This is a genomic window from Methylorubrum sp. POS3 (assembly GCF_043352485.1).
Classification (GTDB): domain Bacteria; phylum Pseudomonadota; class Alphaproteobacteria; order Rhizobiales; family Beijerinckiaceae; genus Methylobacterium; species Methylobacterium suomiense.
The window spans coordinates 4,839,048-4,895,434 of record NZ_JAPRBT010000001.1 but is presented as its reverse complement, the minus strand read 5'-3'; the positions used below and the strand labels follow the sequence as shown (position 1 = coordinate 4,895,434).

Genomic DNA, 56,387 nt, shown 5'->3' with positions numbered 1-56,387 from the left:
GCAGCGGGGCGATCTCGGAGACGTAGGGCAGGTTGCCCGCGATGAAGATGATCGAGCCGTACTCGCCGACCCCCCGGGCGAAGGCGAGGGCGAAGCCCGTCAGCACCGCCGGAATGAGCGGCGGCAGCACGACCCGGGTGAGGGTCGCGATCCGCGAAGCGCCCAGGATCGCGCTCGCCTCTTCGACTTCCTTGTCGATCTCGGCGATGAGCGGCTGCACCGTGCGCACGGCGAAGGGCAGGCCGATGAACACCATCGCGATGAAGATGCCGACCGGCGTGTAGGCCGCCTCGATGCCGATCTTGGCAAGCTGCGCGCCCACCGCCCCGTTGGGGGCGTAGAGCGAGGCCAGCGCGATGCCGGCGACCGCCGTCGGCAGGGCGAAGGGGAGATCGACGACGGCGTCGGCGAGCTTGCGGCCCGGAAATTCGTAGCGCGTCAGCACCCAGGCGACGATGCCGCCGAAGATCGAAGCGGTGAGGGCGGCGAGCAGCGACACGCCGAAGCTGACGCGCAGGGCGCTCGCCACCCGCGGATCGGTGGCGACCGCCCAGATGCCCGCCGGTCCGAGCCCCGCAGCCTTGGCGACCAGGGTGGCGAGCGGCAGCAGCACGATCACCCCGAGGCAGGTGAGCGTGTAGCCGAGCGTGAGCCCGAAGCCGGGAATCACGGTCCGCTGGCGGAATCGCCGCTTTGGACGGGGAGCCTCGCTCATGAACTCAGCGCCCGGCCTTGCTCAACTGATCGAACAGGCCGCCATTGTCGAAATTGGCCTTCTGGATATCGTCCCAGGAGCCCAGGACGTCCTCGATCTTGAACAGCTTGATCGCGGGTAGGAGGGCGAGATCCTCCGCCTTGGCGGCCTCGCGCTTGATCGGCCGATAATGGTGCTTGGCGAAGATCGCCTGCGCCTTGTCGCTGTAGAGGAACTGCAGATAGGCCTCGGCCTGCTTGCGCGTGCCCTTCTTGTCGACATTGGCATCGACGAGCGCCACCGGCGGCTCGGCGTAGATCGAGGTCGGCGGAACGACGATGTCGAACTTGTCCTTGCCGAACTCCTCCAGCACGAGGAAGGCCTCGTTCTCCCAGGTGGGGAGGACGTCGCCGAGACCGCGCTGGGCGAAGGTCACGGTCGAGCCGCGGGCGCCGGTGTCGAGAACGGGCACGTTCTTGTAGAAGCTGCCGACGAAGGCGTTGGCCTTCTCCTTGTCCTTGCCTTCCTTCTCGTAGGCGTAGCCCCAGGCGGCGAGGAAGTTCCAGCGCCCGCCCGCCGACGTCTTCGGGTTCGGGGTGATCACCTTCACGTCGGGCTTGGCAAGGTCCGCCCAATCCTTGACCGCCTTCGGGTTGCCCTTGCGGACGAGGAACACGACCGTCGAAGTGTAGGGCAGGCCCTCGTTGGGAAGCTTGGTGCGCCAGTCCGCCGGGATCTTCTTCGAGATCTTGGAGATCGCGTCGATGTCGGAGGGGATGCCGAGCGTCACCACATCGGCCGGGATACCGTCGATGACGGTGCGGGCCTGCGCTCCCGAGCCGCCATGGGCAGCGCGGACCGTGATGGTCTCGCCGGTCTTGGCCTTCCATTCCTCGGCGAAGACCGCGTTGATCTCGCGATAGAGCTCGCGGGTCGGATCGTAGGAGACGTTGAGAATTTCGCTCTGCGCCCGGGCGCCGCCGGTGACGCCCAGCGTCAGCGCCAAGCCGAGGAACGCTGCCCGTCCGATGGGGGCGAGGGCGGTTCGGGTCGGTTTGCCTGAGATCACGTCGTCTCACCTCCGCGAGGCAGGCGCGGCCTGCCGATCGACGAAGGAAGTGTTCTTTTTAACGAACGATGTCAAGCGAGCGCTGGTGCGCTTGGAAATGCTGAATTCGACTTGGTGATCCTTCTGCAACCTATTGCATAGGATGGTAAGGGGTGGGGTAGAAAAAATTACTCCTCAGCGGCGCTTAGGTAGGAGGCGCTCCTCCTACCGCCATGTTCTATAGAAAGAACGTTTGTGGATGGTGAATGGGGCTGATCAGGCGGCTGCCCACTCGATGGCGAGCCACAGGCCTCGGGCGACGATGAACCACCACGTCATCGTCAAGGCCAATGCGCAGAACAGTCCCAGCATGGCGAAACGGCGATGGACGAGGCGGCGGATCGGGTCGGTGACAAGCTGCATCGGGTTTCCAGTTCGACGGAGGGGCTCGGTGTCGGAACGGGTCGGGCGTGCCGCCCCGATCCTCCTCCTGTCCTGTTTCGGGACATTCGCGTTCGGGCAGAGGAGGATTCGTTTAACCACCGCAACCCGTGGACCAGCCGACACCGACCCTCGACATCCTTGTTTCCGCTGCGGAATTCGATCGCGCCTGCGACGGCGAGCGGACGCGACGGCGCCTGGGCTCCCGTCTTGCAGTGCAGCGCGAAAGGCTCCGCCGCGGCGGGGACGCCCTCGATCGCTCGCTTCAGGCTGCCAATGTCCGCTTCCGAATACCCCGACACCGCATCGCGCCCGGCACCCGTGCTCGGCCTGTTCTCAGACGGTTTCGCCGCCCGGCGCGGCCCGTATCCCGCTGTCCTGCCCTTCACCCACGCCTGCGATCCGACGCATCGCTTCGCCTTCTCGGTGGCGGACGATTGGTATGGGCGCTGGAACGTTCTTCCGTGGCGCCCCCCGGCTGCGGCCATTCCGGAAGCAGCCATCGTCTCGCTGTCCCGTCCGCAGGATCGCGTACTGCATAGCTGAGCATTCCCCGGGTATCGGCTCTCATGAAGAGTGCCGATGCCCGGAGACAGACCGATGCGGCGCAAAGAAAGCACGTCGCCTCACAACCCACTATCCGGGCAGCCGGCTCGTTCTTAGGACCTTCCAGGATTGCGGCGACGTGTGCGACCGAGAGCGGCTTTCCCGCAGGCTCCGGCTTCGCTTAAGCTCGTCGAATGGAAGAGAATCAGCTCCGCGAATCCCGGGCGGCCCTCATCTTGATGGCGGTGGCGGTGTTCGCCGTGCTGGCCTTCGGCGCCGTGACCCTGATCGTCCAGGCGGGCTGAGAAGGGCGCTTCAGCTGGAGAGCTGCCGCAACTGGCGGTCGATCGCTTCGAGGGCACGCGCCTGATCGGGATCGGGCTCCGGACCGCTGACATAGGCGAGCGTCACGCGGGCGATGCGCAGGGCGGTCGCGAGGTCGCGACCTTCGCGGCGCGCCTGCTCGATCACGGTGGCGACATCCGCCATGACCTGAGCCTTCGCCTCGTATCCCCTCATGGCGCAAAGCCGCCTGTAAGCCCCGAGCCACCTCGGCGGCGGCCACGATCGTAGCATTGCCGGGAATGGCGATAAAACATGTCGGCGCGACCCATGATGTTTTCCACCGGCAAAGGCAACATCGCCGCTCAACGAGGCGGAAGAGCGACTTCGGCCCTTGTTATGGAGTTCGGCTGATTAACGTTGCCCGTTAGAGCACCTCCGTGCCGGCATTCTCCGGCCGTAGCGTTTCGGCTGCACCTTGAAACAGGCGTTCACTCGTCAGTTTGAGGAAGTAGAAGCCGAATTCCGGGTTCTGGTAATAAAGCTGCTTGACCTCCGAATAGCTGAGACAGAGGGCCGTGCCCGCCTCGACGCAGGCCAGCGAGCCGGTGCGCAGATTACCCGGCGAGAGCATGCCCAACTCGCCGACGATATCGCCGGCCTTCACATCGAGGCCGTGTTCGGCGATGCGGAAGCGCCCGCTCTCGATCAGATACATCTCCTCGGCCTTATCGCCCTTCAGGAAGAGCACGTCGCCGGCCCGAAAGCGCCGGGACGTGCCGAAGGGTTTCAACCAGTCCAGGGAGAGATCGCCGGAAGCCGCCTTCTCGGTGTCGCGGACGAGGCGGACCATCTGGTAGAGCCGCCACGCATTGAAGGGGATCTGGATCATCTCGGTCAGGACGACCGGCGCGCTGCCGATCAGGAAACCGTAGGTGATAACGGCACAACTGGCGCAGAGGGCCACGATCCGCAGAGGGATCATCGTGCTCATCGCTGTCGAGGCAATCGTCAGCCCCGTCCCAAGATAGCCGATCACCTCGATCCAGTTCATCGCCGCCCCCGCGTCGTCGTTACGGTCGCGGTTCGCACCGATCGTGCCCGAAATGCAAGATCAGCTTAGGTATCGGCGCGCTGATCCGGTGGCGACAAGCGTTCCGCGACCGAATCGGCGGCGCGGGTTCCCTCCTCGTAGGCGCCGCCCGCCGTGCCCCATTGCAGGCGGGAATTGGCCTCCCCGGCGAACCAGATCCGATCCGCCACCGGATCGCTGAGGATGGCCCGCGCAGGCGCGTGGCCCGGCGGCACGACTGCCCAGGATCCGCGCGACCACGGATCGTGGCGCCAACCGGTGACCACGGGCACGGCGAGATCGCCCAGGGCGCGGTGGCCGAAATGTTCGGCCAGGACGGCGCGGGCGAAGCGGCGTTCCGCGTCCGGCCCGACGCGGCGTGCGTCGGCGGATTCCGCCGAGGCTGCGTCGAGTTCGAAGTAGTGGAACGGCGTGTCGTCGATGCGGGTGAGCATTCCAGGCGGCTTGTGGCGGCCGCCGACGATGCTGGCGAGCCGGTCACGCCCGTGAAACGGCGCCGAGGGCCAGTGCAGCACGACATGCTCGTAGGTGCCGGAGAGGAAACCGTCGATCGCGGCGCGGCTGCGGGCCGGGAGGGGCGGATCGAAGCGTATCGTGCGCTGAAGTACCGGGATCGGCACGGTGACGATCACCGCCCGGGCCGCGAGCGTTCCGCCGTCGTCCAGGCGGATCTTCACGCCCGGACCGGTGAGATCGATGCCGGAGATCGCGGCGCCGAGGCGGATCGGCAGGCCGAGGGCGAGCCGGGCGAGATAGGCGCCGTAGCCACCGGCGATGAAGAAGTTGTCGCCGTATTCGAGGCTCGGCCAATCGTGCAGCGACACCTCGGTCAGCCTTCGACCGGAAACGAGGGCATGAACCAGACTGATCCGCTCCCGCCACGGCCCGAGGCTCGGCGGGACCGATCGCGCGGCCGGCCCATCCGCCTGCCGGCCGGCGGCAAGTGTCATCGCGCGGTCGGCCACGTCGAAGGCGCGGGAGAAGGCGGCCTGTTCGGAGGCCCGCCCGCGCCGATTCCCGACCCAGAGATGCCCGTCCTGGGCCGCCCGCCGCAGCGGCTCGCCGCGGGCATGGCCGAGCGCGACGAGCGGGTTGACCGGACCGGCATGGAGCCAGTGTGCTCCGAGATCGATCGGGTGGCCGCGTAAGGAGGCGGTGAAGGCGCGACCGCCGACCCGGTCGCGCGCCTCCAGCACGGCGACCGACACCCCGCGCGCCACCAATCGCCGGGCCGCCGCGATTCCGGCCGCGCCCGCACCGATCACGGCCACGTCCGGCGCGGCGGGCAGGGGGGAGAAGCGCGCGGGGGTGGTCGAGCGTAAGCGGGCGTGTTCAGGGGCGAGGGGCATGCGTTCCGGCTGCATGGCGGAGGGCGCCCGTCATGTCGGATGCGCCCCCGCTCGCAACAAGCGGTGCTCGATCCCGTCCGCGCGAAGAAAATCGAAGACGAAAGGGGTCACGGCTCGCTTCCTCAGCGTCCCGGTGCGGACCCCTTCGGATCGAGCACTTCCACCGTGCCGGATCGGTCGCCCCCCGGTCGCGGGCTGCCGGTCAGGGTGTAGATGCGCCCGCCATAGGTCACGGCACCGAAGCCGTGGCGGGCCGTCGGGAGGCGGGCGAGGGCGCGCCAGAGATTGGCCGGCAGGTCGAAGGCCTCGACCTCGTCGTAGGTCTTCACCTTGGACTCGCCACCGATCACGAAGACTTCGCGGCCGAGCACCGCCGATGCGACGCCGCTGCGCGCCGTCGGCAAGGGAGCGGCATCGCTCCAGCGGTCGGTGGCGGGATCATAGACCTGATTGATCGTGAGATTCCGGCTCGAATCGCCGTCGATCCGTCCACCCGTCGCGATGATGCGGCCCTCGACCGTTTGAACCGCCAAGTGATCGCGCGGTGCCGGGAGCGGTGCGGCGCTGGCCCAGGAATCGGTTGCCGGATCGTAGATCTCGTGAGTCGCGACGTTGATTCGGCCCGAGCCGCTGCCACCGACGACATGGATCTTGTCGCCCAGCGGCGTCGCGCCGCCCGCCGCCCGCGGCGTCGGCAGATCCGCGCGCCGTTCCCAGACATTCTTGCGTGGATCGTAGGACCAAGCCTTCTCGCTGGCCTCCCAGCCGTTCACGTAACCACCGAATACGAAGATTTTGCCGTCGCATTCCGCCGCCATGGTGTGGTGGACCGGATAGGGGAAAGCCGCGCCCTTGCTCCATGCGTCGGTGGCAAGGTCGTAGATCAGCAGTTCCGTGGCGCCATTGTAGTCGCCGATCACGTAGGCCTTGCCGTCCAGGGCCGCGACGGCGACCTCCGAGCGCTCGGCGGGGGCCGAACTGGCACCGGCCCAGGCGCCGACTTCATGGGCGGTCACCGGGCTCGCGGCCGAGAGGAGACCGAGCAGGATCAGGCAGGGGAGGGGGCGTCGGGTCATGTCGGGTCTCCGGCGTCTGTGCCGCAACAACGCGGCAAAGGGCCGGAGGGGGCCGGGCGTTGTCGGGGCTTGCGCCAGCGGGCCGTTGCGGCGAGAAACCCGGCGAGGCGGGCACGGGTCAGTGGATCGGGGGACTTTCGGCGCGATGCTCATCAAGGCCGCTGCCGCGGCTCTGCGCCAGGTGCTTTCCCCTGCGCTGCGCGGCATCCTCCTCAAGTCCTTGGCGCTCACGATCGGGCTGCTGATCGCGGTGTGGTTCGGACTCACCCGCCTGATCCAGGCCTTCCAGGCGAGCCACCACATCTCGGCGGATTATCCCTTCCTCGACACGCTGGCCTATTTCCTGGCCGGCGCCGGACTGTTCGTGGCCCTCGCCTATGTCATGCCGGCGGTCTCGATCCTCGTGGCAGGCTTCTTCCTCGACGATGTGGCCGAGATCGTCGAGCGGACCGATTTCCCCAGCGAGCCAACCGGTCGCGCGCTGCCCTTCGGCGCCGCGATGTGGTCGGCGGCGCGCTTCGCCGGGCTCGCTCTCGCGGTGAACCTCGTCGCGCTGATCCTCGTCTTCGTGCCGGGGGTGAACCTCATCGCGTTCTTCGGCGCCAATGCCTACCTGCTGGGCCGCGAGTATTTCGAACTCGCCGCAGGCCGCTTCCGGCCTCTGCCCGAGGCGCGGGCCATGCGCGAGCATTTCAGCGTCACGGTGATCCTCGCTGGCTGCCTGCTCGCCGGGTTGATGGTGGTCCCGATCGTCAACCTCGTCACCCCGCTCTTCGGCGTGGCGCTGATGGTCCATCTCCACAAGGGACTCGAGCGCAAGACGCTCCTCTCCGGTCCGGCCGGTCCGAACGCTCGCCTTCCCCACGGACCCTGAGCGCCCGGTCCGTCCGGCGGTGTTATCATTCGGGATGCGATGGTCGGAGCGCGGCGCCGGTCTCGCGGCGCACGGCGATCGATCCTCGCAATCACGATCCACCGGGTGGGAAGCCGCAAGGTGAGATCCTCCGCGTTGCCAGCCTTCGAGGCAACGCGGCGTCTCGTGAACGATTGTGCTGAAGATCGCTCGCGCCTTTAATCCGATTGGTTGCGTGCGTGTCGACACATCCAAGAGGCATGTCGATCCCTATATTCGGTGTCAGCAAAGAGAAACAGACCCGTTACGAGGGATGTGCTGCAGAAGGAGTATGAACACCCTATGAAGACGCGAGTCACCGCCGTTGTTGCCGCCGTTTTGCTCGGCGTTACCGCTCCGGTTTCTTCCGCCTTGGCCATTGGCACGGCCGCTCCGTTGGAGCGGAAGGTGCCCGTCACGATCTCCCATCCGGAAGTGACGGGGCCGCTGGGTGTTCACGACGACCCGAAGTTCACCCGTTGCCCGATGAGTTCGGCCGCGGAGGGCAATGCCAATCAGCAGCACTTTCCGGTCAAACAGTATGGCCAGACTTCGGGCGGTACGCGCTGCTGACCCCGACGGCGCGCTTGATCAAAGCGGGCCGATAGGGACGAAAAATACTGCAAGATTGTGGTTTCGGCTGGCGTTATATCAGCCGAAATCACTCCGCAAGGGGAACTGATCTTCCGAAATTTTTCCCGGTTCACCGGGTTGATCCGATGTCACGGCGTTGTGATGGATCGAACCCCGTAGCGGCCCGCATTGTGCCTCAGGACCTAGGGCCGTCCGGCTCGGGTCCAGAGCGATCTGCGGACGCCATCGAAACCCAGAAACCCGATCTCGAGAATCCAGGAGTCGATCGAAGATGCAGCTGAAGCCCATTTCCTACGCCATGATCGCCGTGTTCGCCTGTGGCCTTATCGTGACGGCCGTCGGTTCGGTCAGCGTGCTGATGGGCCTCTGATCGGGCGCATCACGGCCACTGGCCGCTCATCCCCGACGGAAGACCGCATCGCGGTCGAGCCGAAGCAGGAGGATGACCGGTAGAAGACCGATCCCCACGATCAGGAGCGCGGCGGCGGCACCGTCCTCGTAGGTGCCGCGCGCCGCCTCTCCATAGAGATGCGTGCTCAAGGTTTCGACATTCAGCGGACGCAGGAGCAATGTCAGCGGCAGCTCCTTGGCGATATCCACGAAGGCCAGCAAGGCTCCGCTCAGGAGCGCGGGCCAAGCCAGCGGCATCTGCACGGTGAGAAGCGTGGCAACCGGCCCCCGTCCAAGGACTCGGGCCGCATCGGGAATCGTGCGCGGGATGCGCGCGAGCCCAGCCTCCGTCGCCCCCACCGATACGGTCAGGAACCGCATCCCGTAACCGAGCACCAGGGCGCCGCCCGTCCCGAGCCCGACGAGGGCCAAGGGGGAGCCCGTCAGGGCCGCCATTCCGGAATCGAGCAGCGCCAGGGGCGTGAGCAGGCCGACCGCGAGCACGGTGCCCGGCATGGCGTAGCCGAGAGCCGCGATGCGGATCATTGCGGCCCCCGATCGGCGCCCGAGCAGGCCGGGTGCCGCCGCGATCAGCAGGCCGGCGACGACGGTCAGCAGCGTGGCGGCGCTTGCATACAAGACGGTGTTGCCGGCCTCCGCCAGAAGCGTGTCGGGCAATCCCGCGCCTCGGATGCGTTGCCACGCCGAGACCACGAGATGGCCTGCGGGCAGCAGGAAGCCGACGAGCACGGGGAGGCCTCCTAGCATGAGGGCCGCGATGGCTCGACCGCCCCGGAGCCGCCGCCGCGCCGACATCCGCTCCCGCTGTCCCGAACCGGCAAAGCCGCGCCCGCCGCGGGCGAACCGTTCCAGGCCGACGAGCAGCAGGACGCCGGTCAGCATCATTAGGGCGATCTGCGCTGCACCGGGCAGGTCGGATCGGTTCACCCAGGTCGCGTAGACCTGCACCGTCAACGTGCGGACACCCAGGAATTCCGCGGCGCCGACATCGTTGAGGGCCTCCATCAGGGCGAGCCCGGTGCCGAGCGCCACGGCCGGCCGGGCGAGCGGAAGCGCCACGCGCAGGAAGGTGCGGCCCGGCCCGGCGCCGAGCATGCGCGCTGCCTCAAGCAGGCTGCCGGCCCGCATCAGGAACAGGGCCCGCGTCGGCAGATAGACGTAGGGATAGAGGACGAACCCGAGGAGCAGGATGCAGCCGGGCAGGGAGCGCAGGTCCGGCAGAACGAGGTCGCGCGGGCTGGCTAGTCCCAGCATGGCCCGCAAGCCGCTCTGTATCGGGCCGAGCGGATGCATCAGGTCGAGATAGGCATAGGCCACGACATAGGTCGGCACCGCCAGGGGCAGCAGCAGCGCGGCATCGAGCCAGCGCCGACCGGGAAACTCGAAGGCCGAGACGAGCCACGCCGTCCCTGTGCCGAGGCCGATCACGAGGAGCCCGACGCCCCCGAGAACAAGAGCCGTATCCCGGATCGCCTGCGGCAGCACGTAGGCGGCGAGATGCGGCCAGAGTTCGCCCGTGCCATCGACCGCCGTCGCCATCAGCGAGAGGACGGGCGACAGCAAGAGCGCTGCGAGCGCCAGGGCTGCCGCCCAGCCCAAGCCACGCGCGGCCGACATCGTGGGAGCGGGGTTCAGTTGTCGAAACCCACCTTGTCGACGAGAAGGCTCGCCGCCTTGCGGTTCCGGGCGATCTCGACCAGCGACGTCGTGTCGATGCTGAGCGTCCCGAACGCGGACAGCAGCGGATCCACCGCGGCCCCGGGCTTCACGGGGTACTCGTAATCCGTCTTGGCATAGAGCGCCTGGGCTTCGTCCGAGACGAGATATTCCAGAAGCTTGACCGCTTCCTCGCGGTTCGGCGCATGCTTGGCGACGATGGCGCCCGAGACGTTGACGTGGGTGCCGCCGTTCTCGAAGGTCGGTAGCACGACCTTGATCGCGTCTCCCCATTTCTGCTGATCAGGCCCGCCGCGGCCGGAGCGCATCAGTCCGACATAGTAGGAGTTGGCGAGGCCGATCTCGCAGAGATCGGCGGCGATGTCGCGGGCGACATCCCGATCCCCGCCCGTGGCCTTGCGCGCAAGATTGGCCTTCACGCCCCTGAGCCAAGCTTCCGTCTTGTCCGGGCCATGGCGGAGCAGGAAGGCGGAGATCAACGCGGTGTTGTAGGGGTGCTGACCGGGGCGGATGCAGATCTTGCCCTTCCAGGCCGGATCGGCGAGCGATTCGTAGGTGGCGGCTTTGAGATCCGCCAAGTCCTTGTCGGCGTAGAGCACGCGCGCGCGCATGGAGAGGCCGAACCAGCGTCCCTCCGCGTCGCGAAGGGTCGCCGGCACCGCCGATTCGAGGGTCGCGGAACGGACCGGCTGGGCGAGATCACGGTCGACCAGCTCGATCAGATTGCCGATATCGACGGTCATGACGACGTCGGCGCTGGACCGGGGGCCCTCCGCCGCGACGCGCTCGGCCAAGCCCTTCTCGACGAACACCGTGTTGACCTTCACCCCGCTCTTCGCGGTGTAGGCGTCGAGCAACGGTCGGATCAGGCCCGGTTCGCGGGTCGTATAGAGATTGACCTCTGCAGCCTGCGCGGCGCCGGCAAGCATCATTGCCCAACCTATGCAGGCAAAACATCCGGCATTATGCAGGCGCGACATGTAAAGATTCCCCCGGTTCGTCGAGACGAGCCGGGTGTTATACATGGATTGACTATCCGGCAAGGCAGATTTGTTTATATTTATTCTAAATATACTTTAGGCATCGTCGGTTCTGGCCCGATCGCCGAACACCAGGGTTCTGTCCGCCACGAGGCTGATGCCGACGATGTCCGTCGGCTCGGCATCGGCCGGTAGGGTGACCTGCAACGATCGATCGAGGCCTTCGACGGCGAGCTCCAGGCGGAGGGCCGAACCGGCGAAGGTCCGGCGCAGGACTCGGGACGGACGGCCCTCGCCGACGGGCCCGATTCGGATCGCCTCCGGCCGCAGGCAGACCCGCACGGCGCCTTCGCCGATCCGGGAGGGCCGGGGCAGGGAGCCGAGGGGCGTCTCGATACCGCCCCCGACGGCGTGCCCGGGAATCTCGACGATGGCGCCGAGCGCGCGCGCGGCGGCAGGGCTTTCGGGAGAGCGGTAGAGCGTCTCCGCCGTTCCACACTGGAGCAGGCGACCCTGACGCATCAGGGCGATGCGGTCGGCCACCTCGACCGCCTCCGCCGCATCGTGCGTCACCAGGATGGCGCTGGCCCCCGCCTGCCGGAGAACCGACACGGTGTCGGCCCGGACCCGATCGCGGGTCCCCGCATCGAGATTCGAGAACGGTTCGTCGAGAAGGAGAACCCGCGGGCGCGGCGCGAGTGCGCGGGCCAGCGCCACCCGCTGCGCCTCTCCACCGGACAGGGTGCCCGGGTAACACTCCGCCTTATCGGCCAGACCGACTTCGGCAAGCCGCTCCAGGGCGACGCGCCGCCCCTCGGCGCGGTCGAGGCGGCGCAGGCCGAAGCGAACATTGGCCAGGACGGTGAGATGAGGAAACAGGGCGTAGTCCTGAAACATCAGCCCGACGCCGCGCGCCTCCGGCGGCACCGAGCGACCATTCCCGGCAACGGGGCGGCCATCGATCCTGATCTCGCCCGCATCCGGCTCATCAAGACCAGCGATCAGTCGCAACAGGGTGCTCTTGCCGCATCCGGAATCACCGAGCACGGCGAGGATCTCGCCGGCATCGAGTGTCAGGGAGACGCCGTCGAGAGCGAGGGCGCGGCCATAGCGCCGGCTCACCGCCTCCACGGCCAATCGCGGTGTCTCGAGAGCCCGCTCCTCCGTCATACCGCGACCGGACAATCCGACACTCCGCTGGACATCGTGCGCCCCGGTCGTGCCGCGACTTTACGGAGAACGCCCCAACCCGCCCCCGTCATCCCGACGCGTATGCGAGGGGAGGCGAATGGGTCGAAGACGGGGCGGGGGCGATCTTCTCAAAGCCCGCGCCCCGTGATATCCGGCCCCTCATGCGGGTGTAGCTCAATGGTAGAGCAGCAGCCTTCCAAGCTGAATACGAGGGTTCGATTCCCTTCACCCGCTCCATTCCGCCTTTGTGATCCTCGCGTCGGCCCATCCCGTTCGGCCGCAGAACGCGATCCAAGGGACGAAAAACCCCAGTAGCTGCGAAACGACTTAGAGCAGCAAGCCGCGGGCCTGCGCTTCGGTTCGGACCGTATCGAGCAGGGCGCGCGAGGCGATGAGCCTGCGGTCCAGCATCGGATCGGTCAGCCGATCGATGAAGATCGGTGCGGTCCCGCGGGCCTCCCGCGTCCGCTTCTCAAGATCGGATCCTAGGGCGCGCAGATACGGGATGCCCATCGGGCCGAGGCGGTCGAGGGTCGGGCCGAGTTCCGAGAGAAAGTCCCGCGAGAGACCCGCGAGCCCGACCTGAGCGCTCGCGTAGGCTCCGATCAGGCTGTGCGCGCGCCCGACCGCTTCCTGGGGAAAGGGGGTTCGGAACATGATCGAACGGCTCCCGCAAGCGACGGGGATTCTGGAGCAACGTGCGGAATCACGGCCGGTTCGAGCCGAACCGTTCCGGCCTGCGCAGTCGGCCGAATGATTGGCGGAACCTTCGGTCTTGTGCGTTGCATTGTTGACACCCGCTTTCGGCGATGCCAGTCCGCCGCACCTTTAGCCGCCGGGGCGCCCGCCTCGGACCGGCGAGTGACGGCAGGGGCGACGGAGCGTCATGACGCGGGCCTTCATCTTTCCGGGGCAGGGCAGCCAAGCAGTCGGCATGGGCAAGGCGCTCGCCGAGACCTCCCCGGCCGCGCGCGCGGTCTTCGAGGAGGTGGACGAGGCGCTCGGCCAGAACCTCTCCCGTCTGATGTTCGAAGGCCCCGCCGACGAACTGACCCTCACCGCCAATGCTCAGCCGGCGCTGATGGCGGCGAGTCTCGCGGTCCTGCGCACGCTCGAAGCCGAGCGCGGCCTCGACCTCGCCCGCGACGCGGCCTTCGTCGCCGGCCACTCGCTCGGCGAATATTCGGCCCTCGCCGCCGCCGGTGCGTTTTCCATCGCCGACGCCGCTCGCCTTCTGCGCATCCGCGGACAGGCGATGCAGAAGGCGGTCGCACCCGGCATCGGTGCTATGGCCGCCCTGCTCGGACCCGATCTCGAGACCGCCCGCTCCATCGCCGAGGAAGCTGCCGAGGGAATGGTCTGCGGCGTCGCCAACGACAACGGCGCCGGCCAAGTCGTGCTGTCGGGCCACAAGGAGGCGGTGGATCGGGCGATGGCGCTGGCGCAGTCCCGCGGTGTGCGCCGGGCCGTGCTCCTCAACGTTTCCGCCCCGTTCCACTGCGCCCTGATGGCCCCCGCGGCCGAGACCATGAAGGCGGCACTCGCCGACGTGGCGCTGAAGGCCCCGATCGTGCCGGTCTATGCCAACGTCACCGCCGGGCCACTGACCGAGCCGGCGGCGATCCGCGAAGCCTTGGTGGTTCAGGTCACCGGCACCGTACGCTGGAGCGAGAGCGTCGCCGCCATGGCAGAGGCGGGCGTCGACCGTTTCTACGAACTCGGCGCCGGTAAGGTGCTGAGTGGCCTCGTCAAGCGGATCGCGCCGGGCGCCACGGCAAGCGCCGTCGGTACGCCCGACGATGTCGCCGCCTACGCCTGATCAAATCCCGAGGGGAGCCCCATGTTCGACCTCACCGGCCGCAAGGCCCTCGTCACCGGCGCGACCGGCGGGCTCGGTGGCGCCATCGCCCGGGCCCTGCATGCTCAGGGAGCGCATGTCGCCCTGTCCGGCACGCGCAAGGCCGTGCTCGACGAACTCGCGGCGGAACTCGGTGGCGAGCGCGTTGCCGTGGTGGAGGCGAATCTCGCCGACAAGGATGCGGTCGAGGCGTTGCTTCCCGCGGCCGAATCGGCCCTCGGCGGGCTCGACATTTTGGTCAACAATGCCGGCATCACCCGCGACAACCTCTTCATGCGGATGAAGGACGAGGAGTGGGAGGCGGTTCTCAACGTCAACCTCACCGCCGCCTTTCGGCTGTCGCGCGCCGCGCTTCGGGGCATGATGAAGCGTCGCCATGGCCGCATCATCGGCATCGGTTCGGTCGTCGGTGCCACCGGCAATCCGGGCCAGGGCAATTACGCGGCGGCGAAGGCGGGCCTCGTCGGCATGACCAAGGCCCTCGCGGCCGAGGTGGCCACCCGCAACATCACCGTGAATTGCATCGCGCCGGGCTTCATCGCATCGGCCATGACCGATGCGCTCAACGAGAAGCAGCGCGAGACCATCCTGACCCGCGTGCCCGCCGGCCGTCTCGGCACGGGTGCGGAGATCGCCGCCGCCGCCGTCTACTTGGCGTCGGACGAAGCGGCCTACGTCACCGGTCAGACCCTCCACGTCAACGGTGGTATGGCCATGTATTGAGCGCGTCCACAGACATGGTTTCTGACCAAAAAACCACGCCTCTGAACGCTTTCTGAACCGCCACTCGCCAGCGCAGAAACCCTGTGTTAACACCCGGCTCAGCCGTGCAGGGGAGTTGACGGTTCAGCGGGTTGCGGCTTTCCAAACCACGCGTGATCGAACAACGGCCGTTCTTTAAAAATCCCCCAAGCGGGAAGGCGGCCACGGCGCTTTCGTCAAAGCACACACCACCACGATCGAGAAGACGAGGACCAACAACGATGAGCGATATCGCCGAGCGCGTGAAGAAGATCGTCGTCGAGCACCTGGGCGTCGAGCCGGAGAAGGTCACCGAGGCCTCCAACTTCATCGACGATCTCGGCGCCGACAGCCTCGACACTGTCGAGCTGGTGATGGCGTTCGAGGAGGAGTTCAACGTCGAGATCCCGGACGACGCCGCCGAGACCATTCAGACGGTCGGCGACGCGATCAAGTTCCTGGAAAAGAACTCGGCCTGATCAGGCGTCCTCGTGCGGGCGGGGTCTTTCGACCCCGCACGCCGATTCCATTTGAGGCAACGGAGCCCCGGCCGCAGGGCCGGGTCAGCGGATCGATCGGGAACGTGCGATGCGTCGGGTGGTGATTACGGGGCTGGGCATGGTCACGCCGTTGGGAGGCGGCGTCGAACACACCTGGAGCCGGCTCATCGCCGGCGATAGCGGCGCGTCCCAGGTCACGTCCTTCCAGACCGACGACCTCGCCTGCCGCATCGCCTGCACGCTGCCCTTCGGCGACGGCACCAACGGCACCTACAATCCCGATCAGTGGATGGAGGTGAAGGAGCAGCGCAAGGTTGATCCGTTCATCGTCTACGCCATGGCCGCCGCAGGCCAAGCGCTCGACGACGCCGATTGGCACCCGAAATCGGACAAGGACCAGGAGGCCACCGGCGTCCTGATCGGCTCCGGCATCGGCGGCATCGGCACCATCTACGACGCCTCCGTCACCCTCCACGAGAAGGGTCCGCGGCGCATCTCACCGTTCTTCATTCCAGGCCGCATCATCAACCTCGCCTCGGGCCAGGTCTCGATCCAGCACGGGCTCAAGGGCCCGAACCATGCGGTCGTCACCGCCTGCTCCACCGGCGCGCATGCCATCGGCGACGCCTCGCGGCTGATCGCCCTGGGCGATGCTGACGTCATGGTGGCCGGCGGCACCGAGGCTCCCGTGAACCGGCTCTCCCTCGCGGGATTTGCCGCCTGCCGGGCGCTCTCCACCGGCTTCAACGACCAGCCGACCAAGGCTTCGCGCCCCTACGACCGTGACCGCGACGGCTTCGTCATGGGCGAGGGCGCCGGCGTCGTCGTGCTGGAGGAATACGAGCACGCCAAGGCACGCGGCGCGAAGATCTACGCCGAGGTGATCGGCTACGGCCTGTCGGGCGATGCCTATCACATCACCTCGCCTGCCCCGGACGGCGACGGCGGCTTCCGATGCATGACGGCGGCGGTGAAGCGGGCCGGCATCCACCCGTCCGAGATCGATTACATCAACGCCCACGGCACCTCGACGCCGCTCGGCGACGAGCTCGAGCTGAAGGCCGTCGAGCGGCTCCTCGGCGACGCCGCCTCGAAGGCCTCGATGTCCTCGACCAAATCCGCCATCGGCCACCTGCTCGGGGCCGCCGGAGCGGTGGAGGCGATCTTCTCCGTCCTGGCGATCCGCGACGGCGTGATGCCGCCGACTCTGAATCTCGACAATCCTTCGGTGGAAACGGCCATCGACCTGATTCCGCACGAGGCCAAGCGCAAGCGTGTCGATACCGTCCTGTCGAACTCCTTCGGCTTCGGCGGCACCAACGCGTCGCTGCTGATGCGCCGGGTGGACTGAGGCGCGAGCGGGCTTCGGGCCCGCTTTCGTGGGCGCGGTTGCCGCGTTAACGCCATTTCGCCACAAAACAGCATAAGGGTCCGGCTCGACACGCGCGGCCGGCCGTGAGCTTCATTGGCTCCCGGATGTCCGGCGACGATCCCGAAACGGGGTCGCGTGCGACTCGCAGCAGGGTCCCGATGTTCCGCAGACGACAAGCGCCGCCCTCGCCGCCGCCCGCCCAGGACGAGCCGTCTCTGCCCAACCGCCTGTCTCCGCTCAGCCCGAGCGAGGCACTGAAGCCCACGGTCGCTCCGCCCCCGCCCGAAAAGCCCGAGCGCCGTCGCGGCGGGCTTCTGTCCGCGGTGAGCGGCTTCCTGACCTTGGCCGTTATCGCCGCCTTGGGCGCGATGGTGGTGGTCACGCTGTTCAATCGGCAGGCCGGCGAGCCCGGCCCCCTCCAGGCCGACAAGGTCGTGGTGATCCCGAGCCGCAGCGGCACCTCCGAGATCGCGCAGCTTCTCGCCCGCGAGGGCGTGATCGAGCATCCGAACCTGTTCGAGTTGGCCGCGCGCTTCGGTGGCAAGGGTCCGCTCAAGCATGGTGAATACGTCTTCAAGGCCCATGCCAGCGTTCGCGACGCGATCGACACCCTGGCGAACGGCCGGCAGGTCCAGCACGCCATCACGTTCCCCGAGGGGCTGACCTCGGAGCAGATCGTGGGAAGGCTCAACGAGAACGATGTCCTTTCCGGCGAAATTTCCGAGACGCCGCCGGAAGGCTCCCTCCTGCCCGATACCTACAAGTTCGAGCGCGGTGCCACCCGCCAACAGATCGTCAATCTCATGCGCGCCAAGCAGCGCGAGGTGCTCAATCAGATCTGGCAGCGCCGCAGTCCCGACGTGCCGGTCAAGACACCGGCCGAGATGGTGACATTGGCCTCCATCGTCGAGAAGGAGACGGGGCGCGCCGACGAGCGCCCGCGGGTGGCCGGCGTCTTCGTCAATCGCCTGATGAAGCGGATGAAGCTGCAATCCGACCCGACCATCGTCTACGGCCTCGTCGGGGGGCGCGGCACTTTGGGCCGCGGTATTCTCCGTTCGGAGATCGACCGTCCGACGCCCTACAACACCTACGTGATCGAGGGCCTGCCGCCGGGGCCGATCGCCAATCCGGGCCGGGCGGCCTTGGAAGCGGTCGCCAATCCGTCGCGCACCAAGGACCTCTACTTCGTCGCCGACGGCACCGGCGGCCACGCCTTCGCCGATTCGCTGGAGGGTCACCAACGCAACGTGACGCGCTGGCGGCAGGTGGAGCGCGCGCGCCAGCAGGCGCCGCAGCCGGATGCGGGCAGCGTCGACAAGGTCGATCCGAACAGCGCCGAGCCGAATGCGAACCAGCCGGCGGGGACGCCCGGTCGCGCCTCGGCCTATGCGCCGCCGGGCACCAATTCGGCGTTCGCCCTCGACGGCGCGACCGTCGACGGCAACAACGGCGGCCAGCGCTCGAAGGCCTTCGATGCGTCCGAGGGCACGCGCCTCGATCCCCTGCGCAACAAGACTTACGATCTTGGTTCGCCCAAGACCGTACCGGTTCTGCGCAATCCGTGAGCAAACCCTTCGAGTGACGCCGGCCTCGTACCGGGGGCAGCTCCCTTAGCCGAACTGCTCGCGCAGGATGCGTTCTTCGAGGCTATGACCGGGGTCGTGCAGCAGGACGAGGCTGGTGGCATGGTCGAGCCAGGTTTCGACGGTGCAGACCCGGCGAAACTCCGTGTGGTCGGCGACGGCCGCCACGGGACGGTAGGTGGCGTCGATCACGTCGATGCGCACTCGCGCGTGGTTCGGGAGAAGGGCTCCGCGCCAGCGCCGGGGGCGGAAGGCTGAGATCGGGGTCAGCGCCATGAGCTGGGCGTTCAGCGGCAGGATCGGCCCGCCGACCGAGAGATTGTAGGCGGTCGAGCCCGCCGGAGTCGCCGCCAGGATACCGTCGGCGATGAGTTCGGGCAGGCGGACATGGTCGTCCACCGAAACCTTGAGCTTGGCCGTCTGGTGCGTCTGGCGCAGCATGTAGACTTCGTTGATCGCCCGCGCCGTATGGCTGCGCCCTTCGGTATCGGTCGCCACCATGGTCATGGGGTGGATCGTCGAGCGCTTGGTCGCCTCCAGCCGCTCCAGCAGGGCGTCCTCCCGAAATTCGTTCATGAGGAAGCCGACCGTGCCGCGATTCATGCCGTAGATCGGCTTCGGATCGTTCATGAATCGGTGGAGGACCTGCAGCATCAGGCCGTCGCCACCGAGGGCCACGACCACATCGGCCTCCTCCGGCGGAACGTGATCGTAGCGGCGCATGAGCGCCTCGGCCGCCTCCCGCGCTTCCGGCGTGGGGCTCGCCACGAAGGCGATCCGTGAAAAGCGCCGCGGCATCGGTTCGGTCAGCCCCGTTGACGGATACAGGCCGCACCGGCTCCACTGGGGATCCGGATGGCGCACTGCTTGGCGCCGACCTGCTGCAGGAGAGCCATAGCATGGAGCGACCGCTCCTCGTCTACACGACCTTTCCTGATGCCGCGACGGCGCTCTCCATCGGCGAAGCCTTGGTGCGCGCCCGCTTGGTGGCCTGCGTGAACGTGTTGCCCGACATGCAGTCGGTCTATTCCTGGAAAGGAACGGTCGAGCGGGCGACGGAGGTCGTCGCCATTCTGAAGAGTCGCGAAGGGCTGGCGGAGGCACTCGGAGCCGCTCTCAAGGAGCGTCATCCCTACGAGACGCCGATCATCCTCCATCTGCCGGTCGCGGGCGCCGACCCGGACACCGCCGCCTGGATTCGGGAGGAGACATCCGGCCGGACATGAGAAGGGCGCGGCCCTCAGCGGCGCCGCGCCCTCGACGATCCAGTAGTGAGACGGCTTAGCCGGCGACGATCGCCGTTGCCGTGCGCGGCCGCCCGGCGATGCTGGCCTCGTAACGTTCGGCTTGCAGCCGGGTGAGGCCAGAAACGAGGGCGAGGGCACCGCGATAGACCGTGTAGGTGCCGTCCTGGGTTGGTTTCACGCGTATATGCTCGGACATGGGACCACTCCCTGCCTGGGGCTGAACTTCGAACGCGTCGGAACGGAGACCACGTTAATCAGTCATTCTCAACTTGCAAGCTCTGAATGCTTTGTGTGTCGCAGCGTTTTGATGTTGCGACGCAAGATGAGTTGCCTAACCGAGTGCGGAGGCGAGCGCCGGAGAAGCCGGGGGGCGGTAAGCAATCCAAATGTTAGTGAGCGCCTTACAACTTTGTGGAAACACTTTGCCAATATGCATTTCCCGACAAAGGCGATGCGAACCGCTCGATGCCGGATCATCTTAGCCAGGACGCTCCTCATCCCTCCATGGCGGAGCACGCTTCGGAGGTGAATGCCGACCCGAAGGGGCTGGTGCAGCGCCGTGAGACACGGACCTCGACCAATTGGATCGCGATGATCCGGCTGTTCGACGGCACCGAGATTCCCTGCAACGTCAAGGACATCTCAAAATCCGGCGCCAAGCTCGGCGTACCCAGCAGTTGGGATCTGCCGTCGGCCTTCATGCTGAAAATCCTTGGCCGCGACTTCGTCATGCGGGTGACACTCGCTTGGCGTCGCGGCAATTATGCCGGCGTCCATATCGACCGGATCGCCAAATTGCCTCCCGCCGCGGAGCCAACAGCGCCGGTCGAGACGACGAAGCCCGATTACAGCTCGATCGGTACCCGATCCCGCCGCTTTCTCGGCGAGTGATTCGGCGAGTGGCCAGCGAGGATGGTCGCAGGCCTTTCGGGAAATTTCCCGATTCGCCTCAAGCCGCGCTTCCGGGCGGCCGATCCGTTTCGGCCAGGCCTTTGCATTCCTCCGCCCGCGACCGATAACCCTCCGGCCAGACGCCGCGGTCGGAAGGAGCCCGTCCGCGCGAACCATGGGAGCCGTGCTTGGCCACCATCATCCCCGTCTCGTCCTTCGACTACGTCGTCTTCGGCGCCACCGGGGACCTGACGCAGCGCAAGCTGCTACCTGCCCTCTATCAGCGCTTCCGCGACGCGCAGATCCCGGAATCGAGCCGCATCATCGGCGCCTCGCGAACCGAGATCAGCACCGAGGTCTTCCGCGAGCGGGCCCGCGACGCGCTCAAGCGCTACGTTCCGGCCGGCGACCTCGACGAGGTCAAGCTTCAGGGCTTTCTCGACCACCTGTTCTACGTGGCGATCGATGCGCTGGGCGATGACGGGTGGAGTGATCTGAAGGGATTGCTCGACGAGCGGCCGGACCGGATCCGTCCGTTCTACCTCGCCACCTCGCCCGATCTCTACGGAGCGATCTGCCGGAATCTCGACCGCTACGGCTTGATCGGCGAGAAGAGCCGCGTCGTGCTGGAGAAGCCGATCGGCAAGGATCTCAAATCCGCCCGCGCCATCAACGACGCGGTGGGTGCCGTCTTCCCGGAAAGCCAGATCTTCCGGATCGATCATTACCTCGGCAAGGAGACGGTCCAGAACCTGCTGGCTCTGCGGTTCGCCAACACGATCTTCGAACGGCTGTGGAACGCCGACGTGATCGATCACGTGCAGATCACCGTCGGCGAAACCGTCGGCGTCGAGGGTCGTGGCGGCTATTACGATACCTCAGGAGCGCTGCGGGACATGGTGCAGAACCATATTCTGCAACTCCTCTGTCTCACCGCCATGGAGAGCCCGATCTCTCTGGACGCCGATTCCGTGCGCGACGAGAAGCTGAAGGTGCTGCGCGCCCTCAAACCGATCACCGCCGCCGATGTGCAGAGCGTGACCGTGCGCGGGCAATACGCTGCGGGGGCCGTCGGCGGCCAGCCGGTGGCGGGCTACCAGAGCGATCTCGGCGATCATCCCCCGAGCCGGACCGAGACCTTCGTCGCCCTGAAGCTCGAAGTGCAGAGCTGGCGCTGGGCCGGCGTCCCCTTCTACGTGCGCACCGGCAAGCGCCTGCCGAAAAAGCATTCCGAGATCGTGGTGCAGTTTCGCGCCTCGCCCTTCTCGATCTTTCCGTCCGAGGCGTTCGGCCGCGAGCCGAACCGCCTCGTCATCCGGCTCCAGCCGGAGGAGGGGATGAAGCTCGAAGTGATGACGAAGGATCCGGGGCCCGGCGGCATGCGTCTGCGCCCGACCAACCTCGACATTTCCTTCGAGGAGACCTTCAAGCAGCGCTATCCCGATGCCTATGAGCGCCTCTTGATGGATGTCGTCCGCGGCAACGCCACCCTGTTCATGCGCCGCGACGAGGTCGAGGTCGCCTGGGCCTGGGCCGATACGTTGCTCAAGGCCTGGGCCGACCGGCCCGAACCACCGCGCCCCTACGCGGCCGGAAGCTGGGGACCGACCGCCGCCATTGCCCTGATCGAGCGCGACGGGCGCACTTGGCACGAGGAACTGCCCTGACGAAGAAACGAACGACGCGGTTCGCCTCGTCCCGGGGCGGCGCGTCGCTCGACATCGCGGTGCGCGCAGCCGCCTCGCCGACTGAGCGGCTGGATTGCAGAGGCGGCGGAAACCCGAAGGCCCATCCCGGTTATCTCAGGACAATGTCGGGGTCGGGATTCGAGTGACATGTCGCGGTATTTCTTCGACGTCGAGAACGGGGGTCTCACGGTCGATGAGGAGGGGACGGAACTCGACGGGGACGAGGCGGTGGCGTCCTTGGCGATGCGGACGCTCCTCGATATCGCCCGCTTCGAGGTCTTGGCCCATGACGAGCGGCAAATGTCCGTGACCGCCCGCGACGAAGCCGGGATGCCTGTCTACCGGACGGAATTGTCGGTGCGGGCGGCATGGCTCTTGGCGCATCCCGGCTGAGAGCCCTGCGCTATGAACCTCAAGAGAGCGACGCCCGGTCTGCGAACCGTTCGTGAAGCAGTGCGCGGGCACGTGCCGTCGGTCGCGTGAGTCAGACGAAGTAAGCGAGTTCCCTGACGGGTCGGCTCATGGCGCCGCGGGGAGGGCCCGACGGCATCGACCCCGACCCGAACAGCGGCCCGGTGAGCCCATGGATCGGCTCGCCGGGGCGGCTTGTGGCGCGGCTTCGGTCTTGCGGACGCGACAGCTCGCGCTGCGGCTCAGGCATCACCGTCACGCCGTCTTTCGGTGTGGGCTGGGGAAGGCGTACGAGCACGATCGTGCCTTGGCCTTCCTCGGACCGTATGCGCAGACCGCCCCCATGCAGTTCGGCGGTGGAACGGGCGATGGCGAGGCCGAGGCCGGAACCCTTGTAGCTCCGGGTCAGATTGGTCTCGACCTGCTCGAACGGCCGCCCGAGCTTGGTGATGGCCGATTTCGGAATGCCGATGCCGGTATCGGTGACGAACAGGTGCACGAAGGCCCCGCAGGGGCGCCCGCGCAGCCCGACCCGACCGCCCTCCGGCGTGAACTTCACGGCGTTCTGGATGATGTTGAGCAGGATCTGTTGCAGAGCGCGCTCGTCGGCGAAGACCCGGAGGCTGGCCGGCACCTCGATATGGATCGTCACCGATTTGCTGGCCGCTTCCTTGGCGACCATCACCACGGCCGCCGAGATCGCGGCATCGAGGGCGATCTCGCGGGGAACCAGCTTCACGCGCTTCGCCTCGATCCGCGACATGTGCAGGATGTCGTCGATCACGGAGAGCAGGTAGGTCCCACTCTGCTGGATATCGCGGCAATAATCCCCGTAGCGCGGCGAGCCCAGGGTTCCGTAGACCTCACTCTCCATCAATTCGGCGAAGCCCATGATGGCGTTGAGCGGCGTGCGCAGCTCGTGGCTCATATTGGCCAGGAACTCGGATTTCGCTTGGTTCGCGATCTCGGCCTGGGCTTTCTGATCCAGATGACGCTCGGCCAAGTCGGCGAGCTGCTGCGTCTGGAGTTCGAGGGTGCGGCGGGAGCGCTTGAGATCCTTGACCGTCTCGATCAGCTCGCGCTCCGAGGCGACGAGCTGCTCCTGATGCCGCTTGAGGCTGGTGATGTCGGTCCCGACCGACACGTAGCCGCCATCCTTGGTGCGCCGCTCGCTGACCTGAAGCCAGCGGCCATCGGTCAGTTCGAGTTCGAAGGTGCGGGCCGGGCCGCGCTCCGGTCCGGGAATGCCCCGGCGTACCGGGGGCAGCGCACCTTGACCCATGATCTCGTCATAGCGCCGACCCGGCACCGCATCGTCGCTGCTGAGGGCGTGAAGATCGCGGAACTTGGAATTGCAGAGAACCAAGCGGTTGCCGGAGTCCCAGAGAACGAACGCCTCGGAGACCGCTTCGACCGCGTCGCGCAGGCGCATATCGGCGGTGGCATTGGTCTCGGCGAGGCGACGCTGATCCGTGACATCCATGGCGATGCCCACGAGGTGGCGGCTGCCATCGGCGCTATCCTCGACGACCTCGGCGCGGGTGCGCAGCCAAATCCATCCCCCGGACGCGTCACGGATGCGGAACTCGTGGTCGAGGGTGGCGTGGCTCGCGGCCAACTGGTGGGCCAGCTGATAAAGGTCGCCGTCATCGGGATGAAGGAGGGCGTTCACGTCGCCGAACGACAGAAGATCCTTCTCCGGCGTGTAGCCGAGCAGGACATACATCGAGTCGGACCAGAAGATCGTTCCGCGGGCGATGTCCCAGTCCCACAGTCCGCAGCGTCCTCGGCCCAGGGCCGTGTCGAGGCGTTGCCGGACGAGGTCGCAGACTTGGTCGGCTGCCCGGGCCCGGCGGGTCTGGATGATGTAGGCGGCGGCGATGCCCGTCAGCATGAGGGTGACGGCGCAGAGCACCACGGCGTGGCTCCAGAACGAGCGCCACCACGCGGCATCGATCGGGGCCAGCGGCAGGATCACGGCGATCTGCAGATCGGATCCGGGACGTCGCATCACGGCGGCGATGGCCTGCCCGCCGCCATGCAGGCCCACGGTCATGGCGCCGGTGCTCGCCCCGAGAATGGCGAGGGGGTCGCCGCTGGCGAGGAGGGCCCCGAACGAATCCGTCCCGTGCGGCAGGGCCGGATGGGCGGAACGGATCGCGCCGGCGCCGTCGATCACGAGGAGGCGTCCGCCCACCGGCAGGAGATGCAGCGGCAGGCCTTGATCCGGAGGCACTCCGATGTGTTGCGATGGGAGGGAGGCCGCCAGCCGAGCGAACGTTTCGACCTCCCGTTGGGCGGCCGCGATCGCCGCCTCGTAGGGCCCGCGCAACTGCAGGGCCGACAGCGTGCCGAAGCCGAGCAGAAAGACGAGAAGAAGCGCCGGCAGGGCATAGCGCAGCCAGACTTCCGCCTGCACGAGGCGGACCTGCGCGGTTCCGGTGGGACGCTGGACCCCGAGAATCGTGTCCGCGCGCGCACGCGCGGACAGGGACGCGGAAACCGCCCCCGGCATATCGGAACCTCGCGTTTCAGACTGAATCCGACCCGGTCGGTGCCGTACCGGCTGCTCTCGAATCGTATTCATATTGAGCATTCGGAGGGGCTGTTTGTCCACGCCCAATTTGGGGGAGGGCGTTGACGAAAGCCGCGATCGGAGTCCCTGCGCCGAGGATACCGATTCTCGAAATGCGTTCTGCGTCAGGCGGTTACTGATTCGCCGAGGCTCCGCCCGGCAATGTCGGTGACGTCACGAGAGAGGCCGGGCGTGGCAAGGATGCGACGCAGGGCAGACTCGGCCATACCGCGCCGCACGGGCTCGAGGCGGCGCCACGATCCGAACGCCGTCATCAGCCGCGCCGCGATCTGCGGATTGGCGCGATCGAGGGCCAGAACGGTGTCGGCGACCAGGGTGAAGCCGGCCCCGTCTCTCCGGTTGAACTGGGTCGGGTTGGCCAGGGCGAAGCTGCCGACGAGAGCGCGGACGCGGTTCGGGTTGGTCATCGCGAAGGCCGGGTGTTCCTGGAGGCGGCGCACGCGCTCGACGGTGCCGTCCTCCGGAATCATCGCCTGGATCGCGAACCATTTGTCGAGCACGAGGGGCTCGTCGACGTATCGTTCCGCAAAGGCGGCGAAGGCGGCTTCTCGGGTCTCCCCCGGCAGGAGGGCGAGGGTGGAGAGGCCGGCAAGCCGGTCGGTCATGTTGCCGGCCGAGTGGATCTGCGCGTCGGCACAGGCGGCGCCTCCGGTCGGGTCCGCCGCCGCGATCAGATCGAGGGCTGCATTGCGCAGGGCCCGGCGTCCGGCGGAGGCGGCGTCGGGTGAGAACGGCGTGCCGGCAGGTTCGGCTAAGGCGTCCCGCAGGGCGTGCAGCCGATCCGTAAGCGCGGTGCCGAGGCGGGCGCGCAGGTCGTACCGCGCCGCGTGGATCGCATCGGGGTCGATCTCACTGCCGATGTCATCGGCGAGATCGCTCTCGCTCGGCAGAGACAGAACCAGGGCGGCGAAGGCGGGATCGGCCAGGGCGCGCGCGTCGAGGAAGGAGCCGAGCGCCGCCGCGAAGGCGTCGGACCCCGCCGCGGTCGCTTCTCCGCGCAGGGCGCCGATCATCAGCCGCGCGGCGACGCGCTGGGCTGCCTCCCAGCGATTGAAACCATCGGTGTCGTGACGAAGCAGCGTGAGGCGCTCCGTATCGTCCATCGCCATATCGACCCGTACCGGGGCCGAGAAGCCGCGAAACAGGGAGGGCACCGGGGCGGTGGCGACGTTCTCGATGGTCAGGACATCGTCCCATCGATCCAAGACGAACACGCCGTCCGTCACCCGTGGAGAACGGGCATCGTCGAGGGGGCCGTCCTGGCCAATCAATCCGAGGCGGATCGGGATGACGACCGGGGGCGCGTCGCTTCCGGCTCCGGGGCGAGTCTGGCGCAGCGCGAGGCTGTAGGTCTGCGCGCCCGCATCGTAATGACCAGAGATGGCGACTCGTGGCGTGCCGGGGCGCTCGTACCATTCCGCGAACCGTGACAGATCGCGACCCGTCTCCGCCTCGAAGGCGCGGAGGAAGTCTTCGACGGTCGCCGCTGTCCCGTCATTCTCCGCGAAGTAGCGATCCATGCCGGCGCGGAAGGCGCGTTCGCCGATGAGCGTGCGCAGCATCCGCACGATCTCGGCGCCCTTCTCGTAGACGGTGGCCGTGTAGAAGTTGTTGATCTCGGCATAGCGCTTCGGCCGCACCGGATGGGCCAGCGGGCCCGCATCCTCCGGGAACTGGCGGGCGCGCAGGGTGCGCACCTCGCCGATGCGGTGGACATCGCGCGAGCGCATGTCGGACGAGAATTCCTGGTCGCGGAAGACCGTGAGGCCTTCCTTCAGGCAGAGCTGGAACCAGTCGCGGCAGGTGACGCGATTGCCCGACCAATTGTGGAAATATTCATGGGCGATGATCGCCTCGATGGCGGCGTAGTCGGCATCGGTCGCCGTGTCGGGCGAGGCCAGAACGTACTTGTCGTTGAAGATGTTGAGGCCCTTGTTCTCCATCGCGCCCATGTTGAAATCGGACACGGCGACGACGTTGAACACATCGAGATCGTAGGCGCGGCCGAAGGTCCGCTCGTCCCAGGCCATGGATCGCTCGACCGCGTCGAGCGCGTAGGCGGCCCGGTCGCCCTTGCCCGGCTCGACATAGACCGCGAGCTCGACCGCCCGTCCGTCCATGGTGGTGAAGGTGCTCGACACCCGGTCGAGCCGTCCGCCGACGAGGGCGAAGAGATAGGCGGGCTTCGGGTGCGGGTCGTGCCAGACAGCGAAGTGACGCCCGGTCCCCTCGATGCGGCCCGCCTCGACCGGATTGCCGTTGCCGAGAAGCACGGGGGCCGCGGCTTCCTCCGCCTCGATCCGGGTCGTGTAGATCGACATCACGTCGGGCCGATCGAGGAAATAGGTGATCCGCCGGAAACCGTCGGCCTCGCATTGGGTGCAGTAGACGCCGTTCGAGCGATAGAGCCCCATCAGTTTCGTGTTGGCGGTCGGATCGAGGCGCGTCTCGATGGTGAGGGTGAAGGGCCGCTGCGGCGGTTCCGGCAGGGTCAGGGCCGAGGGGGCCACGCGGAAGGCGGCGGGGGCGAGCGATTGTCCGTCGAGGTCGAGGGCGAGGAGCCGCAGATCGTCCCCGTCGAGGACGAGGGGGGCGCCCGGCCGTCCGGCGGGGTTCGGCCGGATCGCGAGGCGGGCGGTCACGCGGGTGTCGTGGGGATCGAGGCGGACGTCGAGCTCGACGCGGTCGATCAGGTGGTCGCTCGGGCGATAATCCTCCAGGCGGACAGTCTGGGGCGTGTCGGTGCGCATGGATTCGTACGGGGCTCGGCCAGGGCTTCGTCCCGTCTTCTAGAACTTTTCGCCGCCGCCGAAACCTCGTCTGCCCGATGCCGGCGCCCCCGTTGACGCTGTCACGCCCTGGGCCAGATAGGCGCCATCCTCACGACAACGCCTCCGGAGCCGCCATGGAATACCTGCACACGATGGTCCGCGTGGCCGATCTCGATCGAGCGCTGGCCTTCTACGTCGACGCGTTCGGACTCAAGGAGGTTCGGCGCATCGAGAATGAGAAGGGACGTTTCACCCTCGTCTTTCTCGCCGCCCCCGGTGACGTCGATCGCGCGAAGTCGGAAAAGTCGCCGATGGTCGAACTGACCTACAATTGGGACCCGGAGGACTATTCGGGTGGGCGCAATTTTGGCCACCTCGCCTATCAGGTCGAAGACATCTACGCGTTCTGCGAGAAGCTGAAGAACGCGGGGATCACCATCAACCGTCCCCCGCGGGATGGGCATATGGCTTTCGTCCGCTCGCCGGACGGTATCTCGATCGAGATCCTGCAGAAGGGACCGGCCAAGCCGCAGCAGGAACCGTGGGCGTCGATGGAGAATACGGGAACGTGGTAGTTGCCGCGCTCCGCTCTCGGACGGACGGCGTTGCAGCCGGTCGCTCATGTCTGAGCGCCGAGCGTCGGTTCGGTCGATCGCGCGGCGAATGCGACTCCGCTCGCTCCCTCTCTCCGCGTGCGGGGAGAGGGTCTAGGCTCAAAGCCTGATCTCGGACGGAAGGACCAATCAGGCTTCCACCTTGGGCGTGATGCCGAGTTCCGTGAGTTTGGCACTCACGGCCTCGACCGGCCGCTTCAACCGCAGGCTGATGACGGAAACCGAGACGCCCTCGCGCGCCATGGTGCGCAGGCTCTGGACGGCGTCGAGGCTCCAGTTCGTTTCGATCGACATCGGCGTTCTCCTGTCGTTCGACGTGACACCGGTACGGTCCGGACGATGCACCGGTCTGGATCGAGGTGGATCGCCGACGATGCGGTGACAACGCTCGCGCCGATTATCCGTGCATGCCTGCAAAACGAGCAGGGCGGGCATTCGACGCGACCCGCAGTCCGGCCCCGCCACCGCGGGTTGCCACGTTGCGTCGCGGTGCCCGCTCGATTTTCAGCAGAATGTTCGAACCGCCGACCAGCATGCCGGTCCTGTCACGCAGCAGGGTCGGATAGGGCATGAAGGCGGCCCGGTTCCCGTCCGGTCTTTCCAGAACCGCCTGTGCGCCACGGAGAGCCGCGCCTTCGCGCAGGGCGATCGCCAGCGCGCAACGATCGTGGGGCAGCTCCAGCCCGTCCGTGTCGTAGAGGCGCCACGCGCCACACCACCGTGCCTTGCCGAGGATCGGCCGAAACCCCCACAACTCCGCCGCCGCGTCGTTGTAGTAGGTCAGCCAGCCCTGGACATCGGTGGTGTAGAGCGGCGCGCTGACCTGCCGGAACAGGTCGGCCCGCGACGGTTCGTAGTTCCAATCCGAATCGGGGGCGTCGAAATCGTAGGCGAAATCGTCTCTCACCATCCGTGCTCCCCTTCATGCCGTCATGCCCGCTGCCAGCATGACGCTTCCTCACTGTCCCGGCCTCCGAGGCCCACCGGACGGAGATCGTCCAGGCAGGGCGGATGGACCGATGTCCCGGTGGCATCCGCACACCATCGCGTCATCGCGCCGTGAATCCCGCAAACGGAGATTCTACAACACGGCAAACGCTCGACTTCGCGGTGTCTCGTCGTTCCAAAAGCTGCGGCCGACAGGCGAAATCAAAAGCACGCCGTATCCTTGGTTGCAAGTTTTTTCTCAGTTTTGGTGCTCTTCCGTGCTGGTTGGAGCGGCGGTTGACTGACTATTTTGCAATGCAAAACAATTCTAATGTGAGATATCGCCGGGTAATTTGGCCGAGGACGGGCACATTCGGCATCGCACATGTTGCGAATTGTGCAGCCTGAGTATTGTGCGGCGCCGGTCGACTTGTGGACAATCGAAAGCATTGGGGATGGCGGTGCCGTCCCGGCCGCGCTTACGCAGGCCATGGGAATTCGATATAGCTCGCCCCGTGCCTCGACCCCGTCCGGTTGCCTTGTCCGTTCTCATCTTCGGTCCCGCCCGCTGGGACAGCCAATGAGCGTTCCGTCGCCGGAGGGTGTGCCCCTTTCCCTCGCCTTCCTCACCGAGGGTGGGCAGACCGGTCGTGAGATCCTCTCCTACGACTGGTCAGGACACAGCCTCGGCCCGCTCGAGACTTGGCCGATCAGCCTGCGCAGCACCCTGGCCACGATGTTGGCTTGTCCGGCGCCGATGTTCCTGTCCTGGGGGCCGGACGGCACTGTGTTCTTCAACGATGCCTATCGCCCGATCTTCGGCAACCGGCAGGAACGGGCGCTCGGGGCACGCTTCCGGGAAATTTGGTCCGATCTCTGGGACGATATCGGCCCGCTGGTCGAGACGACCCTGTCCGGCCGCAGCGTTTCCCAGCGCAACCTGCCGCTGACGATGCATCGCTACGGCCGCCCCGAAGAGACGTGGTGGAGCTTCACCTACTCTCCGGTGCGGGACGATTCGGGTGCCATCGCCGGATTGATCTGCATCACCGCCGAAACCACCGCCGAGGTTCTGTCCGAGCGTGCCCGTCAGCGCAGCGACGAGCGCCTCGACATGGCGCTCGCGGCCGGTGGCAGCATCGGGATCTGGGATTGGGATGTGGCTGCCGATCGGATCACGGCGGATGCCCGCTTCGCCCGCCTCTACGGCGTCGATCCCGCCCTGGCCGAAGTCGGTGCGCCGATCGCCACCTTTTTCGGCGGCATCCACGGGGACGACCTGCCGGAGGTTCGGCACAGGATCGAGGAGGCCCTGCGCACGGGCGAACCCTTCTCTGCCGAGTATCGTCTGATCCAGGCCGATGGCAGCGTGCGCTGGGCCGCCGCCGAGGGGCGCTGTGCCCATGACGCACAGGGGCGCCCGACGCGGTTTCCCGGGGTCAGCTTCGACATCACCGAGCGCAAGCGCACCGAGGCGGCCCTGCGCGAGAGCGATGACCGTTTCCGCGGCATCGCCGACACCGTCGAGCAGATGATCTGGTCGACGAGGCCGGACGGTTTCCACGATTATTACAACGCTCGCTGGTACGAATATACCGGGATGCCGACCGGCTCGACCGATGGCGAGGCCTGGAACGGTATGTTCCACCCGGAAGACCAGGAGCGCGCCTGGGCGACTTGGCGCCACAGCCTCGCGACCGGTGAGACCTATCGGATCGAGTACCGGCTCCGCCACCGCTCCGGCCGGTACCGATGGGTGCTCGGCCTTGCCAAGCCCCTGCGTGACGGGACCGGCCGCATCATGCGCTGGTTCGGCACCTGCACCGACATCCACGACCGGAAGTTGGGGGAGGAGCGGCAGGCCTTCCTCCTGTCCCTCAACGATCTGCTCCGCGAGGCTCCGGATCCCGTCGCCGTCACGCTCGCCGCCGCCGCGGCGCTCGGCACCCGATTGAGCGCGGCGCGGGTCGGCTACGGCGCGGTCGACGAATCCGGCGAGGTCGTTCGGGTCGAGCGCGACTGGACCCGCGACGGGGCGATGGCGAGCCTTGCGGGAGAATCGCGCATCCTCGACGGCTTCGGGCCGGAGCTGGTCGCCGAAGCGCGGGCGGGCCGCACCGTGGTGGTGGAGGATCAGCGCGTCGACCCCCGCGCCGGCCCCCCATACGCCGCCGCCTGGGACTCGATCGGCTGCCATGCGCTGATCGTCGTGCCGTTGATCCGCGACGGGCGATTGCAGGCGATCGTCTATCTGCACGAGCCGGCGCCGCGATCCTGGTCGCCCGAGGAAGTCTCCCTCGTCGAGGATGTGGCGCAGCGAGTCTGGGATGCCGTGGAACGCGCCAAGGCGGAACTCGCCGAGCGGGCCCGTGCCGGCGAGCTGCGCCTGATCGCCGATTCCCTGCCGGTGCTGATCGCCCTGTTCGACGGTGAGGGCCGCTGCCGCTTCGCCAATGCCGCCGGGGTGGACTGGTTCGGGACGGACGACGCGACGCCGGACGGGCGTAGCCTCGCCGACTTGATCGGTGATGACTACGAGGCGGATCGTCTGCGCTTCGAGGGCGCGCTCGCGGGTGTGGAGGCCCGGTTCGAGCGGGCTTGGCCGCATCGGGACGGGCGGCGACGCGTCGCCGAGATCCGCTACCGCCCCCGGTCGAGGCCCGATGGCACCACCGACGGCGCCTACCTGTTCGCCCTCGACGTGACCGATCGCAAGCGCATGGAGGAGGTGCTCGCGCGCGAGGTCGATGCCCGCACGCGCGAGCGCGACCGGCTGTGGCAGACGACCACCGACCTGATGGGCACCGCCGGGCTCGACGGCTATCTGCGCAGCGTGAACCCGGCCTGGACACGCCTACTCGGTTGGAGCGAGGCCGAACTCCTGGCCCGCCCGTTCCTCGACCTGATCGCCCCGGACGACCGGGACCGGACCGGCGCCGTTCTGCACCGTCTCGCCGCCCACGAACCCGTGACCGACTTCGTCGATCGCGTCCTGCGCAAGGACGGGCAGCAGCTCACGGTGATGTGGACGGCGGTGCCCGAGGGAGATCGGTTCCACATGGTCGGCCGCGACATCACCCAGCAGCGCCTCGCCGAGGAACAGCTGCGTCAGGCGCAGAAGATGGAGGCGGTGGGCCAGCTCACCGGTGGCATCGCCCACGACTTCAACAACCTTCTCACGGGCATCGTCGGCTCCCTCGACCTCATGCGCACCCGCATCGGCCAGGGGCGCATCGAGGCCATCGACCGCTACATCGAGGCCGCTCTCTCCTCGGCCCACCGGGCGGCGGCGCTGACCCATCGCCTGCTCGCCTTCGCCCGCCGGCAGCCTCTCGAGCAGACGCCGGTCGATGTCACCGCGCTCATCTCGGATATGGAGGCGATTCTCCGCAGCACTCTCTCGGAGGGCGTGCGCCTCGCGATCGATGCCGTGCCGGATCTCTGGCCGACCCTGTGCGATCCCCACCAGCTCGAGAACGCGATCCTCAACCTTGCCATCAATGCCCGCGACGCGATGCCGGAGGGCGGCAGGCTCGTGATCCGCGCCGACAACGCGACCCTCGACGGCACGGGAGCGGGAGTACCGGCGGATGTCGTGCCGGGGGACTTCGTGTGCCTGAGCGTGGGCGACACCGGCTTCGGCATGGAGCCGGAGGTGGTGGCCCGCGCCTTCGAGCCGTTCTTCACCACCAAGCCGATGGGGCAGGGCACCGGCCTCGGGTTGTCGATGATCTACGGGTTCGCCCGCCAATCCGGCGGCCATGCGCAACTCGAATCCGCGCCGGGCCGGGGGACTGTCGTGCAGCTCTATCTTCCCCGCTACCTCGGGCAACTTCCAGCTACGGCTGCGGCTGCGCCCGCGGTGGTCGCAGCGCCTGCTCCGGGGCGAGGCGAGACGGTGCTGGTGGTCGAGGACGAGCCGGTGGTGCGCGACCTCGTCATCGAGACGCTGCGGGAACTCGGATATCGCGCGATCGAGGCCCCGGACGGGCCGTCGGGCCTGCGCATCCTGCGCTCGGTCACCCGCATCGACCTCCTCATCACCGATGTCGGCCTGCCCGGTCTCAACGGGCGTCAGCTTGCCGAACAGGCCCGGGCCTGTCGACCGGACTTGAAGGTCCTTTTCATCACAGGTTACGCCGAAAATGCCCTGTTCGGCGGCGACCGCCTCGATCCGGGAATGCAGATGATCACGAAGCCCTTCCCGGTGGAGGTGCTCGCCGCCCGCATCCGCACGATGATCGAGCTAACGTGAAAAAAAAGATGCGCCGTGAAAGGGTGCGACCGGATTTATCTTGCGGCCAAGCTCGGTCGACTTGTGGACAGGTCGGAACGGGCCTTGTTCGCGTACGTTGAACGGCGCGTAACCCGCGAAACGGCGCGTTCGAGGCGTCAGGCAGAGCGAACACACCGGATGGCAGCGGAGATTCCATCGGAGGCGACACACGGGTCGGGTCCGTTCGACTTGGGCGACGGCTTTCGCCGGTTCGCGGACCACGTGCCGCTGATGATGTGGCGCACGGACCATCACGGCCGGAGCGTCTATCACAACGAGTCCTGGCTTCAGTTCACCGGGCGTTCGCTGGACGACGAACTCGATGATGGCTGGCGTCGGGGGCTTCACCCTGATGATTTCGAGCGTCATGCCCGCATCGTCGCGGCGGCGTTCGAAGCCCGCATCCCCTTCACCATCGAGTACCGGCTGCGGCGCCATGACGGAGCCTATCGGTGGTTGCTCGATACCGGGCGACCGCTCCAGGATGGTGGCGAATTTCACGGCTATCTCGGTTCTTGCTTCGACATCACGGACCGCAAGAACGCTGAGGAAGAGTCGGCACGCGCGCTCATCGAGAAGGAGACGCTGCTCGCCGAGATCTATCACCGGGTGCGCAACAACCTTCAGGTGATGGTCAGCCTGATCGGCCTCTACGGTCGCGCGGCGCCGGAAGCCTGTCGCGGGAGCTTCGATGCGCTCGGACAGCGCGTGCGGGCGATCGCCCTGGTGCAGCAGCACTTGCACGAGGCGCCCCATATCGCCTCCATCGATCTCAGGGATTACCTTCGCCGGCTCGCCTCCGGGCTCGGCAGCCTGCGTCGGCCCGGCCGTATCGGGGTGATGGTTGAGGGGGCAGGCACGAGTCTCGTGGAGCCCCGGACGGCCAATGCCCTCGGCATGATCGTGGCGGAAGTGGTCGCCGAATGTCTCGATGCCACCACTGAGACGGTAAGTTGCTCCATTGCCATCGCCGTCGAGGCCAATGTCGACGCTCCCGTGCGCCTCACCATCATCTCGGGAAGTGGTGAGGCCGCGGCGGCGGGAAAACCCGGTGTACCGATGCTCGGCCCCCGGCTGATCGCCGCCTATGCCGCCCAGGCGGAGATCGCGGTGAGCGGCACCGCCACCACCGCCGACCCGCTCATTCTGCAACTCCCCGAGGTTCGACCCGTCACGGCACCCTCGGGGTCGTAACGGCCCGTCGCGAGCGTATCCTTCGGGACGAGGTCATCGGCGGGACGCATGTGACCGGCGCGCCGCCTCGCTCCAGGTTCGGGGCGGCTTTTGTCACGCAGGGGGGCGACCTAGGCTCCAGCGGGCATCAGGCCTATATCGGGCAGGTCCCCTCGCATCCTCCGTGAGCCATGCTGCCGAACCTCGACACGATTATCGAAAACTTTGAAATTCTTGACGATCCGATGGATCGTTACGAGTACGTGATTGAACTCGGCAAGACTTTGCCGGCCCTGCCGGCCGATCGGCATGTCGACCAGTATCGTGTCCATGGCTGCGAGAGCCAAGTCTGGCTCGACGTCTCCGTCGACCGGGCGGCGGATGCGCCGCGCCTGACCCTCGCAGGCGACAGCGATAGCCATATCGTCAAGGGCTTCGTCGCTTTGATGGTCGCCCTCTACAGCGGCCGGACCCCCCAAGAGGCGCTCTCCGCCGATGGATTCGAGCTGCTGAAGCGGCTGGATTTCGGCGCCCACATCACCTCCAAGCGCTCCAACGGCGTGCGTGCCATGGTGGAGCGGATTCATCGGGATGCGGGACGCCTCTCCTCGGCGCAGGCCTGACAAGCGGCCGACCCTCACCGTCGCAACAGCTCAGTCTTTTCGATCCCCCGCCTCGGTTCGGGCACGCCACAGCCGCGTCCGCCCGCGCTCGGGGCCACGGGCCTCCACCTCGATACCATAATGCTCCGCCAGCCGCCGAAGGGCGATGCGCGCGACGACCTTCGCCGACCGGGCTGGCCATTTGCGCTCCGCCTCGATCCGCTCCAACCCTTTCAGGAACCCGCAGAGATCGATCAACAGGCCTGAAAGGTCGGCCCCGACGGCGGCGAGGGCTTGGTCGACGCGCTGGCGCGCCGCGATGGTTCGGTCGGTCGCGGCCGATGGGTCGCGCGGACCTCCGCCATCGACCCGCTGGGCCGACCAATCGGCAGTGACGCTCGGCAGCATCTGCGCTGCGGCGAGGTCATCGCGCAGCCGCTCGCCTGCCGCGAAGGCAGCCGCATCGATCATCGGTTCGCCGTCGCGGCCACGTCGGCGCGCCATCCAGGCAAGGGGGCTCTCGGCGGCGTCGCGCAGCCGCTCCTCGGAGCCCGACCCTTCCCTGATCGGGGCGAGGTGCTGCCATCGGAACGCCTCGTCCCGCGGCTCCATCGCCCGCCGAAGCCGGGCACGGCCGGCGGCGCCGATGACGAGACGGTTGCGGCGTCCGTCGTCGCGGGCAACGAGGTCTGCGGCGACCAGCGCTTCCCCAGCCTTCGCGGGAAATCGTCCGGCCCCGAGGGAGACGCCTCGACCGCCCCCGCGCACGATCAGCGTCTCCGGCATCGATGGATCCGGGAAGGCATAGGCCCCCTCCGGTGCCAGAGCCGCCAGCAACCGTTCCGCTTCGCGACCAAGCCCGCGCCCCACCGCGTCATCAAGATTGTTCGTGTTTTGTTCTATAGCCATCGCGCCACCTGAGAGACACCGACATCCGAAGGCTAAAGGACAATGATCCTAATACAAGCCTTGACACACTTACGCTGCGCCTCTGGGTTGCAGCGTCACGCTGTGTTCTGCCGGCCAAAACCGTCGTTCGCAACGGGGGATCGAGCAATGATGCACGCGCTGCCGTACAGGGCGCACACGACGACGCAAGGAAGAGTGGAAATCACACTGGCATTGGCCGGCAAAGCTCCGTCGGACTGCAAAATGCCTTGAGCGATGGCCGCGAACTTCGCTGTTGATAACGTGAGTCGGCCTGGCCCAAGAAGAAACCCGCCGCCCCGGATCTCGGTGCGACGGGATGTTCGATGCTCAGAAATGCTTCGGTCAATCGGTCAGCGCATGCCCGGAGGTGACCGAGGTTTTCGGGGTCAAGCCGCCTCGTCGTAACTGCCCGGCCGGGGCTGGCCGAGCCCGATCGCTTTCGCGAGGTCGGAGCGGGCCTTCGCGTAATTCGGCGCGACCATCGGGTACTCGGGCGGCAGGCCCCACTTGGCGCGGTACTGCTCCGGCGACATGTTGTACTTCGCCCGGAGATGGCGCTTGAGCGACTTGAAGGTCCGTCCGTCCTCCAGACAGACGATGTAATCGGGCTGGACCGACTTCTTGATCGGCACCGCCGGCTGCTGCGGCTCGCTGGGCTCGATCTTGGCCGCAACCTGACCGGTGCCGATCTGCAGCAGCGCGCCGTGGACCGCGCCGATCAGGTGGCCAAGCTCTCCCGCCGGCACCGGGTTCTTGCTGACGTAGGCAGCGACGATGTCGGCCGTGAGGACGACGAAGTCGACCGGCGTCTCGGTTTCGTTCATGGTTCGATACTGTCCCTTGATGCGGTGCCCGCACACGACGCAGCGCGACCGTCTCCCAAGAACGACGCTGAGTTCGAGCAGGAAAGGGCGGCTCTGTGCGCGCGGCCCGCACGTCTTCGATTGAGTGTGACGCCCCCCGCAATCACGCGCTCCAATTAGAACACTTAAATTAGACCTGCAAGACAGGCCGGGTATGCAGGATGTGTCATGCGCATGGTTTCCCCAACACGGTCATCGCCTTGGGGAGACGATCGATTGACATTCGCAATGCCTGCGGAGTTCGGTTTCCTGCACGCATTGGCGAGTGCGCCGAATCGACATTCGCTGGTCTTGCGAAGCGAGTCCGCGACCGTTGGCGTCTTGCGGGCGAGCGTCGCGCGCGGCACACCCGGCGCACACGACGCTCAGGCCTGGATATGACCCTCGCGATCCCCCCGTTCACCCTGCCCGCCGATGCCCCGAAGGCGGAGGCGCGTCCCCACACCTTCACGGTGCACGGCCGACAGATCGAGGATCCCTTCGCGTGGTTGAAGGCCGAGAATTGGCGCGATGTCCTGAAGGATCCTTCGACGCTGCCCGCCGATATCCGCGCCTATCTGGAAGCCGAGAACGCCTATGCCGAGGCGGCTTTGAGCTGGGCGGGCGACCTGCGCAAGGCTCTGGTGGCGGAGATGCGGGGGCGGATCCGCGAAGATGACGGCTCGGTGCCCGATCCGGACGGCCCCTTCGCCTATTACACCCGGCATCGTCAGGGCGGACAGCACCCGCTGATCTGCCGTCGTCCGCGCACCGTCCATCGCATCGCCGAGGAGGCGGGCGACGGAGAGACCGGAGAGGAGATCCTGCTCGACGGTGATCGCGAAGGTGAGGGGCTCGCCTTCTTCGAGATCTCGGGAGCTGCCCATTCCGACGATCACCGTCTGCTCGCCTGGGGAGCCGACACGAAGGGCTCGGAACTTCACACGCTGCGCGTGCGCGACCTCGACACCCTGACGGATCGCTCTGAGCGCGTCGAGAACACCGCTGGCGACGCGGTGTGGAACGCCGCCGGTACCGCGTTCTTCTATGTGGCCCTCGACGAGAACCACCGCCCGGCCCGGGTGATGCGCCATCGCCTCGGCACCGATCAGGCCGAGGACACCATCGTTTACGAGGAGGCCGATCCGGGTTTCTTCGTGAATATCGGCCGGACCCAGTCGGGCACCTATCTCACGATCACGGCGAGCGATCACGAGACCGCTGAAGTCCACCTCCTCGACCGTGCCAACGACGAGGCTGCGCTCACCGTCGTCGCGCCCCGCGAGAATCGCCTGATCTACTCCGTCGAGCACTGGGCCTCGCATCTCGTCATCCTGACGAATGCGGACGGGGCCGTGGATTTCAAGATCGTCACCTGTCCGCTCGAGACGCCCGCGCGCGCCCACTGGGTCGACGCGGTGCCCTACCGCCCCGGCGTCATGATCCGGCACCTTCACGTGCTCGGAAACCACCTCGTCCGCCTCGAACTGGAGAACGCCCTCCCCCGCATCGTCGTGCGCGACCTCAAGGGTGAGGAGCACACGGTGTCGTTCGCCGAGGAGGCCTACTCGCTCGGCCTGCTACCGGGCTACGAGTTCGAGACCAACCGCATCCGCTTCGTCTACTCGTCGATGACGACGCCCTCCGAGACGTACGATTACGATTGCGTCACGCGGGCCCGTATCCTGCGCAAGCGCCAGAGCGTCCCGAGCGGCCACGAACCCGCCGACTACGTGACGCGTCGCCTGTTCGCTACCGCGGAGGATGGCCAGACGGTCCCGATCTCGTTGATCCACCGCCGGGATCTCGCCTTGGACGGCTCGGCGCCCCTGCTGCTCTACGGCTACGGCTCTTACGGCACGCTGATGCCGGCGGCCTTCCGCACCAATCTCCTGAGCCTCGTCGATCGTGGTTTCGTCTACGCCATCGCCCATGTCCGGGGAGGCACCGAGAAGGGCTGGAATTGGTATCTCGACGGCAAGCGCGAGAAGAAGCCCAACACCTTCACGGATTTCGTCGCCTGCGGGCGCGCCCTGATCGAGGCGGGCTACACCGCCCAGGGGCGCATCGTGGCCCATGGCGGCAGTGCGGGCGGGATGTTGATGGGGGCGGCGGCCAATCTCGCGCCCGAATTGTTCGCCGGCATCGTCGCCGACGTGCCCTTCGTCGACGTGCTCAACACCATGCTGGATGCCGACCTTCCGCTGACCCCTCCGGAATGGCCCGAATGGGGCAATCCGGGTGAGAGCGAGGCGGCGTTCTCGACGATCCTGTCCTACTCGCCCTACGACAACGTCGCCGCCAAGCACTACCCGGCGATCCTGGCGCTGGGCGGCCTGACCGATCCCCGCGTGACCTACTGGGAGCCGGCGAAGTGGGTCGCACGCCTGCGCGCCACCATGACCGGGGGTGGCCCGATCCTGTGCAAGATCAACATGGAGGCCGGCCATGGCGGCGCCGCCGGCCGCTTCGACCGCTTGGAGGAGGTGGGGCTGATCTACGCCTTCGCCCTGATGGCGTCGGCGGCGGCCAAGGACGGCGTGCAGGCCGGACATTGACGTGTTGCCTGTCCAGGGCCCTCTTCACGGTCCCGGACAGACCCGCGCCTCAATTCCAACTCGGTAGCCCGGTCGGCCAGACCATCTCCCGCGCGGGGGGGATGCGCGTGATGGGTTTTGGTCGACGACCTGCGATCGGACCAAGACGCTGCCAAGTCATGGCGTGATCGATTCGCAACCTGCATCGACACCCGACGCGATGATCGTGCGGAAATCTCGGACGATCTCTGCTACGTTGCGGCTATCGACAATAAAGACGGAATAATAAGTCCGTCGTGAGAGAGGAACGCGCCCATGAAGCATCTCACCGCCGCCGCGGCTTTTCTTCTGGTGCTGCCGCTGGCGGTGAGCGCTCAGGAAGCCCCCAAGAATTCCACGACGGAGGCGCCGGCGGCCAAGCCTGAGCCCGACCGTCAGCATGCCAATGCGGCGAAGCTCGCGGGGCTCATCCGCTTCGTCGGTGAATCCTGCCAGGAGGTCCGGCCCGATTACGAGCGCTTCAAGGCCGTCGTCGCTGCCATGGGGGTCGACATCGATGCGATTTCCAAGGGCGAATTGCTCATGCGCAGCATGAGCTACACCGAGGCCTATCGGAAGAACGTCGACGAGAGCTGCCGAAAGGCGGCCGAACTGTTCGGCGAGAAGGGAACCAGCATTCCCGGCCTCGTCCTGCGCAAGGCCTCCTGATCGGCCCCGCTGCTTCTGAAGTCTTGTTCGCTCGAGCCTTCCAAAAGCCCAGCCAAAGTCCTTCGCGAGCGCTGCCACGAGGTTCGTGCGCCTTAAGCGCCCATTCACCGCGTTGCGCGAGAGTGCCCGGCACGAGTGGCGTATGGCGGTGCGGGCCCGGTTCGGTCCGTACCGCCGTGAGGTTGGGCGGGGGCGATGGAGGGAGGGTCCGGGCGAGCGCCGCGTCTACGGCCGGTTCGGACCGCATTGCGGGCCGGTTTCGCACTCGGCCTCTGCTTGTCCGCCAACGCGGCCGAAGCCGCCAAGCTCGTCGCCGCCAAGGGCAGCCAGTCAGAGGGCTACGGCCGCATCGTTCTCACCTTCGATGCCCCCGTCGCCGTCAAGGCGAAGCTGTCCGGCGCAGTCCTGGTGCTGGGGTTCAGCGAGGCGGTCACCGCCGGTCCGGAGCGGATCGCTGCCGGAATGCCGGATTACGTCGCAGCGGTGCGGCGCGACCCGGACGGCTCGGCGATGCGCCTCGCGCTTCAGAAGGGCTACCGGATCAACGTCCAAGATGCCGCTGAGCAGGTCTTCGTCGATCTTCTGCCCGACAATTGGAGCGGCTTCCCACCACCGCTGCCGCCGGAAGTGGTGGCGGATCTCGCCCGTCGGGCCGCCGCTGCGGAAGCGCGCCTGAAGGCGCAGACGCCCCCGCCGGTCTACCGTCCCCTGGAACTTGAGCTGTCGCACAATGCGGTGCGGACCCGGCTCAGCCTGAACCTGCCCGAAGGCAGCGCGGCGGCTTTCACGCCGCAAGGTTCGGGCACGCGGCTGACGCTGCCCGGCGCTTGGCGCATCGACGACCGCAGCCTTCGAGGAAGGTTCGATCCGAAGCTCGGCCGCGTGTCCGTCGAGGCCGAGGGCGGAGAAGCCCGCATCCTCGCCATGCCGGCCGAGGGTGTCTCGATCGCGACGGCCCGAGACGGCGACCTTCTGACCATCGATTTCCTGACGAAACCGATCAAGCCGGCCGAACTCCCGGCCGTGCCGGCCGCTCCGGTCGCGGCTTCTCCGGCGGCTGCAGCTTCGGCGCAAACCCCGGAACCCGCCGCGTCGGTGAAGCCCGTTTCCTCCGCCGCACCGGCCCGAACCGTGGAACCCACCTATCCCAAGGCGGGGTCGGGCTTCGTCTTCCCCTTCACCAAGCGGGTGGGGGCCGCCCTGTTCGAGCGGGCCGGTATCGTCACGCTGGTCTTCGCCACGACCGACCCGGTCGCGCTGCCGTCCAAGGGCCCGGCCGACCTCGTCGCCCTCGGTGCGCCCGTGGTCAGCGACGGCTTCATCGTTCTGCGCTTCACCAAGCCCGCCGGTCGCCTCGTCGATCTCTTCCCAGTTGCCGAGCCGGATGGGTGGGAACTGGTCTCGGGTGAGAGCACCATGCCGAGCGAGAGCCTGACCGCGCAGCGGCGCCAGGCGCAGCGGGAGCGGCTCGACATCGCCGTCCCGCTGCCCGGCGTCGGCCCGGCGGGCTGGCTCGACCTCGACGGCGAGCGCATCGCCGTCGTCACCGCCGAGGGCCTGCCGCGGGCGGGGGTCGCGAAGGCTCAGCGCTTCGTCGACTTCGAATTGATCCCGAGCCGGGTCGGCCTCGCGGTGCTCGCCATTGCCGACGATGTGACGGTTCACCCGGATCTCGACGGCGTCATCATCGGCCGTGAGGGCGGCATGGCTCTGTCCGGCACGGACAATGTCATGGCGGCTGCCGCGAGCCTGCGCCCTGCCGATCTGCCGGTCGGTGCCGTGTCCCGGCTGGTGATCGACAACGATGCCTGGGAGCGGGACCGGCGCGGTGACGTCCGCACGGAACTCCGCGACGCCCTCGATCGTGTCAGCGAAGCGAGCCGTCGCGAACGGGGTGAACGCCATCTCGCGCTGGCCAAGATCCTGATGACCAACGGGCTCGACGCCGAGGCTCTGGGAGCCCTGAGCACGGCGGCTCGCGACGACGTGGTGATCGAGGGCGATCCGCTGACCGGATTGATGCGCGGCATTCTGCTCACGCGGATGGGGCGGTTTCAGGAAGCCCGCCCGCTGTTGACGGCGAGCCCGCTCGCCAACAACCCGGAGGCGCGGTTGTGGCGCGGTCTGCTCGATGCGGAGGCCGGGCGATGGAAGGACGCGCGAACCGCATTCCAGGCCGCCGCCGCTGTGCTGCGGCGCTATCCCGACGAGATCGTCTCTCAGTTCAACGTCGTCGCGGCGGAAACCGCGATCGAACTCGGCGACTGGGAAGAGGCGTCCCGCGCCTCGTCCGCCGCGAGCCGTGGGGCGAGCGATGCGATGCGTGACCGGATCGCCCTGCTGCGGGCCCGGATCGACGAGGCCACCGGCCGCGTCACCGCCGCGCTCGCGACCTACGAAACCCTGAGCCAGCAGGCCATCTGGCCCGTGGCGGCGGCGGCGACCTTGCGGGCGAGCTCGCTCGGCCATGCGCTTGGCAAGACGGCCGAACCCGACACGATCGACCGTCTGGAGGGCCTCCAGCTCACATGGCATGGAGGCCCGACCGAGATCGGCACCATCGCCGCCCTGGGCACGCTCTACGAGGAGGCGGGCCGCTGGCGTAAGATGTTCAGCATTGCGCGCCGCGGCGTCGCCCTGGCCCCCGACGCCCCCCCGATCCGAGCTCTCCGGGAGCGCGTCCAGACCGTGTTCGAGGATCTGTTCCTCGGTGCCCGTGCCGAGAAGCTCGGTGGGATCGAGGGCTTGGCGCTCTATTTCGATTTCAAGGAATTCGCGCCCCCCGGACGGCGGGCCGACGAGATCGTGCGAAAGCTCGCCGACCGTCTGGTGGCGCTCGACCTCCTCGAATCGGCCGATGAGCTGCTGCAATACCAGATCGATCACCGTTTGAGCGGGCCGGCCCGGTCGTCCGTGTCCGCACGCTTGGCGACGATCCGGCTGATGGCCAACAAGCCGTTGGAGGCTCTGGCGACGCTGGACGCCACGCATGTGCCGGGCCTGCCCGAGGATCTGCGTCGGGCCCGTGCCCTGCTGCGCGCGCGCGCCTTGTCCGATCTGTCGCGCACCGATCTGGCGCTCGAGACGATCGAGGGTGAGACCGGAACCGATGCGGAGCGCCTCCGCGCCGACATTCTGTGGGCGTCTCGGCGTTGGCGTGAGGCCGGAGAGGCGCATGAATTGTTGCTCGGACCCGTGTGGCGGGCCGGCAAGCCGCTCGACGAAGCGGCGCAGGGGGACGTGATCCGCGCCGCCATCGCCTACGGCCTCGCGGGCGAGGGCTTGGGTCTCGAGCGGCTGAAGGCCAAATTCTCGGGCTCCATGGCCGAGAGCGCGGATGCCCGCACCTTCGCGATGCTGACACGTCCCGATGCCGTCCGCAGCCCCGCCTTCCGCGACGCCGCGCTCAAGGCGACGAAGGCCGAGACGTTGGCCGCCTTCCTCGCCGAGTACCGCAAGCGTTATCCCGAAACCGCTGTCCCGGAGCGTGGCAGTGAGGCGCCGGGCACGCGGGCCGATGTTCCGGGGGCGCAGCCGCCAGGATGAGTTCCACCGAGGGCTGAACAGTCTGCATTGACAACAAAATTCCCCGCTCGCACCGTCCCGGATGCCGCTGCGAAGGGAACCATCGGGAAGCTTGGCGATTGAAAGCGGTGAACAGGGCCACGCGCGAGTGGTCCAAATCGGTTTTCGCCCTCACGGCGATATCGATATTGTGATATGAACTTAAGTCGAAGCTTTTGTCCTTCCCAAGGTCGAGGCTTTGAGGGACCGGGCGGCAAGTCTCGACAGCTTCAGACGCCCGGTCCCACCCTTGCTCGATCCACCATTTAAAATCCTGTCGCGATCCGCCCGTAGGTCATCTCCGCGAAGGCGTGGATCTGCCCCCCGACGAAGGTGCCGGTCACGAGCAAGACCAGCAGGATGGCGACGATCTTCGGGATGAAAGTGAGCGTCACTTCCTGGATCTGCGTGAGCGCCTGCAGGAGGGCCACCACGATGCCGACCAGCATGGCGGCGCCGACGCAGGGACCGGCACCGATCAGCACGGTCCAGATCGCCGAGCGGACCAGTTCCAGTGCATCGACCTCGTTCATCCGTCCCGGGCTCAGCGGATCGAGATGCCGGAGGCGACGAGCATTTCCCGGCCATCGGCGAGCTTGGCGATGGCCCCATCGCTCGTAACGCGCACCGAGCCGACGACGCCCGAGATCGTTCCGTCGCTCGACGTGATGGTGCGGCCGATGATGGCGTCCGCCTGATCGAGGAAGCTTGCGGAGAGCAGCGAGTCGAGTTTCTGATTGGTTTTGGTGGCCTGCTCGACCTGCGAGAAGGCCGCAAGCTGACCGACATACTCGGTCGAATCCATCGGCTTGGTCGGGTCTTGGTTCTGCAATTGAGCCATCAGCAGGCGCAGGAACGTGTCCGCATTCAGCTTGGACGCGACCGATGTGGCGGCCTTGGCCGCTGCCGCGGTGCTGGTTCCAGAGGAGGCGGTGGCGCTGTCGGTGCTGTTCAGAATGTTCATGGGCTGACTTCTTCCGCCATTCTGGAGACCTTCAGGTCGGGGTTGGGCACCGTGCGGTGTGGCCGACTGGCTGGTCGGCGGGGTTCGATCCGGTCGGAGGGCTGGAGGGTGGCCGGAAGGATCGGCGCGGGTTGCGCGCCGTCGATCAGCGCGGCTTCCGCTTTGTAAAGGGCGCGGATCACCTTGAGCGCTTCGAACGGACGACCGGCCTCGACGAAGGCGTGCGCCGTCGTCAGTCCGGACACGATCATGGACTCCGACGTTGCGGCGAGAATGCCGCCTCGCAAGGTCTCGAAGATCGTACGGGCGAGCGCGGCCTGGGCCGGATCGATCAACATCGTCTGGGCCGCGAAGTAGAGCTGGCGCAGGGGGGTCGTCGCTTCCTCGGCCTGCAGGACGTGGCCTTCGAGCAGGAAGGTCGCGTCGTTCATCAGTTCGAGGGTGACTTTGCGATCGGTCCGCACCACAGCGCCGTTGATGTAGACCCGCTCACCGGCCCGCAGATTGAGGTGCATGGTCCGGGCCGTCGATCGCTGCGACGGTTTCTCCGCCTTGCCGTTCCCCCGTGGCATGGCCGACCTCACCGGAGACCGTCGCGGATCGAGGTATTGACCTCGATCAACGCCGAGAGGCTGCGCTCGGGGGTGGTCAGGACCGCGCCGGCCTCACGCATGGTCCACATCCCGATCGAGACGAGGTCCGACCGTAGGCCCTCTGGCAGACCGTTCTCCGGATCGAGCAGGTCCGAGACCAACAGGTTCCACAGGTTCTGGACGTAGCCGACCGCCTCCGAGCGCTCGGCGACGGCCTGCGGTCCGCGGGCCTCGGCGGAGCGGAGGAGATCGAGGGCGCGATTGAAGGCCTCGCGTTCCCGCTCACGGCCGAGATCGGGTGCGTCCTCCAGGATTTCCGAATAGGACAGGCGATACATCGGGTCCGATACTCCGTCAGCTTCCGTAAAGCGCGTGCGTGACGTGTCTACGAAAGGTAATGGATGAGGTTGAGGCTGCGCAGCTGGGCCGTCAGTCCGTAGGACATCTGAATTTGCGTATTCAGGGCATCGACGCGGGATTTTGCCTCGACCGGATCGACGCCTTCCCGCAATAGAATTTGGCTGGTGAGAATTTTGGATTGCTTGTCCATGCGCAGGTTGGCCTCGGTGATGCGGCTCTGGCTGATGCCGAGATCTGCCTGCATCTGCACGAGGCCCCGGCTGGCGCGGCCGAGGAGATCGATCATCCGGGCGCTGGCCGCGGCCTGCACTTCCGCGGGGAAATCGGAGAGGCCGATATCCGAACCGATCACGTAGGCCAGGGCGAGGTCCCGCAGCGGTGCGGCATTGGCTGAGGCCGAGGTCGTCGCGGTTTCCGAGAGCGAGATCCGGCTTTCAAAGGTTTGGTCCGACGCACCCGAGGATTGGCTCCAGCCGGTTGCACTGAACGGCCCGGCCTGCAGCGCATCGAGGAACGCCGTCATCTCCGCCGCGGTGGCATTGATCTTCCCCGAGGGGAAGGCCGCAGCCAAAGCCGTCTGTACCGCCGTCCTGGTGGCCGAGGTCGGGCTCCCCCCGTAAGGGACCAGCGGCGGCGCCTCCGTGTCGATTCCGCCGAACACGAATTGACCCGCGGCGCTCGTGTTGAGCGAGGCGGCGAGCGTGGCGAGCCGGGTCGCGGCGGGCGTGACGATGGCCGCCGCGCGCTTGTCGACGGACAGAGCCAAAAGCTCCTCCAGCATCGCATCGGCATCGGTCTGGATCGCCTTGAGCGCGGCCTGACTGGTTTCGAGCCGGAGCGAGGCCGTCCCATTGCTCTGGGTCAAAGCCGCCAAAACCGCATTTTGACGGCGCAAACAGAATGCGTCGGTGACCCCGCCGCCGAGGGTCGCGCCGATATCGGCGTGGCGTTGGGTGTTGATCTCGCGGAAGGCGTCGGCCAGCTCGTTCTGGAGCCGTGAGACGCCAGCGCGCGGCGCGTTCCACAGATTGAGGCTGGAGATGAAGCCGGTGGTCATCATGGCGCGCGTGAAATCCCTTGGATTGGTCGCCGCTTCAGCGAGAGGAGAGGACGGACGGGCGGGACAGGCCGCTCACGCGATCGCATGATCAGGAAGGCGGTACGGGCTCATCGAACCGCGTCGAGAAGGGTCTTCAGAAGTTCGTTCACGACCGCGATGAGCTTGGCCGATGCGGCGAAGGAGCGTTCCAATCGCAGCGTCAGCTCGGTCGCATCGTCGCCGTTCACGCCCGCCACATTGGAGAGCGCCTCGTTCGCACGGGACAGCAGGGTCTTCTGATAGGCGGCGGCTTCCTTGATGTCCTTGCGCTGTCCCTCGATCCAGCCGGTCGAGGCCTCGGCCAGATCGGGCAGGCTGAGCGCCGCGCCCAATCCGATGGCCGGATCGACGGTCTGCCGTGCAGTCAGGGCTGAGACGAGGGCCCGCAGGCGGCCCGCATAGGCCGCATTGCTGCCCGCGCTCGGGTCGCGGTAATCGGTCCCATTCATTCCCCCGGTGCGGAGGAGGGCGAGCTGGCCGCCCTTTGCGGGATCGACCGCGACGTTGACCGAGATCCGCGCGGCGAGGCCGAGCCGGCCGGCCGCCGTGCCATCCGGAAGGGTGGCGCTGGTGCCGACCGTGAACAGACCGGCGCGCGGGCCGCCATCGACGCCGACGAGATCGGCCTCGGCGAAGGCGGCGATCAGGCCGCCGGCCATGGCGTCGAGCTGCGCCTCGTAGGAAGGCGCCACCCCGTCACGGAAAGCCGCGAGCCCGGCGAGCCGTCCCGAGGTCAGCGGCATGGGCGAGCCGACCCCCGTCACCGCTACGCCGTCGATCACGACGACGGCACCGACCGTATCGGCGGCAAAGGTGCTGGTGGGGGAGAAGCTGACCGTGCGCGCGCCGCGGTCGTAGAGGGGCACGCCGCTATCGGTGTAGAGGGCGACGTCTCCGCCGTCACGGACGATGGCGGTGACGCCGATATCTGCCGACAGGGCGGTGAGGATGCGGTCGCGATCGTCCAGGGCATCGGTGGAGTCGGCACCGATGGCGAGATTCCGCCGGACCGCCGCGTTGGCACGGTCGAACTGGCCCAGGAGATCGTTGATGCGGCTGACCGCTTCCGCCATGCCGGCATCGGCCTGGGCCCGGGCCGCGTGTACGGTGTTCGCCGCCTCGTTCAGGCTGCCCGCCAGGGCCTTGGCTGCCTCGATGGCGGCGCGAGCGAGGGCGTCGGAATCCGGCTGATTGGCGGCCGCCTGCAGGGCCGCCTCCAGGCTCGCGAAGCGCGCGGCAGTCGAATCGGCGTCTTCCGTGTCGCCGATCGTGCGGGAGAGATTCGTCACGCCCTCGAGCAGGGCCTCGCCGCGGCCCGCGGCCGATTGGGCCGCCAAGGTCCGGGCGTAGAGCGCCGCATCGGTGGCGCGCGTGATGCTCACCGTCGCGCCGCCATTCCCGCTTGCCACGAGGGCGGCGATCTTGCGCGAGTATCCCGGGTCGCTCGCGCCCGCGACGTTTCGGGCCGACACCGCGATCTGGGTCGACGTGGCGGCCAACGAGGCGCGCGCGGTGTTGAGGGCGAGGGAGAGACCCATCGGTCGTATCCGGATCGTTCTTCGGCAGGGGCGCGCGCCGCCGATCGCCGTCGGCGCGCTTTTTCAGCGGACGGGCGAGACCCGTTAGCGCTTGAGGTTCACCAAGGTCTCGATCATCTCGTTTCCGGTCATGAACACCTTGGAATTGGCAGTGTAGACCGTCTGCGATTCGATCATCGACGTCAGTTCGGCACCGACATCGACGTTCGACTGCTCCAGGGCGCGAGACTTGATGGTACCCCGGCCGCTCTGCCCGGCGAACCCGACTTGAATCTCACCGGAATCGACGCTGGTGGTGAAGACGTTGCCGGCACGGGGACTGAGATTGTCCGGACTCGCGACGTCGGCGAGCGGTACTTTAAAGACCGCCTTCTTGGTGTTGTTGGAGTAGAGTGCGTAGACGGTGCCGTCGCTCCCGAAGGTGGTGCCGGTCACGGAGATCGGTGACGAGCCGTTGGCGGTGCCGGACAGGTTGAAATCGCCCGAGAGCTGGGTGATGCCCGACAGGTCGATTTTCATTGCTTGGCCGTTCGGGACGGTCACGGTGGCGATCGGCGTTCCCAAGGTCTGGCCCATGCTGTCGAATTTGACCGTCGTCGTCGTCAGGGGCGTGCCCGGGTAGGTCGCGGGGTTTGCCTGGTCGTAGAAGCTGACCGACCATTCCTTGGTGCCGGTCTTGGTCATCACGACGTCGAGGACCTTGGCTTGACCGACATTGTCGTAGACTTTGAGCGAACTCTTCTTAGAGTAGGTCGCGACGGCGGGCGGCGCGCTGGCGGCCACCGGAGTCTCGTCGGAAAGGTTGCCCGAGACCGTGCCGGCGGAGGACGGCTGCGCTTCCTGCCCCATGCGTTTGATGTTGATGGTTTGAAGATCGGTGATGCCGTTGAGCATCGGGGCCGGCTCGCCGTCGGCGAGGCTGTAGCCCATCAGGGTGAAGCCGCCCGTATTGACGAGATTGCCGGTCGGACCGTCGATCACGAAGCTCCCGGCGCGTGTCAGGTACGGCAACCCGCCCTGATCTCGAACGACGAAGAAGCCGTTTCCGGTGATGGCGAGGTCGCTGTCCGATGACGTGCCAGCGTGCGCTCCGTTCTCGCTGATGGAGCGACGGATCGTCGTTTCGACCGCCCCGGAATTGTACGCACCGCGATCCGAGGATTCGAGGAGCAGCGACGAGAACTCCGTCGAGGTGCGCTTGTAGCCGGTGGTCCCGGCGTTCTGAATGTTTTCCGCCACCGTCGCGATGCGGTTCGACTGGGCGTTCATTCCAGAGACGCTGGTGCGGAGCACGCCGTTGAGACTCATACGGACACCTCGGTGATCGATGCTGTTCGGTGCAGTTGACACCCGGTCGCTTGCGTGGGGCTGGACGGGCGGGCCGCGCTCATCCCCGCAGGGATTGGGCGAGTTCCAGGAAGGCGTCCCGGCTCGGCTCCTGACCGGGCTCCTGGCGCATCGCCTCGTAGATGCGCGGCACCAGGGTGATGGCCTGATCGAGTTCGGGATCGCTGCCGGCGCGGTAGCCGCCCATCAGCCGCAGATCCCGGGTCTCCTCGTACCGGGCCATCATGCCCTTGAGCTTGCGTACCAATTCGCGCTGATCCCCGGTCCAGACCTCGCCCGAGAGCCGGGAAATCGACGCGAGCAGGTCCATCGCCGGATAGCGGCCCTGCTCGGCGATGGCCCGGTCCAGCACGATGTGGCCGTCCAGCGTGCCGCGGATGGAATCGGCGACCGGATCGTTGTGATCGTCGCCATCGACGAGAACCGAGAAGATGCCGGTGATCGTCCCCGACCCCTCGGCACCGGGACCGGCCCGCTCCAACAATCGGGGCAGGTCGGAGAAGACGCTCGGCGGGTAGCCGCGCGCCACCGCCGGTTCACCGGCCGCGAGGGCGACGTCGCGGGCGGCATGGGCGTAGCGCGTCACCGAATCGACGATCAGCAGCACCGATTCGCCCCGATCACGGAACGCTTCGGCGACCGCGAGGGCGACCTTCGGGGCTTGGCGACGCATCATCGGGCTCTCGTCCCCGGTCGAGACGACGATGACGGCCCGGTCGCGGGCGGCGGCGATCGGCCCTTCGAGAAACTCGCGCACCTCGCGTCCGCGTTCGCCCACCAGAGCCACCACGACGCTGTCGAAGCCCTGGGCCCCGGCCAGCATGGCGAGCAGGGTCGATTTGCCGACGCCGGACCCGGCGAAGATGCCGATGCGCTGCCCGGCGCAGAGCGGTGTGAACAGATCCATCGCCCGAACCCCCGTGGGCAGAGGCTTGTCCACCCGGGCGCGGGTCATCGCGGCAGGCGGATCGGCGTCGAGGGGCCGTTCGACGTCACCTTCGATGAGGGGGCCGCGCCCGTCGGCGGGCCGTCCGAGGGCGTCAATCACCCGGCCCTTCCACCCGGGCGAGGGTCGCATGCGGGCAGCGCCGATGCGGTGGGCGCGGGCGCCGATGCCGACCGCGATGCGGGCCTCGAACGGCTTCACGGTCGCGCCCCCGGCGTCGATGCGGACGACCTCGCCGATCTGGGTACGACCCTCCGTGGTGAAGCCGACGCGGTCGCCGAGGCGCAGGAAAGCCGAGATGCCGCCGACGCGCGCCGTGCTCGCGGTGATCTCGTGCACCGGCCCGCTGACTCGCGCCAGAGCGAGGTCGCGGCGGCCGGCCTCCATTGCCTGTTCCAGGCGCTCGATGGCGTTCGTCATCGGTTCAGCCCTGCGGCCCCAGCGTCTTGATCGCGCCGGTCAGGGTGTTCTCGGCCTCCGAGGTCTGGGTGGCCGCACTCTCGAAGGCGCGCTGGATCGCGATGAGGCGGGTCATCTCCAGGATCGGCTTGACGTTCGCGCCCTCGACGTAGCCCTGGACGATCCCGTGCCGGGTGAAATCCTGGACGGGCCGACCGGGGACGCTCGACGCGACCGCGTTGTCGGCCGCGCGCGAAATTTTCGCCTGCGGTTCGAGGGTGAAGAGGCCGAGTGCGCCGACCTGCTGGCGGTTCTGGGTGAGGCTGCCGTCGCGCCCGATCGTCGGTGGACCGGCCTGCGGGTCGAGGGTGACGGGGCCGCCGCCGGGATCGACCACGGCCCGTCCGGTGACGGTGCGCAACTGCCCGTTGGCATCCATCGTCAGGCGCCCGTCGCGCGTATAGGTGACGCCGTTCGGACCGGAGATACCGAGCCACGCATCGCCCTGGATCGCCACGTCGAGGGGCGAATCGGTCTTCGTGATGGGGCCGGCCGCACGGGAGATCCCGGTCGTGCCCGGACTGACGAAGGCGACCTCGCCGCGGGTCGAGCGCGCCACGAGCTCGGCGAACTTCACCTCTTCGGCACGGTAGCCCGCCGTCGCCATGTTGGCGACGTTGCTGGCCGTGGTGGTCAGGCGCTTTTCGAGGGCGATCTGACTCGACAGGGAAACGTAGAGACTGCTCTGCATGGCCTATCGTCCGCGCCGCGTCGTCTGCATCTGGCCCAGCAGTTCCGCGTCGATCCCGCGCGAGGAGAACAGGGCCAGCACCGGCGCGGTCTGAGTGTCGTTCTGCGCGTCCCAGATCGCCGCGAAGCGCTGCACGAAGGCGTCGACCTTCTTCGGGTCGCTGAAGCTCGCGAAGTCGATCTTCGCGGCGATCAGCTTCGCCCGCGCTGCCAGCGCGCCCTTGGTCGGCGCGCCGCTGGCGGGTGGCAGCCCGACGACCGTGTTGGCGACTTTGCTGAGCGCCCGATCGCCGAGGATCTGGTAAGCGCTGGAAAGGGTCGGCGCCATGCGGGCGAAGTAGAGGGCGAGGCGGACGCCGGTATCCTCGCTGCCCGCGTCGTCCTCCAGCGTCTGCCGCAGATAGGCGGCGGTGACGATCTTGGCCGAGGCCTCGGGACCGAGATCCGTGCCGAATCCGACATTGACGGCGGTCCGGTCCGCCTCGGTAAGGGCGACGTTGCGGATCGCGATCGTCCGGTTCTTGCCTCCGGCATAGACGGTGATGTCGGCATTCCGCCCCGTGCCGCCGGGTACTTCGTCGGCCCCGAGGCTCTGGAAGGCCTTGGTCTCGAAGAAGAGGGTCTTGTTCACGCCGATGCCGACTTGGACTTTGTCCTTCAGGCCGGTATCGCCGGTGGCCGAGATCTGTGCGTTGATTGCCTGGGCGATCTCGTCTCGGGTGACCTTCTTGAGATCCGAGGACGTGCCCGTGAGGGTCTTGGCGTTCAGCGTGATGGTGACGGATTTCACCGTGGTCGCGTCGATGCGCGATTCGATGACGAAGCGTGCTTCCCGCGATCCGCTGAAATCCGTCGTTTCAGCCAATTCGGTTCGCGCGCTCAGTCTCGCCGGGACGGCGGCCTTGCCGAAGCTCTCCGGGTCGGTGCCCGCCGCCGAGAGGGCCGTGGCAAAGTTGAAGGCGCGGGCGATGGCGACGTAGCGGTCATCCGACAACCGGTTGGCGAAGCTCGTTCGGCTGCCCGCCCCCTCCGTCATGACCTTGCGCATGAAGGCCTTGGCGTAGGTCATGTCCTCCAGGCCGTAGGCCTTCATCGCGTAGGTGTAGAGCCGCCGGTCGGCCATCAGGTCGTCGACCGTGCGCACCTTGCCGATATTCGCCTCGTAATAGGCGGTGTCGCGGGAGACGGTGGGCTCGGCCGCCTTTCGCTTCAGGGAGTTGGGGAGATCCTGGACGATCAGGCGGTAGCGCGTGAGGGTGTCGGTCACGAGCGGACCTCTCGGGCGGGCCCGGCGATCCGGGGCCTCTCTGCATCCCGAGGCTTACGGCGTCTCGCTTGTCCCAGGCTTGCTCACCCGGACGAGAATGACCGGTCAGAGCGCCTGGGGACCGATGATCGTTTCGGTGGTGATCACGACCCAGCCTGCGGCGGTCCGCCGGATGGACAGCACACGGCCGGCACCCGGCAGATTGCTGCCGATCCCGACCTGACGCGATCCGTCCCGGTTCTCCAGTGTCGCGATGCCGTCGGCGACCCGGCGCAGGAGGTAGCCGCTCGCCGCCGGCGGAGCCGGCCGCTCTATCGGGGCGGGCCCGCCAATCCGGGGCGGCACTGCCGGATCCGGCAGGGACCCTGTCGTGGACGGATCCAAATCGGCGCTGGCGACCCGACCCTCGACCAAGGTCTTCTTCCAGGCGAAGGGGGCGGCGATCTCGGGCAGCACGGCGCGCACGTCGTAGGCGTGGCTGCCCGTGGCGATGCCGTAGCCGGCGAAGCCGCTGGCCGTGAGGGCGAAGAGGACGAGTCCGCCGAGCAGCACCCGTTCCAGGGCCGCCTCCCGGGCGCGCCGCGCCATGATCACGCTGGCGAGGGCGCGTTCCGCGGGGGGAGCAACCGGCCGGGCCACGGGCCGGGGCATCGAGCGGGGAACCGGGCGCCGGGGGTCTGTCGTCATATCCGTCTCGCCAGCCTCATCCCGCGGGCGCGGGCCTGAGCTAGTTTAACAAAACATCTGATCAGGGTGAATCAAATCTTAATCGGTCCATTCGAAATGACAGCCACGCGCAGGATTGTATAAGCCTCGCGACAGGGGGCGACGCCGATGGCCGATCTTCGGGATGACGTGCGGGAAGGGGGGAGCGATGCGCCGCCGGTCGCGCGGCTGGCCAAACGCCGCCGTGTCGCACAGCAGGGCCGGATCGTGCTGGGGCCTGAGCGGCTGGTCGGCTGCGAGGTCCGCGACCTGTCGCGGACCGGCGCCAAGCTCCGCGTGGCGCCGGAAATCGCGCTGCCGGAAACCTTCCCCCTCGTCATCGCCGCGCATGATCTGCGCACGCTCACGGTCCGCTTGCGCTGGCGCCGGGGGGACTTTGCGGGCGTGACCTTCGAGCCGTGATTCGGCGCGCGGCGCGCCTTCCTCACAATCCGCATCCGCGAGGATCAGATGATCGGGGCGCTGCGTTCGATCTGATCTGTTGAGCCGATGCCTGTTCAAGCACCGCGCCGCCGCATCTGAAAACTGGACTGCTTAAGCATTTTGTAACGGATCGCCGCCATCCTCGGCATATCGAGAGGCGGCCCGGCCAGACCGCGGCGCCCTCCGATGACAGGCCGGTGGGTGGATCCTCACGGATTCAGGGACATGATGTCCGTCCTGCCGATCCGGTGCGAGGCCGGAGGTGTGATGCGCGGCGCGGACGGGCCTTTCGGGCTCGCCCCGGTCCCTCCCGGACCGTCGAGGCCGCACCGGTGTGAGCCCGGTTCCACAAATCCTCCTGTTCTCTTTGATCGGAAGCCTCTCCGTGTCCAGCCTGCTGACCAACACCTCCGCCATGACGGCGCTCACGACGCTGAAGAGCATCAACGCCCAGCTCGACGCCACCTCCAACCGCGTCTCGACCGGCCAGCGCGTCTCCAGCGCCGCCGACAACGCTGCCTACTGGTCGATCGCCACCACCGTGCGCACCGACAACGCCTCGCTGTCGGCCGTGAAGGACTCCCTCGGCATCGGCGCCTCGGCGGTCGACACCGCCTATAACGGCCTGAACTCGATCCTGTCCGACATGCAGAACCTGCGCCTCAAGCTGCAGACTGCGATGCAGCCGGGCGTCGACCGTGCCAAGGTCCAGGTAGAGATCAAGAACATCCAGGACAAGATGAAGGCGACGGCCGACTCCTCGACCTCGTCAGGCCAGAACTGGCTCTCGGTCAATTCCGCCGCGACCAACACGTCGTACCAGGCCAAGCCGAACGTGGTCGCCGGCTTTTCGCGCGCGGCAGACGGCTTGGTGACGTTCTCGACGATCTCCATCGACGTGAACGCGATCAAGTTCTACGACTTGAACGCATCCAGCATCACGACGGCGGCGACCGCAGGTCAGGTATACGGCTCGACCTCGCTGACCGGCACGGCCGCCTTCCGGCCCGGCGATGCTGCCGTCGCAAATAGAGGAACCGCGGATTTCAGTGGTACCAACGAGGTCGCCTTCAACCTGACGCTTGGCGACGGCTCGACTGCAAAGATCGTTCTCAACAAGGACACCCTAGCCTCAGCGGCTGTAAACCTGAAGTTCGTGACGACAACTGAGGTCCTTGATGCGATCAACAATCAGATCTCGGCTGACACCGATGCTACGGCGCTGGCCGGAAAGGTCAAAGCGTCGCTCGACACCACTGGCCGTTTGACCTTCACGACGGCGGCGGCAACCTCAGGGACCACCGGCCAATTGACCATCCAAAACGTGGCGGCGAGCACCGGTAATACGCTTGTCGATGTCGGCTTTGGCACGGGCATCGCCGCAACCGACGCTCGCATTGGCAACGGCACCAATGCCGGTACTTCAACGGGTCGAGGCATCCTCGACACGGTGGATAGCAGCACGACCTTCTCCATCTCGTCGATCGACATCTCGAACCTAGTAGGTACGGACGGTGACACAAAGCTAAACGGCATCATCACCCAAGTGGAGCGGGCCCTCGCCAAGATTGCGGATGCCGGCACCAAGCTCGGCGCGAACAAGACGCAGATCGACGGGCAGAAGTCGTTCGTCGACACCCTGATGAAGGCCAACGACCGCACGATCGGTACCCTTGTGGATGCCGACATCGAGGAGGAATCGACGAAGCTGAAGGCGCTGCAGACGCAGCAGCAGCTGGCGGTGCAGTCGCTGTCGATCGCCAACTCGAACGGTCAGAACGTTCTCTCGCTGTTCCGCTAAGGCGATCCGGACCGGCCGCCCATGCGGCCGGTCTCCGCCTCGAACGAAGAAGGGCCGCTCCCATAT

51 protein-coding genes and 1 tRNA gene (1 of these 52 only partly in view) are annotated in these 56,387 nt (G+C 67.2%); 22 read left to right on the top strand and 30 right to left on the bottom strand.

Going from position 1 to position 56,387, the window contains the following annotated elements:
• The 3 genes from cysT to OWC43_RS22795 form a co-directional block, all read right to left on the bottom strand.
• On the bottom strand, nt 1-715 hold the 5' portion of the coding sequence (gene cysT, locus OWC43_RS22805) for a sulfate ABC transporter permease subunit CysT (RefSeq protein WP_393958430.1). The gene continues 140 nt to the left of window position 1, outside the view; 715 of the gene's 855 nt are visible here — the first part of the coding sequence; it begins with the start codon at nt 713-715; its stop codon lies beyond the left edge, outside the window.
• Between the two features lie 4 nt (nt 716-719).
• The gene (locus OWC43_RS22800) at nt 720-1,763 is read right to left on the bottom strand and encodes a sulfate ABC transporter substrate-binding protein (protein WP_393958429.1); all 1,044 of its coding nucleotides are present in this window, start codon (nt 1,761-1,763) and stop codon (nt 720-722) included.
• A gap of 255 nt (nt 1,764-2,018) precedes the next feature.
• A complete protein-coding gene (locus tag OWC43_RS22795) occupies nt 2,019-2,165 on the bottom strand; it encodes a hypothetical protein (protein WP_171015433.1) in 147 nt (48 codons plus the stop codon).
• 294 nt (nt 2,166-2,459) lie between these two features.
• On the opposite strand from OWC43_RS22795, the gene OWC43_RS22790 reads away from it, so the two are divergent.
• Nucleotides 2,460-2,729 carry a hypothetical protein gene (locus OWC43_RS22790; protein ID WP_393958428.1) on the top strand — a complete coding sequence of 90 codons (270 nt, stop codon included), beginning with the start codon at nt 2,460-2,462 and terminating at the stop codon, nt 2,727-2,729.
• Between the two features lie 315 nt (nt 2,730-3,044).
• Here the strand turns inward: OWC43_RS22790 and OWC43_RS22785 are convergent, their stop codons facing one another.
• The 4 genes from OWC43_RS22785 to OWC43_RS22770 form a co-directional block, all read right to left on the bottom strand.
• The gene (locus OWC43_RS22785) at nt 3,045-3,248 is read right to left on the bottom strand and encodes a hypothetical protein (protein ID WP_137828571.1); all 204 of its coding nucleotides are present in this window, start codon (nt 3,246-3,248) and stop codon (nt 3,045-3,047) included.
• A gap of 190 nt (nt 3,249-3,438) precedes the next feature.
• Nucleotides 3,439-4,065 carry a cyclic nucleotide-binding domain-containing protein gene (locus OWC43_RS22780; RefSeq protein ID WP_137828572.1) on the bottom strand — a complete coding sequence of 209 codons (627 nt, stop codon included), beginning with the start codon at nt 4,063-4,065 and terminating at the stop codon, nt 3,439-3,441.
• A gap of 65 nt (nt 4,066-4,130) precedes the next feature.
• Nucleotides 4,131-5,453 (bottom strand): flavin monoamine oxidase family protein, encoded by a 1,323-nt coding sequence (locus OWC43_RS22775; protein ID WP_393958427.1) that lies wholly within the window; start codon nt 5,451-5,453, stop codon nt 4,131-4,133.
• 122 nt (nt 5,454-5,575) lie between these two features.
• Nucleotides 5,576-6,529: a Kelch repeat-containing protein gene (locus OWC43_RS22770; RefSeq protein ID WP_393958426.1), complete on the bottom strand. Its 954-nt coding sequence runs from the start codon at nt 6,527-6,529 to the stop codon at nt 5,576-5,578.
• 145 nt (nt 6,530-6,674) lie between these two features.
• Between OWC43_RS22770 and OWC43_RS22765 the strand changes: the two genes are divergently transcribed.
• Entirely contained in the window at nt 6,675-7,403 is a 729-nt protein-coding gene (locus OWC43_RS22765; protein ID WP_393958425.1) for a sulfate transporter family protein, read from the top strand.
• 321 nt (nt 7,404-7,724) lie between these two features.
• Entirely contained in the window at nt 7,725-7,994 is a 270-nt protein-coding gene (locus tag OWC43_RS22760; protein ID WP_393958625.1) for a hypothetical protein, read from the top strand.
• A 417-nt stretch (nt 7,995-8,411) separates the two neighbouring features.
• Here OWC43_RS22760 and OWC43_RS22755 read toward each other — a convergent pair whose 3' ends face one another.
• From OWC43_RS22755 to OWC43_RS22745, 3 genes are all read right to left on the bottom strand, one after another.
• Nucleotides 8,412-10,043, bottom strand: a complete 1,632-nt coding sequence (locus OWC43_RS22755) for an ABC transporter permease (protein ID WP_393958424.1) — start codon at nt 10,041-10,043, stop codon at nt 8,412-8,414.
• A 14-nt stretch (nt 10,044-10,057) separates the two neighbouring features.
• Nucleotides 10,058-11,083: an extracellular solute-binding protein gene (locus OWC43_RS22750; protein ID WP_393958423.1), complete on the bottom strand. Its 1,026-nt coding sequence runs from the start codon at nt 11,081-11,083 to the stop codon at nt 10,058-10,060.
• A gap of 96 nt (nt 11,084-11,179) precedes the next feature.
• Complete coding sequence (locus OWC43_RS22745; RefSeq protein WP_393958624.1) at nt 11,180-12,253, bottom strand: ABC transporter ATP-binding protein; 1,074 nt, start codon at nt 12,251-12,253, stop codon at nt 11,180-11,182.
• Between the two features lie 184 nt (nt 12,254-12,437).
• On the opposite strand from OWC43_RS22745, the gene OWC43_RS22740 reads away from it, so the two are divergent.
• A tRNA-Gly gene (locus tag OWC43_RS22740) sits at nt 12,438-12,511 on the top strand.
• 90 nt (nt 12,512-12,601) lie between these two features.
• Here the strand turns inward: OWC43_RS22740 and OWC43_RS22735 are convergent.
• On the bottom strand, nt 12,602-12,931 hold the full coding sequence (locus OWC43_RS22735; protein WP_393958422.1) for a hypothetical protein: 330 nt from the start codon (nt 12,929-12,931) through the stop codon (nt 12,602-12,604).
• Between the two features lie 229 nt (nt 12,932-13,160).
• Between OWC43_RS22735 and fabD the strand changes: the two genes are divergently transcribed.
• The 5 genes from fabD to mltG all read left to right on the top strand — a co-directional run bounded on the left by fabD (nt 13,161) and on the right by mltG (nt 18,313).
• A complete protein-coding gene (gene fabD / locus OWC43_RS22730) occupies nt 13,161-14,093 on the top strand; it encodes an ACP S-malonyltransferase (RefSeq protein WP_393958421.1) in 933 nt (310 codons plus the stop codon).
• A gap of 21 nt (nt 14,094-14,114) precedes the next feature.
• Nucleotides 14,115-14,855, top strand: coding sequence for a 3-oxoacyl-[acyl-carrier-protein] reductase (gene fabG / locus OWC43_RS22725; protein WP_393958420.1), 741 nt, complete (start codon nt 14,115-14,117; stop codon nt 14,853-14,855).
• A gap of 260 nt (nt 14,856-15,115) precedes the next feature.
• Complete coding sequence (locus OWC43_RS22720; RefSeq protein ID WP_003599981.1) at nt 15,116-15,352, top strand: acyl carrier protein; 237 nt, start codon at nt 15,116-15,118, stop codon at nt 15,350-15,352.
• A gap of 109 nt (nt 15,353-15,461) precedes the next feature.
• Nucleotides 15,462-16,724, top strand: coding sequence for a beta-ketoacyl-ACP synthase II (gene fabF / locus OWC43_RS22715; protein WP_393958419.1), 1,263 nt, complete (start codon nt 15,462-15,464; stop codon nt 16,722-16,724).
• A 179-nt stretch (nt 16,725-16,903) separates the two neighbouring features.
• Complete coding sequence (mltG, locus tag OWC43_RS22710; RefSeq protein ID WP_137830154.1) at nt 16,904-18,313, top strand: endolytic transglycosylase MltG; 1,410 nt, start codon at nt 16,904-16,906, stop codon at nt 18,311-18,313.
• Nucleotides 18,314-18,358: 45 nt separating this feature from the next.
• Here the strand turns inward: mltG and OWC43_RS22705 are convergent, their stop codons facing one another.
• Nucleotides 18,359-19,129, bottom strand: a complete 771-nt coding sequence (locus OWC43_RS22705) for an NAD kinase (protein WP_137830155.1) — start codon at nt 19,127-19,129, stop codon at nt 18,359-18,361.
• A 101-nt stretch (nt 19,130-19,230) separates the two neighbouring features.
• Here OWC43_RS22705 and cutA point away from each other — a divergent pair, with 101 nt between their 5' ends.
• Nucleotides 19,231-19,557 (top strand): divalent-cation tolerance protein CutA, encoded by a 327-nt coding sequence (gene cutA, locus OWC43_RS22700; RefSeq protein WP_393958418.1) that lies wholly within the window; start codon nt 19,231-19,233, stop codon nt 19,555-19,557.
• A gap of 55 nt (nt 19,558-19,612) precedes the next feature.
• Here the strand turns inward: cutA and OWC43_RS22695 are convergent, their stop codons facing one another.
• Entirely contained in the window at nt 19,613-19,774 is a 162-nt protein-coding gene (locus OWC43_RS22695) for a hypothetical protein (protein WP_238307646.1), read from the bottom strand.
• 308 nt (nt 19,775-20,082) lie between these two features.
• Here OWC43_RS22695 and OWC43_RS22690 point away from each other — a divergent pair, with 308 nt between their 5' ends.
• From OWC43_RS22690 to OWC43_RS22680, 3 genes are all read left to right on the top strand, one after another.
• The gene (locus tag OWC43_RS22690) at nt 20,083-20,469 is read left to right on the top strand and encodes a PilZ domain-containing protein (RefSeq protein WP_393958417.1); all 387 of its coding nucleotides are present in this window, start codon (nt 20,083-20,085) and stop codon (nt 20,467-20,469) included.
• A 188-nt stretch (nt 20,470-20,657) separates the two neighbouring features.
• The gene (gene zwf / locus OWC43_RS22685; RefSeq protein ID WP_137830158.1) at nt 20,658-22,136 is read left to right on the top strand and encodes a glucose-6-phosphate dehydrogenase; all 1,479 of its coding nucleotides are present in this window, start codon (nt 20,658-20,660) and stop codon (nt 22,134-22,136) included.
• Nucleotides 22,137-22,304: 168 nt separating this feature from the next.
• Nucleotides 22,305-22,550: a DUF6894 family protein gene (locus OWC43_RS22680; protein WP_393958416.1), complete on the top strand. Its 246-nt coding sequence runs from the start codon at nt 22,305-22,307 to the stop codon at nt 22,548-22,550.
• Between the two features lie 91 nt (nt 22,551-22,641).
• Here the strand turns inward: OWC43_RS22680 and OWC43_RS22675 are convergent, their stop codons facing one another.
• On the bottom strand, nt 22,642-25,083 hold the full coding sequence (locus tag OWC43_RS22675) for a PAS domain-containing sensor histidine kinase (protein ID WP_393958415.1): 2,442 nt from the start codon (nt 25,081-25,083) through the stop codon (nt 22,642-22,644).
• Between the two features lie 185 nt (nt 25,084-25,268).
• Nucleotides 25,269-27,914 (bottom strand): aminopeptidase N, encoded by a 2,646-nt coding sequence (gene pepN, locus OWC43_RS22670; RefSeq protein ID WP_393958414.1) that lies wholly within the window; start codon nt 27,912-27,914, stop codon nt 25,269-25,271.
• Between the two features lie 155 nt (nt 27,915-28,069).
• On the opposite strand from pepN, the gene OWC43_RS22665 reads away from it, so the two are divergent.
• Nucleotides 28,070-28,510 carry a VOC family protein gene (locus OWC43_RS22665; RefSeq protein ID WP_393958413.1) on the top strand — a complete coding sequence of 147 codons (441 nt, stop codon included), beginning with the start codon at nt 28,070-28,072 and terminating at the stop codon, nt 28,508-28,510.
• A 168-nt stretch (nt 28,511-28,678) separates the two neighbouring features.
• On the opposite strand, the gene OWC43_RS22660 is transcribed toward OWC43_RS22665, so the two are convergent.
• Together OWC43_RS22660 and OWC43_RS22655 are read right to left on the bottom strand one after the other, a co-directional pair.
• On the bottom strand, nt 28,679-28,843 hold the full coding sequence (locus OWC43_RS22660) for a hypothetical protein (RefSeq protein WP_171015496.1): 165 nt from the start codon (nt 28,841-28,843) through the stop codon (nt 28,679-28,681).
• Nucleotides 28,844-28,946: 103 nt separating this feature from the next.
• Entirely contained in the window at nt 28,947-29,459 is a 513-nt protein-coding gene (locus OWC43_RS22655) for a hypothetical protein (RefSeq protein ID WP_238307650.1), read from the bottom strand.
• 597 nt (nt 29,460-30,056) lie between these two features.
• Here OWC43_RS22655 and OWC43_RS22650 point away from each other — a divergent pair.
• The 3 genes from OWC43_RS22650 (at nt 30,057) to OWC43_RS22640 (ending at nt 35,548) form a co-directional block, all read left to right on the top strand.
• Nucleotides 30,057-33,731, top strand: coding sequence for a PAS domain S-box protein (locus tag OWC43_RS22650; protein ID WP_393958411.1), 3,675 nt, complete (start codon nt 30,057-30,059; stop codon nt 33,729-33,731).
• A gap of 159 nt (nt 33,732-33,890) precedes the next feature.
• Nucleotides 33,891-34,946, top strand: a complete 1,056-nt coding sequence (locus tag OWC43_RS22645; RefSeq protein WP_393958410.1) for a sensor histidine kinase — start codon at nt 33,891-33,893, stop codon at nt 34,944-34,946.
• Nucleotides 34,947-35,116: 170 nt separating this feature from the next.
• Nucleotides 35,117-35,548 (top strand): SufE family protein, encoded by a 432-nt coding sequence (locus tag OWC43_RS22640; protein WP_137830165.1) that lies wholly within the window; start codon nt 35,117-35,119, stop codon nt 35,546-35,548.
• A gap of 30 nt (nt 35,549-35,578) precedes the next feature.
• Here OWC43_RS22640 and OWC43_RS22635 read toward each other — a convergent pair whose 3' ends face one another.
• Entirely contained in the window at nt 35,579-36,436 is an 858-nt protein-coding gene (locus OWC43_RS22635) for a DUF6456 domain-containing protein (protein ID WP_393958409.1), read from the bottom strand.
• 407 nt (nt 36,437-36,843) lie between these two features.
• Nucleotides 36,844-37,281, bottom strand: a complete 438-nt coding sequence (locus OWC43_RS22630) for a MucR family transcriptional regulator (protein ID WP_137830167.1) — start codon at nt 37,279-37,281, stop codon at nt 36,844-36,846.
• Nucleotides 37,282-37,697: 416 nt separating this feature from the next.
• Here OWC43_RS22630 and OWC43_RS22625 point away from each other — a divergent pair, with 416 nt between their 5' ends.
• The 3 genes from OWC43_RS22625 (at nt 37,698) to OWC43_RS22615 (ending at nt 44,090) form a co-directional block, all read left to right on the top strand.
• The gene (locus OWC43_RS22625) at nt 37,698-39,857 is read left to right on the top strand and encodes a S9 family peptidase (protein ID WP_393958408.1); all 2,160 of its coding nucleotides are present in this window, start codon (nt 37,698-37,700) and stop codon (nt 39,855-39,857) included.
• Between the two features lie 294 nt (nt 39,858-40,151).
• Nucleotides 40,152-40,544 (top strand): hypothetical protein, encoded by a 393-nt coding sequence (locus OWC43_RS22620; RefSeq protein WP_393958407.1) that lies wholly within the window; start codon nt 40,152-40,154, stop codon nt 40,542-40,544.
• A gap of 195 nt (nt 40,545-40,739) precedes the next feature.
• Nucleotides 40,740-44,090 (top strand): hypothetical protein, encoded by a 3,351-nt coding sequence (locus OWC43_RS22615; protein WP_393958406.1) that lies wholly within the window; start codon nt 40,740-40,742, stop codon nt 44,088-44,090.
• A gap of 284 nt (nt 44,091-44,374) precedes the next feature.
• Here OWC43_RS22615 and fliQ read toward each other — a convergent pair whose 3' ends face one another.
• The 11 genes from fliQ to OWC43_RS22560 all read right to left on the bottom strand — a co-directional run bounded on the left by fliQ (nt 44,375) and on the right by OWC43_RS22560 (nt 54,058).
• On the bottom strand, nt 44,375-44,641 hold the full coding sequence (gene fliQ, locus OWC43_RS22610; protein ID WP_137830171.1) for a flagellar biosynthesis protein FliQ: 267 nt from the start codon (nt 44,639-44,641) through the stop codon (nt 44,375-44,377).
• An 11-nt stretch (nt 44,642-44,652) separates the two neighbouring features.
• Nucleotides 44,653-45,072 (bottom strand): flagellar hook assembly protein FlgD, encoded by a 420-nt coding sequence (gene flgD / locus OWC43_RS22605; RefSeq protein ID WP_137830172.1) that lies wholly within the window; start codon nt 45,070-45,072, stop codon nt 44,653-44,655.
• Nucleotides 45,069-45,587, bottom strand: a complete 519-nt coding sequence (gene flbT, locus OWC43_RS22600; RefSeq protein ID WP_393958623.1) for a flagellar biosynthesis repressor FlbT — start codon at nt 45,585-45,587, stop codon at nt 45,069-45,071. Before flbT ends, flgD begins: the two co-directional genes overlap by 4 nt.
• Nucleotides 45,588-45,652: 65 nt before the next feature.
• The gene (flaF, locus tag OWC43_RS22595; protein ID WP_393958405.1) at nt 45,653-46,003 is read right to left on the bottom strand and encodes a flagellar biosynthesis regulator FlaF; all 351 of its coding nucleotides are present in this window, start codon (nt 46,001-46,003) and stop codon (nt 45,653-45,655) included.
• 47 nt (nt 46,004-46,050) lie between these two features.
• Nucleotides 46,051-47,085 (bottom strand): flagellar hook-associated family protein, encoded by a 1,035-nt coding sequence (locus OWC43_RS22590; protein WP_393958404.1) that lies wholly within the window; start codon nt 47,083-47,085, stop codon nt 46,051-46,053.
• A gap of 107 nt (nt 47,086-47,192) precedes the next feature.
• Nucleotides 47,193-48,662: a flagellar hook-associated protein FlgK gene (flgK, locus tag OWC43_RS22585; protein WP_393958403.1), complete on the bottom strand. Its 1,470-nt coding sequence runs from the start codon at nt 48,660-48,662 to the stop codon at nt 47,193-47,195.
• Nucleotides 48,663-48,746: 84 nt separating this feature from the next.
• Nucleotides 48,747-49,970 (bottom strand): flagellar hook protein FlgE, encoded by a 1,224-nt coding sequence (locus OWC43_RS22580; RefSeq protein WP_393958402.1) that lies wholly within the window; start codon nt 49,968-49,970, stop codon nt 48,747-48,749.
• 79 nt (nt 49,971-50,049) lie between these two features.
• On the bottom strand, nt 50,050-51,375 hold the full coding sequence (gene fliI, locus OWC43_RS22575; protein WP_393958401.1) for a flagellar protein export ATPase FliI: 1,326 nt from the start codon (nt 51,373-51,375) through the stop codon (nt 50,050-50,052).
• A 4-nt stretch (nt 51,376-51,379) separates the two neighbouring features.
• Nucleotides 51,380-52,105 carry a flagellar basal-body rod protein FlgF gene (gene flgF, locus OWC43_RS22570; RefSeq protein WP_393958400.1) on the bottom strand — a complete coding sequence of 242 codons (726 nt, stop codon included), beginning with the start codon at nt 52,103-52,105 and terminating at the stop codon, nt 51,380-51,382.
• Nucleotides 52,106-52,108: 3 nt separating this feature from the next.
• Nucleotides 52,109-53,371: a DUF1217 domain-containing protein gene (locus OWC43_RS22565; RefSeq protein ID WP_393958399.1), complete on the bottom strand. Its 1,263-nt coding sequence runs from the start codon at nt 53,369-53,371 to the stop codon at nt 52,109-52,111.
• 105 nt (nt 53,372-53,476) lie between these two features.
• Entirely contained in the window at nt 53,477-54,058 is a 582-nt protein-coding gene (locus tag OWC43_RS22560; RefSeq protein WP_393958398.1) for a hypothetical protein, read from the bottom strand.
• Nucleotides 54,059-54,205: 147 nt separating this feature from the next.
• Between OWC43_RS22560 and OWC43_RS22555 the strand changes: the two genes are divergently transcribed.
• Both OWC43_RS22555 and OWC43_RS22550 read left to right on the top strand, forming a co-directional pair.
• Entirely contained in the window at nt 54,206-54,499 is a 294-nt protein-coding gene (locus OWC43_RS22555; RefSeq protein ID WP_137830180.1) for a PilZ domain-containing protein, read from the top strand.
• 406 nt (nt 54,500-54,905) lie between these two features.
• Complete coding sequence (locus OWC43_RS22550) at nt 54,906-56,321, top strand: flagellin (protein WP_393958397.1); 1,416 nt, start codon at nt 54,906-54,908, stop codon at nt 56,319-56,321.
• The last annotated feature ends 66 nt before the right edge of the window (nt 56,322-56,387 follow it).

Bases quoted from the DNA above. Each gene is read 5' to 3' on its own strand.
- OWC43_RS22795 (WP_171015433.1), bottom strand. From the start codon at position 2,165: ATGCAGCTTGTCACCGACCCGATCCGCCGCCTCGTCCATCGCCGTTTC.
- OWC43_RS22790 (WP_393958428.1), top strand. From the start codon at position 2,460: ATGTCCGCTTCCGAATACCCCGACACCGCATCGCGCCCGGCACCCGTG.
- OWC43_RS22785 (WP_137828571.1), bottom strand. From the start codon at position 3,248: ATGAGGGGATACGAGGCGAAGGCTCAGGTCATGGCGGATGTCGCCACC.
- OWC43_RS22780 (WP_137828572.1), bottom strand. From the start codon at position 4,065: ATGAACTGGATCGAGGTGATCGGCTATCTTGGGACGGGGCTGACGATT.
- OWC43_RS22775 (WP_393958427.1), bottom strand. From the start codon at position 5,453: ATGCCCCTCGCCCCTGAACACGCCCGCTTACGCTCGACCACCCCCGCG.
- OWC43_RS22770 (WP_393958426.1), bottom strand. From the start codon at position 6,529: ATGACCCGACGCCCCCTCCCCTGCCTGATCCTGCTCGGTCTCCTCTCG.
- OWC43_RS22765 (WP_393958425.1), top strand. From the start codon at position 6,675: ATGCTCATCAAGGCCGCTGCCGCGGCTCTGCGCCAGGTGCTTTCCCCT.
- OWC43_RS22760 (WP_393958625.1), top strand. From the start codon at position 7,725: ATGAAGACGCGAGTCACCGCCGTTGTTGCCGCCGTTTTGCTCGGCGTT.
- OWC43_RS22755 (WP_393958424.1), bottom strand. From the start codon at position 10,043: ATGTCGGCCGCGCGTGGCTTGGGCTGGGCGGCAGCCCTGGCGCTCGCA.
- OWC43_RS22750 (WP_393958423.1), bottom strand. From the start codon at position 11,083: ATGTCGCGCCTGCATAATGCCGGATGTTTTGCCTGCATAGGTTGGGCA.
- OWC43_RS22745 (WP_393958624.1), bottom strand. From the start codon at position 12,253: ATGACGGAGGAGCGGGCTCTCGAGACACCGCGATTGGCCGTGGAGGCG.
- OWC43_RS22735 (WP_393958422.1), bottom strand. From the start codon at position 12,931: ATGTTCCGAACCCCCTTTCCCCAGGAAGCGGTCGGGCGCGCGCACAGC.
- fabD (WP_393958421.1), top strand. From the start codon at position 13,161: ATGACGCGGGCCTTCATCTTTCCGGGGCAGGGCAGCCAAGCAGTCGGC.
- fabG (WP_393958420.1), top strand. From the start codon at position 14,115: ATGTTCGACCTCACCGGCCGCAAGGCCCTCGTCACCGGCGCGACCGGC.
- OWC43_RS22720 (WP_003599981.1), top strand. From the start codon at position 15,116: ATGAGCGATATCGCCGAGCGCGTGAAGAAGATCGTCGTCGAGCACCTG.
- fabF (WP_393958419.1), top strand. From the start codon at position 15,462: ATGCGTCGGGTGGTGATTACGGGGCTGGGCATGGTCACGCCGTTGGGA.
- mltG (WP_137830154.1), top strand. From the start codon at position 16,904: ATGTTCCGCAGACGACAAGCGCCGCCCTCGCCGCCGCCCGCCCAGGAC.
- OWC43_RS22705 (WP_137830155.1), bottom strand. From the start codon at position 19,129: ATGCCGCGGCGCTTTTCACGGATCGCCTTCGTGGCGAGCCCCACGCCG.
- cutA (WP_393958418.1), top strand. From the start codon at position 19,231: ATGGAGCGACCGCTCCTCGTCTACACGACCTTTCCTGATGCCGCGACG.
- OWC43_RS22695 (WP_238307646.1), bottom strand. From the start codon at position 19,774: ATGTCCGAGCATATACGCGTGAAACCAACCCAGGACGGCACCTACACG.
- OWC43_RS22690 (WP_393958417.1), top strand. From the start codon at position 20,083: ATGGCGGAGCACGCTTCGGAGGTGAATGCCGACCCGAAGGGGCTGGTG.
- OWC43_RS22680 (WP_393958416.1), top strand. From the start codon at position 22,305: ATGTCGCGGTATTTCTTCGACGTCGAGAACGGGGGTCTCACGGTCGAT.
- OWC43_RS22675 (WP_393958415.1), bottom strand. From the start codon at position 25,083: ATGCCGGGGGCGGTTTCCGCGTCCCTGTCCGCGCGTGCGCGCGCGGAC.
- pepN (WP_393958414.1), bottom strand. From the start codon at position 27,914: ATGCGCACCGACACGCCCCAGACTGTCCGCCTGGAGGATTATCGCCCG.
- OWC43_RS22665 (WP_393958413.1), top strand. From the start codon at position 28,070: ATGGAATACCTGCACACGATGGTCCGCGTGGCCGATCTCGATCGAGCG.
- OWC43_RS22660 (WP_171015496.1), bottom strand. From the start codon at position 28,843: ATGTCGATCGAAACGAACTGGAGCCTCGACGCCGTCCAGAGCCTGCGC.
- OWC43_RS22655 (WP_238307650.1), bottom strand. From the start codon at position 29,459: ATGGTGAGAGACGATTTCGCCTACGATTTCGACGCCCCCGATTCGGAT.
- OWC43_RS22650 (WP_393958411.1), top strand. From the start codon at position 30,057: ATGAGCGTTCCGTCGCCGGAGGGTGTGCCCCTTTCCCTCGCCTTCCTC.
- OWC43_RS22645 (WP_393958410.1), top strand. From the start codon at position 33,891: ATGGCAGCGGAGATTCCATCGGAGGCGACACACGGGTCGGGTCCGTTC.
- OWC43_RS22640 (WP_137830165.1), top strand. From the start codon at position 35,117: ATGCTGCCGAACCTCGACACGATTATCGAAAACTTTGAAATTCTTGAC.
- OWC43_RS22635 (WP_393958409.1), bottom strand. From the start codon at position 36,436: ATGGCTATAGAACAAAACACGAACAATCTTGATGACGCGGTGGGGCGC.
- OWC43_RS22630 (WP_137830167.1), bottom strand. From the start codon at position 37,281: ATGAACGAAACCGAGACGCCGGTCGACTTCGTCGTCCTCACGGCCGAC.
- OWC43_RS22625 (WP_393958408.1), top strand. From the start codon at position 37,698: ATGACCCTCGCGATCCCCCCGTTCACCCTGCCCGCCGATGCCCCGAAG.
- OWC43_RS22620 (WP_393958407.1), top strand. From the start codon at position 40,152: ATGAAGCATCTCACCGCCGCCGCGGCTTTTCTTCTGGTGCTGCCGCTG.
- OWC43_RS22615 (WP_393958406.1), top strand. From the start codon at position 40,740: ATGGAGGGAGGGTCCGGGCGAGCGCCGCGTCTACGGCCGGTTCGGACC.
- fliQ (WP_137830171.1), bottom strand. From the start codon at position 44,641: ATGAACGAGGTCGATGCACTGGAACTGGTCCGCTCGGCGATCTGGACC.
- flgD (WP_137830172.1), bottom strand. From the start codon at position 45,072: ATGAACATTCTGAACAGCACCGACAGCGCCACCGCCTCCTCTGGAACC.
- flbT (WP_393958623.1), bottom strand. From the start codon at position 45,587: ATGCACCTCAATCTGCGGGCCGGTGAGCGGGTCTACATCAACGGCGCT.
- flaF (WP_393958405.1), bottom strand. From the start codon at position 46,003: ATGTATCGCCTGTCCTATTCGGAAATCCTGGAGGACGCACCCGATCTC.
- OWC43_RS22590 (WP_393958404.1), bottom strand. From the start codon at position 47,085: ATGATGACCACCGGCTTCATCTCCAGCCTCAATCTGTGGAACGCGCCG.
- flgK (WP_393958403.1), bottom strand. From the start codon at position 48,662: ATGGGTCTCTCCCTCGCCCTCAACACCGCGCGCGCCTCGTTGGCCGCC.
- OWC43_RS22580 (WP_393958402.1), bottom strand. From the start codon at position 49,970: ATGAGTCTCAACGGCGTGCTCCGCACCAGCGTCTCTGGAATGAACGCC.
- fliI (WP_393958401.1), bottom strand. From the start codon at position 51,375: ATGACGAACGCCATCGAGCGCCTGGAACAGGCAATGGAGGCCGGCCGC.
- flgF (WP_393958400.1), bottom strand. From the start codon at position 52,105: ATGCAGAGCAGTCTCTACGTTTCCCTGTCGAGTCAGATCGCCCTCGAA.
- OWC43_RS22560 (WP_393958398.1), bottom strand. From the start codon at position 54,058: ATGACGACAGACCCCCGGCGCCCGGTTCCCCGCTCGATGCCCCGGCCC.
- OWC43_RS22555 (WP_137830180.1), top strand. From the start codon at position 54,206: ATGGCCGATCTTCGGGATGACGTGCGGGAAGGGGGGAGCGATGCGCCG.